54 protein-coding genes, 1 tRNA gene and 1 riboswitch are annotated in these 56,148 nt (G+C 74.5%); of the genes, 20 read left to right on the top strand and 35 right to left on the bottom strand.

Features of this window, described 5'->3' with window-relative positions; translation table 11 throughout:
• The first annotated feature begins 74 nt into the window (after positions 1-74).
• Positions 75-1,163: a LacI family DNA-binding transcriptional regulator gene (locus tag PHK61_RS09725; RefSeq protein WP_274280765.1), complete on the top strand. Its 1,089-nt coding sequence runs from the start codon at positions 75-77 to the stop codon at positions 1,161-1,163.
• Positions 1,164-1,165: 2 nt separating this feature from the next.
• Here the strand turns inward: PHK61_RS09725 and PHK61_RS09720 are convergent, their stop codons facing one another.
• Together PHK61_RS09720 and PHK61_RS09715 are read right to left on the bottom strand one after the other, a co-directional pair.
• A complete protein-coding gene (locus PHK61_RS09720) occupies positions 1,166-2,596 on the bottom strand; it encodes an alpha,alpha-trehalose-phosphate synthase (UDP-forming) (RefSeq protein ID WP_274280764.1) in 1,431 nt (476 codons plus the stop codon).
• Positions 2,562-3,974 carry a threonine/serine exporter family protein gene (locus tag PHK61_RS09715; protein ID WP_274280763.1) on the bottom strand — a complete coding sequence of 471 codons (1,413 nt, stop codon included), beginning with the start codon at positions 3,972-3,974 and terminating at the stop codon, positions 2,562-2,564. The genes PHK61_RS09720 and PHK61_RS09715 overlap by 35 nt, the downstream gene beginning before the upstream one ends.
• A 303-nt stretch (positions 3,975-4,277) precedes the next feature.
• Between PHK61_RS09715 and PHK61_RS09710 the strand changes: the two genes are divergently transcribed.
• Positions 4,278-4,353: transfer RNA gene (locus PHK61_RS09710), tRNA-Thr, on the top strand.
• 63 nt (positions 4,354-4,416) lie between these two features.
• Here PHK61_RS09710 and PHK61_RS09705 read toward each other — a convergent pair.
• The 9 genes from PHK61_RS09705 to PHK61_RS09665 form a co-directional block, all read right to left on the bottom strand.
• Complete coding sequence (locus PHK61_RS09705; protein WP_274280762.1) at positions 4,417-4,875, bottom strand: hypothetical protein; 459 nt, start codon at positions 4,873-4,875, stop codon at positions 4,417-4,419.
• 216 nt (positions 4,876-5,091) lie between these two features.
• A complete protein-coding gene (locus PHK61_RS09700; RefSeq protein ID WP_274280761.1) occupies positions 5,092-6,315 on the bottom strand; it encodes a tyrosine-type recombinase/integrase in 1,224 nt (407 codons plus the stop codon).
• The gene (locus PHK61_RS09695) at positions 6,315-6,497 is read right to left on the bottom strand and encodes a helix-turn-helix domain-containing protein (RefSeq protein WP_274280760.1); all 183 of its coding nucleotides are present in this window, start codon (positions 6,495-6,497) and stop codon (positions 6,315-6,317) included. The genes PHK61_RS09700 and PHK61_RS09695 overlap by 1 nt, the downstream gene beginning before the upstream one ends.
• A gap of 3 nt (positions 6,498-6,500) precedes the next feature.
• Complete coding sequence (locus PHK61_RS09690) at positions 6,501-6,851, bottom strand: hypothetical protein (RefSeq protein ID WP_274280759.1); 351 nt, start codon at positions 6,849-6,851, stop codon at positions 6,501-6,503.
• Complete coding sequence (locus PHK61_RS09685) at positions 6,848-7,078, bottom strand: hypothetical protein (protein WP_274280758.1); 231 nt, start codon at positions 7,076-7,078, stop codon at positions 6,848-6,850. Before PHK61_RS09685 ends, PHK61_RS09690 begins: the two co-directional genes overlap by 4 nt.
• Complete coding sequence (locus PHK61_RS09680; RefSeq protein ID WP_274280757.1) at positions 7,075-8,340, bottom strand: hypothetical protein; 1,266 nt, start codon at positions 8,338-8,340, stop codon at positions 7,075-7,077. Before PHK61_RS09680 ends, PHK61_RS09685 begins: the two co-directional genes overlap by 4 nt.
• Entirely contained in the window at positions 8,337-8,696 is a 360-nt protein-coding gene (locus PHK61_RS09675) for a WhiB family transcriptional regulator (RefSeq protein WP_274280756.1), read from the bottom strand. Before PHK61_RS09675 ends, PHK61_RS09680 begins: the two co-directional genes overlap by 4 nt.
• Positions 8,693-9,106 carry a hypothetical protein gene (locus PHK61_RS09670; protein WP_274280755.1) on the bottom strand — a complete coding sequence of 138 codons (414 nt, stop codon included), beginning with the start codon at positions 9,104-9,106 and terminating at the stop codon, positions 8,693-8,695. Before PHK61_RS09670 ends, PHK61_RS09675 begins: the two co-directional genes overlap by 4 nt.
• A gap of 105 nt (positions 9,107-9,211) precedes the next feature.
• Positions 9,212-9,988 carry a GntR family transcriptional regulator gene (locus tag PHK61_RS09665; protein ID WP_274280754.1) on the bottom strand — a complete coding sequence of 259 codons (777 nt, stop codon included), beginning with the start codon at positions 9,986-9,988 and terminating at the stop codon, positions 9,212-9,214.
• Positions 9,989-10,063: 75 nt separating this feature from the next.
• On the opposite strand from PHK61_RS09665, the gene PHK61_RS09660 reads away from it, so the two are divergent.
• Positions 10,064-10,486, top strand: coding sequence for an NUDIX hydrolase (locus PHK61_RS09660; RefSeq protein WP_274280753.1), 423 nt, complete (start codon positions 10,064-10,066; stop codon positions 10,484-10,486).
• Between the two features lie 26 nt (positions 10,487-10,512).
• On the opposite strand, the gene PHK61_RS09655 is transcribed toward PHK61_RS09660, so the two are convergent.
• The 4 genes from PHK61_RS09655 to PHK61_RS09640 are packed head-to-tail and all read right to left on the bottom strand — an operon-like array spanning position 10,513 to position 15,597.
• The gene (locus PHK61_RS09655; protein ID WP_274280752.1) at positions 10,513-12,588 is read right to left on the bottom strand and encodes an AAA family ATPase; all 2,076 of its coding nucleotides are present in this window, start codon (positions 12,586-12,588) and stop codon (positions 10,513-10,515) included.
• Positions 12,486-13,046, bottom strand: a complete 561-nt coding sequence (locus tag PHK61_RS09650) for a hypothetical protein (RefSeq protein ID WP_274280917.1) — start codon at positions 13,044-13,046, stop codon at positions 12,486-12,488. Before PHK61_RS09650 ends, PHK61_RS09655 begins: the two co-directional genes overlap by 103 nt.
• Positions 13,043-14,422: a hypothetical protein gene (locus PHK61_RS09645; RefSeq protein ID WP_274280751.1), complete on the bottom strand. Its 1,380-nt coding sequence runs from the start codon at positions 14,420-14,422 to the stop codon at positions 13,043-13,045. Before PHK61_RS09645 ends, PHK61_RS09650 begins: the two co-directional genes overlap by 4 nt.
• A 59-nt stretch (positions 14,423-14,481) precedes the next feature.
• Positions 14,482-15,597, bottom strand: coding sequence for a rolling circle replication-associated protein (locus PHK61_RS09640; RefSeq protein ID WP_274280750.1), 1,116 nt, complete (start codon positions 15,595-15,597; stop codon positions 14,482-14,484).
• Positions 15,598-16,637: 1,040 nt separating this feature from the next.
• On the opposite strand from PHK61_RS09640, the gene PHK61_RS09635 reads away from it, so the two are divergent.
• On the top strand, positions 16,638-16,796 hold the full coding sequence (locus PHK61_RS09635) for a hypothetical protein (RefSeq protein WP_274280749.1): 159 nt from the start codon (positions 16,638-16,640) through the stop codon (positions 16,794-16,796).
• A gap of 180 nt (positions 16,797-16,976) precedes the next feature.
• Here the strand turns inward: PHK61_RS09635 and PHK61_RS09630 are convergent, their stop codons facing one another.
• The 7 genes from PHK61_RS09630 to PHK61_RS09600 all read right to left on the bottom strand — a co-directional run bounded on the left by PHK61_RS09630 (position 16,977) and on the right by PHK61_RS09600 (position 25,449).
• Positions 16,977-18,020 (bottom strand): alcohol dehydrogenase catalytic domain-containing protein, encoded by a 1,044-nt coding sequence (locus PHK61_RS09630; RefSeq protein ID WP_274280748.1) that lies wholly within the window; start codon positions 18,018-18,020, stop codon positions 16,977-16,979.
• Between the two features lie 168 nt (positions 18,021-18,188).
• Positions 18,189-20,033 carry a helix-turn-helix domain-containing protein gene (locus tag PHK61_RS09625; RefSeq protein WP_274280747.1) on the bottom strand — a complete coding sequence of 615 codons (1,845 nt, stop codon included), beginning with the start codon at positions 20,031-20,033 and terminating at the stop codon, positions 18,189-18,191.
• Between the two features lie 56 nt (positions 20,034-20,089).
• Entirely contained in the window at positions 20,090-20,992 is a 903-nt protein-coding gene (locus PHK61_RS09620; protein ID WP_274280746.1) for a helix-turn-helix domain-containing protein, read from the bottom strand.
• Positions 20,993-21,276: 284 nt separating this feature from the next.
• Complete coding sequence (locus PHK61_RS09615; protein WP_274280745.1) at positions 21,277-22,527, bottom strand: helix-turn-helix domain-containing protein; 1,251 nt, start codon at positions 22,525-22,527, stop codon at positions 21,277-21,279.
• Positions 22,524-22,874: a PAS domain-containing protein gene (locus tag PHK61_RS09610; protein ID WP_274280744.1), complete on the bottom strand. Its 351-nt coding sequence runs from the start codon at positions 22,872-22,874 to the stop codon at positions 22,524-22,526. The genes PHK61_RS09615 and PHK61_RS09610 overlap by 4 nt, the downstream gene beginning before the upstream one ends.
• Positions 22,859-24,433 (bottom strand): CheR family methyltransferase, encoded by a 1,575-nt coding sequence (locus PHK61_RS09605; protein ID WP_274280743.1) that lies wholly within the window; start codon positions 24,431-24,433, stop codon positions 22,859-22,861. The genes PHK61_RS09610 and PHK61_RS09605 overlap by 16 nt, the downstream gene beginning before the upstream one ends.
• Before the next feature lie 14 nt (positions 24,434-24,447).
• A complete protein-coding gene (locus tag PHK61_RS09600) occupies positions 24,448-25,449 on the bottom strand; it encodes a chemotaxis protein CheB (protein WP_274280742.1) in 1,002 nt (333 codons plus the stop codon).
• A gap of 142 nt (positions 25,450-25,591) precedes the next feature.
• Here PHK61_RS09600 and PHK61_RS09595 point away from each other — a divergent pair, with 142 nt between their 5' ends.
• From PHK61_RS09595 to PHK61_RS09565, 7 genes are all read left to right on the top strand, one after another.
• Complete coding sequence (locus tag PHK61_RS09595) at positions 25,592-25,906, top strand: hypothetical protein (RefSeq protein ID WP_274280741.1); 315 nt, start codon at positions 25,592-25,594, stop codon at positions 25,904-25,906.
• Positions 25,907-25,964: 58 nt separating this feature from the next.
• On the top strand, positions 25,965-26,372 hold the full coding sequence (locus PHK61_RS09590) for a hypothetical protein (RefSeq protein ID WP_274280740.1): 408 nt from the start codon (positions 25,965-25,967) through the stop codon (positions 26,370-26,372).
• A gap of 50 nt (positions 26,373-26,422) precedes the next feature.
• Positions 26,423-27,079 (top strand): TetR/AcrR family transcriptional regulator, encoded by a 657-nt coding sequence (locus PHK61_RS09585; RefSeq protein ID WP_274280739.1) that lies wholly within the window; start codon positions 26,423-26,425, stop codon positions 27,077-27,079.
• 81 nt (positions 27,080-27,160) lie between these two features.
• Positions 27,161-27,601, top strand: coding sequence for a VOC family protein (locus PHK61_RS09580; protein ID WP_274280738.1), 441 nt, complete (start codon positions 27,161-27,163; stop codon positions 27,599-27,601).
• A gap of 2 nt (positions 27,602-27,603) precedes the next feature.
• A complete protein-coding gene (locus PHK61_RS09575; protein WP_337993951.1) occupies positions 27,604-28,296 on the top strand; it encodes a DUF3159 domain-containing protein in 693 nt (230 codons plus the stop codon).
• A gap of 183 nt (positions 28,297-28,479) precedes the next feature.
• Complete coding sequence (locus PHK61_RS09570) at positions 28,480-29,751, top strand: hypothetical protein (RefSeq protein ID WP_274280736.1); 1,272 nt, start codon at positions 28,480-28,482, stop codon at positions 29,749-29,751.
• 76 nt (positions 29,752-29,827) lie between these two features.
• A complete protein-coding gene (locus PHK61_RS09565; protein WP_274280735.1) occupies positions 29,828-30,796 on the top strand; it encodes a S1 family peptidase in 969 nt (322 codons plus the stop codon).
• Here the strand turns inward: PHK61_RS09565 and thiE are convergent.
• The gene (thiE, locus tag PHK61_RS09560) at positions 30,774-31,445 is read right to left on the bottom strand and encodes a thiamine phosphate synthase (RefSeq protein WP_274280734.1); all 672 of its coding nucleotides are present in this window, start codon (positions 31,443-31,445) and stop codon (positions 30,774-30,776) included. The genes PHK61_RS09565 and thiE overlap by 23 nt on opposite strands.
• A 26-nt stretch (positions 31,446-31,471) precedes the next feature.
• Here thiE and thiO point away from each other — a divergent pair, with 26 nt between their 5' ends.
• From thiO to thiG, 3 genes are all read left to right on the top strand, one after another.
• Positions 31,472-32,614 (top strand): glycine oxidase ThiO, encoded by a 1,143-nt coding sequence (gene thiO, locus PHK61_RS09555; RefSeq protein ID WP_420791375.1) that lies wholly within the window; start codon positions 31,472-31,474, stop codon positions 32,612-32,614.
• 20 nt (positions 32,615-32,634) lie between these two features.
• Positions 32,635-32,743, top strand: a riboswitch (TPP riboswitch).
• Positions 32,739-32,942, top strand: a complete 204-nt coding sequence (gene thiS, locus PHK61_RS09550) for a sulfur carrier protein ThiS (RefSeq protein WP_274280733.1) — start codon at positions 32,739-32,741, stop codon at positions 32,940-32,942. (Overlaps the previous riboswitch by 5 nt.)
• A 5-nt stretch (positions 32,943-32,947) precedes the next feature.
• Positions 32,948-33,703, top strand: a complete 756-nt coding sequence (thiG, locus tag PHK61_RS09545; RefSeq protein WP_274280907.1) for a thiazole synthase — start codon at positions 32,948-32,950, stop codon at positions 33,701-33,703.
• Between the two features lie 213 nt (positions 33,704-33,916).
• Here the strand turns inward: thiG and PHK61_RS09540 are convergent, their stop codons facing one another.
• The 3 genes from PHK61_RS09540 to PHK61_RS09530 all read right to left on the bottom strand — a co-directional run bounded on the left by PHK61_RS09540 (position 33,917) and on the right by PHK61_RS09530 (position 36,765).
• On the bottom strand, positions 33,917-34,351 hold the full coding sequence (locus PHK61_RS09540; protein ID WP_274280732.1) for an SRPBCC family protein: 435 nt from the start codon (positions 34,349-34,351) through the stop codon (positions 33,917-33,919).
• 242 nt (positions 34,352-34,593) lie between these two features.
• Positions 34,594-35,880, bottom strand: a complete 1,287-nt coding sequence (locus PHK61_RS09535) for a cytochrome P450 (protein ID WP_274280906.1) — start codon at positions 35,878-35,880, stop codon at positions 34,594-34,596.
• A 69-nt stretch (positions 35,881-35,949) separates the two neighbouring features.
• Positions 35,950-36,765 (bottom strand): hypothetical protein, encoded by an 816-nt coding sequence (locus PHK61_RS09530; protein ID WP_274280731.1) that lies wholly within the window; start codon positions 36,763-36,765, stop codon positions 35,950-35,952.
• Positions 36,766-36,807: 42 nt separating this feature from the next.
• On the opposite strand from PHK61_RS09530, the gene PHK61_RS09525 reads away from it, so the two are divergent.
• Both PHK61_RS09525 and PHK61_RS09520 read left to right on the top strand, forming a co-directional pair.
• Positions 36,808-37,782: a D-2-hydroxyacid dehydrogenase family protein gene (locus PHK61_RS09525; protein ID WP_274280730.1), complete on the top strand. Its 975-nt coding sequence runs from the start codon at positions 36,808-36,810 to the stop codon at positions 37,780-37,782.
• Between the two features lie 102 nt (positions 37,783-37,884).
• Positions 37,885-38,607: a hemerythrin domain-containing protein gene (locus PHK61_RS09520; protein WP_274280729.1), complete on the top strand. Its 723-nt coding sequence runs from the start codon at positions 37,885-37,887 to the stop codon at positions 38,605-38,607.
• Here the strand turns inward: PHK61_RS09520 and PHK61_RS09515 are convergent.
• The 5 genes from PHK61_RS09515 to PHK61_RS09495 all read right to left on the bottom strand — a co-directional run bounded on the left by PHK61_RS09515 (position 38,604) and on the right by PHK61_RS09495 (position 45,263).
• The gene (locus PHK61_RS09515) at positions 38,604-39,467 is read right to left on the bottom strand and encodes a hydroxymethylpyrimidine/phosphomethylpyrimidine kinase (protein ID WP_274280728.1); all 864 of its coding nucleotides are present in this window, start codon (positions 39,465-39,467) and stop codon (positions 38,604-38,606) included. The genes PHK61_RS09520 and PHK61_RS09515 overlap by 4 nt on opposite strands.
• A 23-nt stretch (positions 39,468-39,490) precedes the next feature.
• On the bottom strand, positions 39,491-40,321 hold the full coding sequence (thiD, locus tag PHK61_RS09510; RefSeq protein ID WP_274280727.1) for a bifunctional hydroxymethylpyrimidine kinase/phosphomethylpyrimidine kinase: 831 nt from the start codon (positions 40,319-40,321) through the stop codon (positions 39,491-39,493).
• Positions 40,322-40,425: 104 nt separating this feature from the next.
• Positions 40,426-43,620, bottom strand: coding sequence for an ATP-binding protein (locus PHK61_RS09505; protein WP_274280726.1), 3,195 nt, complete (start codon positions 43,618-43,620; stop codon positions 40,426-40,428).
• A gap of 84 nt (positions 43,621-43,704) precedes the next feature.
• Positions 43,705-44,613 carry a S1C family serine protease gene (locus PHK61_RS09500; protein ID WP_274280725.1) on the bottom strand — a complete coding sequence of 303 codons (909 nt, stop codon included), beginning with the start codon at positions 44,611-44,613 and terminating at the stop codon, positions 43,705-43,707.
• Positions 44,614-44,675: 62 nt separating this feature from the next.
• Complete coding sequence (locus tag PHK61_RS09495; RefSeq protein ID WP_274280724.1) at positions 44,676-45,263, bottom strand: peptide deformylase; 588 nt, start codon at positions 45,261-45,263, stop codon at positions 44,676-44,678.
• Between the two features lie 145 nt (positions 45,264-45,408).
• Here PHK61_RS09495 and PHK61_RS09490 point away from each other — a divergent pair, with 145 nt between their 5' ends.
• Positions 45,409-45,708 carry a DUF3263 domain-containing protein gene (locus PHK61_RS09490; RefSeq protein ID WP_116707140.1) on the top strand — a complete coding sequence of 100 codons (300 nt, stop codon included), beginning with the start codon at positions 45,409-45,411 and terminating at the stop codon, positions 45,706-45,708.
• Positions 45,709-45,785: 77 nt separating this feature from the next.
• Positions 45,786-46,589 (top strand): LytR C-terminal domain-containing protein, encoded by an 804-nt coding sequence (locus PHK61_RS09485; protein WP_274280723.1) that lies wholly within the window; start codon positions 45,786-45,788, stop codon positions 46,587-46,589.
• Here PHK61_RS09485 and PHK61_RS09480 read toward each other — a convergent pair.
• The 4 genes from PHK61_RS09480 to moeA form a co-directional block, all read right to left on the bottom strand.
• Positions 46,586-48,847: an AAA family ATPase gene (locus tag PHK61_RS09480; RefSeq protein ID WP_274280722.1), complete on the bottom strand. Its 2,262-nt coding sequence runs from the start codon at positions 48,845-48,847 to the stop codon at positions 46,586-46,588. The genes PHK61_RS09485 and PHK61_RS09480 overlap by 4 nt on opposite strands.
• Positions 48,844-49,974 (bottom strand): CDP-alcohol phosphatidyltransferase family protein, encoded by a 1,131-nt coding sequence (locus PHK61_RS09475; protein WP_274280721.1) that lies wholly within the window; start codon positions 49,972-49,974, stop codon positions 48,844-48,846. The genes PHK61_RS09480 and PHK61_RS09475 overlap by 4 nt, the downstream gene beginning before the upstream one ends.
• Positions 49,971-50,732, bottom strand: a complete 762-nt coding sequence (locus PHK61_RS09470) for a phosphatidylserine decarboxylase (protein WP_274280720.1) — start codon at positions 50,730-50,732, stop codon at positions 49,971-49,973. Before PHK61_RS09470 ends, PHK61_RS09475 begins: the two co-directional genes overlap by 4 nt.
• Before the next feature lie 347 nt (positions 50,733-51,079).
• Positions 51,080-52,294 (bottom strand): molybdopterin molybdotransferase MoeA, encoded by a 1,215-nt coding sequence (gene moeA, locus PHK61_RS09465; protein WP_274280719.1) that lies wholly within the window; start codon positions 52,292-52,294, stop codon positions 51,080-51,082.
• A 184-nt stretch (positions 52,295-52,478) separates the two neighbouring features.
• Here moeA and PHK61_RS09460 point away from each other — a divergent pair, with 184 nt between their 5' ends.
• Both PHK61_RS09460 and groL read left to right on the top strand, forming a co-directional pair.
• The gene (locus tag PHK61_RS09460; protein ID WP_274280718.1) at positions 52,479-54,134 is read left to right on the top strand and encodes a serine/threonine-protein kinase; all 1,656 of its coding nucleotides are present in this window, start codon (positions 52,479-52,481) and stop codon (positions 54,132-54,134) included.
• A 180-nt stretch (positions 54,135-54,314) separates the two neighbouring features.
• Positions 54,315-55,946: a chaperonin GroEL gene (groL, locus tag PHK61_RS09455; RefSeq protein WP_274280717.1), complete on the top strand. Its 1,632-nt coding sequence runs from the start codon at positions 54,315-54,317 to the stop codon at positions 55,944-55,946.
• Positions 55,947-56,148: the final 202 nt, after the last annotated feature.

Genomic DNA, 56,148 nt, shown 5'->3' with positions numbered 1-56,148 from the left:
CACACCGGGCGCACACGGACGCCCATCGGTCGCCCGGAGTGGCCCTAGATCGAAACAGTCGATACGTTCGGACAGTGGGTGAGGCACTCGAGGGGCGCCGGTCGCGGCGTACCGCCACGCTGGCCTCGCTGGCGGCGGAACTGGGCGTGTCCCGGACGACGGTGTCGAACGCCTACAACCGCCCCGACCAGCTGTCGCCGGCGTTGCGGCGCCGCGTGCTGGACACCGCCCGGCGCCTCGGCTATCCCGGCCCCGACCCGGTCGCCCGGTCGCTGCGCACCCGCAAGGCCGGGGCGGTCGGCCTGCTGCTCACCGAGGCCCTCTCCTACGCGTTCCGCGACCCGGTGGCCGTGCAGTTCCTCGAGGGCCTCGCGCTGGCCTGCGAGGACAACGGCTCGGGCCTGCTGCTCGTCCCGGTGAGCCCGGAGGCCGACGACCCCGGCGCCGTCGCACGCGCGGGCGTCGACGGCTTCGTCGTCTACTCGATGCCCGACGACGACGACAACTTCCACGCCGTGCTCGAGCGCCCCGTGCCCGTCGTCGTCTGCGACCAGCCGACCGCGGTCCCCGACGTCGACCGCGTCGGCATCGACGACCACGCCGCCATGGTCGACATGGCCCGCCACCTCGCCGGGCTCGGGCACCGCGACGTGGGCGTGCTCTGCATGCGCCTGTCGACCGACCGCAACGACGGCTTCGCGAGCGTCGAGCGCCAGCAGCGCGCCCGCTACGAGGTCCAGCGCCGCCGCCTCGCCGGGCTGCGCGAGGGCTTCGCGGAGGCCGGCGTCGACTGGTCGCGGGTGCCGGTGGTCGAGCGCTACGACCACAGCGAGTCGGCGGGCGCCTCGGCCGCCGAGCAGCTGCTCGCCCAGCACGACGTCACCGCGCTCGTGTGCACCTCGGACATCCTCGCGCTCGGCGCGCTGCGCCACGCCCGCGAGGCCGGCCGGGCGGTGCCCGACGAGCTCACCGTGACCGGGTTCGACGGCGTGCCCGCCGCCGAGCGCGCGGAGCTGACGACGATCCGCCAGCCGACCCTGGACAAGGGCCGGGCCGCCGGCGAGCTCCTGCTCGACCGCGGCGACCGCCAGCGCTCGCGGACCCTCCTGCTGCCCACCGAGCTCCTCGCCCGGGCGACGTCGGGGCCGGCCCGCGGGTCCTGAGGTCAGGTCGCGACGCCCAGGGCCTCGAGGAACCCGGCGGCCCAGCGCTCGACGTCGTGCTCGAGCACCTGCTCGTGCATCCGGCCCATGCGCCGGCGGCCCTCCTCGGCGTCTTGCGAGGCCGCCGCCACGATCGCGTCGGCGACCGCGTCGAGGTCGTGCGGGTTGACGAGGAACGCGCCCTCGCCGAGCTCGTCGGCCGCGCCCGTGAACTCGGAGAGCACCAGCGCGCCGCCGCCGTCCGGGCGGCTGGCGACGTACTCCTTGGCGACGAGGTTCATCCCGTCGCGGTAGGGCGTCACGAGCATGACGTCGGCGGCGCGGAAGAAGGCGACGAGCTCCTCGCGCGGGGTCGCCTGGTGCACGTAGTGCACGACGGTGTGCCCGATCGAGGCGTACTCGCCGTTGATCCGCCCGACGGTGAGCTCGATGTCGTCGCGCGTCTCGGCGTAGTGCTCGACGCGCTCGCGGCTCGGCGTCGCGACCTGGATCAGCACGGTCTCGGCCGGGTCGAGACGGTGGTCGCGCAGGACCTCGGCGAACGCCTGCAGGCGCACGTCGATGCCCTTGGTGTAGTCGAGGCGGTCGACACCGAGCAGCACCGTGCGGGGGTCGCCGAGCTCGTGGCGCAGCGCCTCCGCCCGCTCGACGGTAGCATCCGAGCGCGCGATGGCCTCCAGGTCGGCGGCGTCCACGGAGATCGGGTGGGCCCCGATGGTGATCGTGCGCCCGTCCGGCGCCGTCACGTGTCCCGGGCGGCCGCCGACGGTGATGGGCACGTCGTCGGCGCTCGCGTCGGTCAGGCGGGTCGTCACGCGGCGGAAGTTCTCGGCACCCCCGGCGGTCTGGAACCCGACGACGTCCGCCCCGAGCAGGCCCTCGACCAGTTCCCGGCGCCAGGGGAGCTGGGCGAACAGCTCGACCGGCGGGAACGGGATGTGCAGGAAGAAGCCGATCCGCAGGTCCGGCCGGCGCTCGCGGAGCAGGCGCGGGACGAGCTGGAGCTGGTAGTCCTGCACCCACACGGTCGCCCCGTCGGCCGCCGCGCCCGCCGCGGCGTCAGCGAAGCGCTCGTTGACGCGCCGGTAGGCCTCCCACCAGGAGCGGTCGAAGTGCGGGGTCGCGACGACGTCGTGGTAGAGCGGCCAGAGCGTCGCGTTGGCGAAGCCCTCGTAGTAGGCGGCGACCTCGTCGGCGCTGATCGGGACCGGCCGGATCGACAGCCCGTCCTCGTCGAACGGCTCCGGCTCGGCGTCCTGCAGGCCGGGCCAGCCGACCCACGCGCCGCCGCGGGCGCGCAGGGTCGGCTCCAGGGCGGTCACCAGGCCGCCCGGGCTGTGGTGCCACTCGCCGTCGGCGTGGAGGTCGAAGGGCAACCGGTTGGCCACCACCAGCAGGTCAGAAGACCCGCGGGCGTCCTCGGCGTGCGTCACGTTCTCTGTCCTCCGCGGAGACTCCGGGCAGCAGACGGCGGGCGAGCCGCTGCAGGGGCCAGCCGACCTGCTCCCCGACCGAGACCCCGGCCGCGAGAGCGAGTCCGAAGGTCAGGGCCAGCAGGATCGTCACCGCACCCACCGCAACACTGCCGTACGCGAGCTGGGAGAACCCGCGGTACATCGTGAGGCCGGGCAGGAGCGGCGTGATCCCGGCGATCACCAGCACCAGCGGGGGTGTACCCAGCATCCGGGGCAGGATCATCGCGACGAGGCCGAGCGCGGCCGCCGCGAGGGCCGCGGCGACGACCTCGCCGGCGCCCAGGATGCCGAGCAGCGCGTACCCGCCCCACGCCACGGCCCCGGCGAGCGCCGCGAACGGCAGCGAGCGCCACGGAGAGTAGGCCGACAGGGCGAACAGCATGCCGGCCGCCGCGGCGGCGAGCAGCGAGATCGGGTGCAGCGACGGCGCCGGGCTCGGGGGCACCACGGCCGCGTAGGCGCCGGCGTCGGTGCCCAGCACCGCGCCGACGAGCTTGATGCTGACGACGACGCCGACGAGCAGCCCCGCCGAGGCGAGCACGACCTCGACGGCGCGCCCGGCGGCCGTGAGGGGGAAGCCGGAGATGGCGTCCTGCACCAGGCCGACCAGCGACAGGCCCGAGAGCAGCACGACGATGCCGGCCGCGATGACGAAGGCGGGGGAGTCCTCGAGCGTCCCGGACGCGGCGAAGCTCGTCGCGGACAGCGTCACGATGGCCGCGCCGACGATCTGCTGGAAGAACATCGGCACCCGGCGCCGCCCCAACCAGCGGGCGATGCCCCAGATGACCCCGGTGGCGACCGCCGCCAGGACGGCGACGAAGAGCCCGCCGCCGAGCAGGAACGCGACCGCGCCCGCGAACAGCGACCGGGCGATGCCGGCCACGAACCGCGGGTACGGGTGCGGTGCGCGCACCGCGTTGCCCAGGCGGGTGATGGCGTCCTCGACGCGCATCGGCTCCTCGCGGTCGACGATCGCGCCGATGATGTCGTCGACCTCGGTGAGCCGGGTGTAGTCCTGGGTCCGGTAGCGGACGTTGCGCATGGTGGTCACCGGGCCGGCCTCGTTGCCGCGGTGACAGCACATGGTGATCGTCGAGAACGCGATGTCGACGTCGCAGGCGGGCAGGCCGTACGCGCTCGCGATCGCGAGCATCGTGTCGTGCGCGACCGCCGCCCCGGCGCCGGAGGCCATCTGCACCTCGCCGATGCGCAGCGCGAGGTCGAGCACGCGCAGCACCAGCGTGTCGTCGGCGACCTCCGGGCCGGTGATCGCCGGCAGGAGGTTGTCGCGCACGGTGGGCGCGTCCACGGCGGCACGACGGATGTCGTCCACGGGGAACTGTCGACGGAGCGAGCCGCGGGCTCGCTGGGCCACCCCCACGGGCGGACCTTCCTCTCCCTGCTCATCGGGATGCTCGGACCGCGGACCGGGCATCCCGGGAAACTTCATCACGGCCACCTGCCCAGACGCGCGGGAGTCGATCGTGGTTGCCGGACGGGGGCGTGCGCCACGTCCCACCTCGACGGGTCCGGCGGCGGCCCCCGCCCGTCCACCGTGCCGACCGGCGAGGCTACGTGCCCGCACCTGTGGGCGGGGTCTCGGGCGCCGGCGGACCCTCGTACCATGGGCGTCCGTGCCGGCGTAGCTCAATCGGCAGAGCGCTCGCCTTGTAAGCGAAAGGTCCGGGGTTCGATTCCCCGCGCCGGCTCCAGGTCAGACCGGGTGCACCGCCCGGACCATGATCGCGATGTAGCAACGCGTGTAGCAACGGCAGTCAGTCGCCACCTGGTGGGGCCGGGGGCTTCCGCTCGGTGGCGGCCCGCACTGCGAAGCCTGCGAAGGCGCCCGCCGCGCTGGCGAGAGTAAAGGCATTCAGACCAAGAAGATCGTTCATCTGTTCCGCTAGGTCGGGGTACTCCAATGCGCCGAGGCTCAGCGCAAGGAAGACCACGATCCAGACGAACGAGGCGACGAAGCATTGCGCTTGAAGCGGGGTCAAGCCCGTAACTTCGTGTAGCCGCGAAACGACGTCGTGGGTAGCTCTGCGTGCGCGCGGCGGCACGAGCTGCTCGTTCAGCAGTTCGCCCACCTCGGTTGCATCCAGTTCGCCGAGGAACTCCGCCGCGAGTCGCATCGCGCGGGGCAGGACGACCTCTCCGGTTTGAAGGTTGTAGAACGACCCGACCGGAGGTGCTGGCTGGTCGTCCCATGGAGACGTGGGGAGACGCCACATGCACAGACCGTGGCGCCCTAAGAACCCAACACTCCCGTCCGACCGCGGAACGACAGTCCCCCACGAGTCGAACGGTCCCAGCGAGTTGAGCACCGTGCTCGCCCCCTCGACCAGAAGCCCGATGAACGCCATACTTCCGCACGCAACTGGAAGGCCTCAGCGTAGTCAGCGAATCCGCGACTCCACAGCTTTCTGTCCACTGGCACCGGAACGCCCTCACAGCTCTCTCCACTCGATGGCGTCGAGGGCCTGGCGCATCGCGTCGAGGTTCGTGTGGGCGTAGATCGCCATGGTCACGTCGATGTGGGCGTGGCGGGCGATGGCCTGGACGACGTGCGGCGGTGTGCCGAGGTCGAGCAGCAGGCTGACGACGGTGTGCCGCAGGTCGTGGAGGCGGACGTCGGGCATGCCGGCCAGCTCCCGCACGCGCTCGAAGTCGCGGCCGAGGTTCCGGGGCTCGGTGGGCGTGCCGACGGTCGATGCGAACACGAGGCCGCGTTCCTGCCAGGCGTCGCCGGCCGTCGCGCGCTCCTCGTCCTGCCGGGCGTGGTGCTCCTCCAGGACGCGCCGGGTGACCTTGGGCAGCGGGATGGTCGCCTCGGACGCCTCGGTCTTGGCCTCGCCGACGTAGAGCCGACCTGCTGCGCGCTGGACGGTCTGCGCGATCGTCACCGTGGCGCGCTCGAAGTCGACGTCCTGCCAGCGGAGCCCGAGCAGCTCGCCGTGGCGCAACCCGAGCGTCGCCGCGACGACGTAGAGCGCGTAATGGCGTCGGCCCTTGGCCGCCTGCAGCAGCTTGTGCGCCTGCGCGACCGTGAGGCCCTTCCCGACCTTGTAGCGCGGGACCGAGACGCGGACGAGCTTGGCGACGTTGCGCGTCACCAGCTCCTCGCGCTCGGCGGCCGCGAGGCCGTTGCGGAGCACGGCGTGGACGTACTGGACCTGACGCTGGGATGGCCGGCGCGCGCAGCAGCGTCCGACCGAGCAGCAGCGGTCCTCCTCGGGTCGGCGAAGGTCAAGGCCGTGCATACAGCACAGGCACCGTTCGCGGACGCCGGCCATGAACGCGCGGACGTGCGCCGCCGTGAGCCGGGGGAGTGCCTTCCGGCCCAGGCCCGGGACGATGTAGAGCCGGACGGCGTTCTCGTAGCCGACGTACGTCGTGGGCCGGCGTTCCTCGCGGACGGTGACCAGCCAGCGCTCGAACCACTGCGCGACGCTGTAGGAGCGGTCCGGGACCGGGATGCCGTGGGCCGAGTTGACCTTGCGCTCGTCGAGCTTGGCCCGGACCTCATCGAAGCTCGACCCGTACACCGGCCGCCGCTTGATCTGCCCCGTCGAGGTGTAGACGTAGGCGCTCCCGACCCACTTGCCGTCGCTGGAGCGCTGGTAGATCGACCCCTCCCCGTTGGCGCGCCGGGGCCGCTTCTCGCCGGCCATCAGGCGGGCTCCATGTCGAGCAGGCGGGCGACGTACTCCTCCAGCGCACCGCGCGGGATGCGCCGCGAGCCGCCGATCTTGACCGAGCGGAGGTCGTGGTTGCGTAGCAGGTCGTAGACCTTGCACCGGCTGATCTTGAGCAGTTCGGCGGCTTCCTCGGCGGTGTAGAGCAGCGCGTCCATGGGTCAGTCCTCCGAGAGCCGGCGGCCGAGGTGGCCGAGGTGGTTGTGGGCGTGGGTGAGGTGGCCGGCGGCGCCGCCGAGCGCGGCGCGGGCCTCGTCGACCTCGGCTCCGGCGAGCTGGAGCAGCCAGGCGACATCAGCGCCACGGTCGTCGTAGTGCTCGACGGGGTCGGCGCGACGCAGCGATCGCGCCAGGAAGTCGAGGACCTGGGGGAGGCGCCGGGCCAGCTCGACGAGGTTGCCGACGACGACGGCCGACTGGGGCCCGTCGAGGACGCCGCGCATGGTCGCGTGGTTGGCGCTGCGGACAGCGTCGGCGGCGCGCTCAATGTCGCGGGCCAGGAGGTTGGTCATCGCTGGACCTCCTGCGGCGGGACGTCGGCGGCGCGGTCGGTCGCGGCGCCGAGCTGGTGGGCGAACTCGCCGGCGCTGCTGGACACGGCGGGCCCGAGGGTGGGGAAGGCGGCGAACAGCAGCACGAGGGTCACGACGCCGGAGACGAGCGCCGGGGCGGCGCGGCGGCTCTTGATCAGGAGCGCGGTGACGAGGCCGGTGATGATGACGATGGCGATAAGGTTCATCGGTGGGCCCGCCGTCCGTGCGCGGCGATGCGGTCGCAGTACTCGCTGTAGTCGCCGAGGTAGGCCACGCGGATGCGCTCGCAGTCGCGGCCGAGCCCGGAGAGGTAGGCGACGCCGGGGTCCGCGTTGGCGTGCTCCTGCCCGAGGGCCCGGGCGTCGGTGCCGTGGAGCATCTCCAGTGAGTCCGCCGGGACGCGGAACGACAGCCGGAGGGCGAACTGGTCGCGGGCGTAGCCGCCGCCGACGGCGGTGGCCTCAAAGCGCTGGGCCAGCATCAGGACCCGGAACGCGGCCTTGCGGCCCTCGGAGAGCAGCCGCAGCACGGCGGTGCGGATGCGCTCGCCGACCGGGATGCCCTCGCCGCGCTTGGGCTTCGGTAGCCCGTCGGCAGCCCGCAGCAGGCCGGGGAACTCCTCCAGCACGACGAGGACGGTCGGAGCGCTCGCCGTCGGGTCGATCTTGTCCCGGCGCGGCGGGATGGTCTCCAGGCGGCGGTCCATCTTGGCGACCAGGTCTTCCAGGAGGACGGCGTGGGCGGCGATGTCGCCGGTTCCGACGACTTGGTGCGGGCGGTGGGCGGTGTCGTCCCAGGCGCGGCCCAGCAGTAGTCCGGTGATGTCCGAGCCGGTCACGAGGACGTCGGGGGCGGCGGCGAGCTGGGCGAGCAGCCCGTAGGTGAACACCGACTTGCCGGAGCCGTTCATGCCCTGCACCGCGAGGTGGGCAGGGTCGGTGAGGGCGTGGCCGAGGGTGGTGGCGTCCTCGGTGCGGCCGAGGATCACCGACTCGGCACCGGAGGTCACGGTCACCGGCGGGAGGCCGAAGCCGTCGCGCAGTGGGTCGGCGTCGAGCAGGTGGAGTCGCACCCAGCGCCCGGCGATCGGTTCGACCCGCAGGGCGTGGGCGCCGAGGGTGTGGGCGAGGCGGGCGCCGTTCTCGCCCTTGGTGAAGTCGGCCGGTTCCTGGCCGGCCATGAGTTCGACGGTGAACGAGGTGGGTGGGCCGAGGCGGACTTCCCCGACCCGAGGCGTGCGGATCGTGACGCCGGCGGCGACGTGGACGTACTGGCAGAGGGCGATGCCGGTGCAGGCCTCGCGGAACGCCGCCTTGAGGGAGGCGGCGAACGCCAAGACGGAGGCTTCGTAGTCGCGGCGGGCGCGCTCGCCGCGGAGCCGGGCGAATAGCCCGGGGCGGTGGGCGCCGGGGCCGCGGGTGCGCCCGGAGCGGTGCTCGAGGCGTCGGGTGTGCTCGAGGGCGGTCATAAGAGGGTCCTCTCGGTGCAGGCGGCGCAGAGCTGGCCGTCCACGGCGGGCATGGGGAACAGCAGCGCGCAGCCGGAGCACATGGGTTCGACGTCGGCGACCGGGTCGGGAACTCCGGCCAGACGGGCGCGGCGGATGGCGCGGCGGTCGGTGGGGGTGGTCGCGGCCCACAGGCCGTAGTCCTGACCGGTGTCCAGCGCCCAGCGCAGGCACTCCGTGGCGACCGGACAAACCCCGCAGATCGGGGCGACGGCGATCCGATGGCGGGCGACGATGGTGCTGGTGTCGTCCTCGGAGGGTGGGAAGAACAGCTCGGGGTTGGTGTCGCGGCAGGCCGCGTCGGTCTGCCAGGTCATGACGCCGCCTCTTCGGACTGGGGCGCCTGCTTGGCGCTGCGGGCGCCGTTGCCAGTCGCGGACAGTGGCCGGACCTCCTGGGCGCGGTACCAGACCTGCGCGCCGATGGCCTGGCCCTCGCGGTTCTTCTTATCCATGACGCCGATCTCGAAGCCCACGAGCTGCACCGGGGTGGCCGGGGCGAGGTCCTCGCCCGGGTCCCGCTCGGCGGCGATGCCGACGGTCACGATCTCGTTGGTCGGGCGCCCGAACTGCCGGAAGCACGCCGCGAACTGGAGCTGCCACTTGGGCAGCCCGTCCTTGGTCGTCTCCTGGCGGTAGTTGTCGCCGAACGCCGTCTTGGGCCCGGACGACAGGAACATCAGCCACTCGAAGGTGGCGGCCTGGTCGATGACGTAGTTCTGGATCACTGGTTCTCCTCGCACGAACTCCTCTAGACGTCTTGAGACTAGCAGCAGTCACTTAGTCGTCTAGGGGACTTACGCGAGAAGTTATGTGGCTGTTGTCCGCACAGGTCAGCGCGCTGGGACCTCGTACTCCAGTACGTAGGCGGGCGCGGCCTTGAGGGTGTCGCAGACCTCCAGCGGTCGACCAGTCGTGTCGTAGGCGGTGCGCACGAGCACGACCACGGGCACGCCGTCGGTGAGCTGGAGTCGGCGCCGTTCCTCGGCGGACGGCATCCGGGCGGAGATTTCCTCGGTGAAGTGGTCCAGCTCGAAGCCCATGTCCTCCAGGCGCGCGTAGATGCCGCCGGGGCCGGTGTCGGCCTCGACGATGCGCGAGCCGGCGGCGACCGACGCCGGGAGGTAGGAGACCGCCGTCTCGACCGGTTGCCCGTCGGCGAGGTAGCGCCGCGAACGGACCACGACCTCCTCGTCGTCGCCCAGCCGCAGCCGGTCGCGAATCTCGGGCGTGGCCGGGCCGGTCGACACCTCCAGCTGGTCGACGTTGGGCGTGAAGCCGGTCTTCTGGGCCTCGACGCTGAACGCCGCGAGCCCGGCCTCGCGGTGGCGCCGGGCGAAGCGCTCCGAGGCGAGGCGGCGCACCTGAACTGGCTGGCGGACGAACGTGCCGCGGCCGTGCTCGGCGACCACGCGGCCCTCGTTGCGCAGCTCCTGGACCGCCTGGCGCACGGTCATGCGGGCGACGCCGTAGTGCTCGATGAGCTCGGCCTCGCTGGGCAGCTTGTCGCCGGCCACGAGGTCCCCACGATCGATGGCGGCTCGGAGGTGGTCGGCGATCTGCCGGTACGGCGGCCGGTCGTCGGCGCGGTCGATGACCCCGAGCTGCACGACTCCTCCAGACGACTGGACGTCTACGATCGGTGCTGAACGCTACCGAACGGTGACGAACGTCAGGAGGCGACAGTGGCGGACACGCCCAAGCACTCGGTCAGCGTCGCCGGCATCGTCGTCGACGACCAGGACCGCGTCCTCGTCATCCAGCGCCGCGACAACGGGCACTGGGAGCCGCCCGGCGGTGTTCTGGAATTGGGCGAGCGCCCTGAGGCCGGCGTGGAGCGTGAGGTCCTCGAGGAGACCGGTGTCCGTGTTGAGGTCCTCCGCCTTTCAGGGGTCTACAAGAACATGCGGAAAGGTGTTGTTGCACTCGTGTTCCGTTGTCGGCCTCTCGTGGGAATCGAGCGGGCCACTTTAGAGAGTCGTCAAGCGAGGTGGGTGTCCAAAGCGGAACTGCGAATGCTGATGGATGAAGCGTATGCAGTCAGAGTGGACGATGCGTTCAGCCAAGAGGTGGCCGTTCGTTCACACGATGGGCTCTCTCTACTCTGAGCCCGTACTCGTTTTCCCGTTGTTCGCTAGGTGTCTTCCACTTCATCAGCCTGCTCGCCCTCCAGGGTTCTGACCTTTGACGGTCCGGGGTGTGGCACTGCGTATAGAACGGGATTGGTCTCGTAGTCGAAGAAAATCTCTTGCCAGCGTTTCGCGTGTCGACTGGGGAGCTTATTGTCGGCGACAATGATCTGTACAGTGGACTTGTAAGTCTGGGCGAGAATGTCTAGCTGACGGTACAGATTCTCGGCGAGGTCTTCGTCCGCTCCGATCGACTTGCGCGGACTATCAATTATAAGCAGCCGCGGGTGATCTAAGCTCGTATCTCTTGCGGCCGTCGCGAGCAATGTCACCCAGTAGGCGACGATGAGGGCCGTCCGGATGCCGCCCGTACTGACTTCGTCGAAGGGAATGTCGTCGACGACGGGCAAGTAGTTTCGGGACGATATATGGGCTCTCGTTACGCTAGGGATCCCTAAGGCAGAAACCGTGCGCTGATACGTTTCGCTGATATCTGCAAAGAACTCCTGGCGAGACGCCTCGAGTGCGCGACTCTGCTCTGCGATTCGGGAATTCAGATCATCCATTGATTGCTTTGCAGTCTTCGTCGCGCGGGAGAGATCTTCGACAGCGTCCCAAAGTCGAAGACTCTCCTCTAGGGCTTCAATTCTCGTCTCGGCTTCTGCTGCCCTCGCGGATGCGTCAGCGAAGGCCTGCAGGCGCGGACTCACGAGGTCTCGTGTGCGCGCATCAACTTCATCTGCCAAGGTGGCGATATTATCGGTCAGCTTCCCGATGTGCGCCTCTACGTCCATCCGTTCGGAAGTCGAGGCCGCAAGGAGTGCCTGAATTTCCTCGGCCTGATTCTCGAGCTGACGGAGTTCGTACGTGTCGGCCTCCGACGCGTCGTCGTCCATCGGCTGTACGGTGTCGGTTTGCAGGCATAACGGGCATGAATCATGAGGGATATGAGCTCGTCCTTTGAGCGACTGGTTGCATCGCGGACAGACTACAAACTCGATCGCTGCCAGTCTTCGGCTAGCGTCCCACATTCTGTTGAGCCGGCGTTCCTCTTGGCGTACGCTCGCAAGAACGCCTCGCCGCTCTTCTAGATCGCGGTCGATCTCCTGGAGGCGTCTGCGCTCGATTTCCAAGCGTTCCCGAGATTCGGACAAGAGGTCTCGCGCAACATCAACTCTAGAGTCGTCCGGGTCTGCTTCCTCTCGCAATCTCTGCAAAGTTGCACGGCTCCGCTGCAACTCCAGCGTCACACGCTCCTGCTCTAATACGGCTTGCTCGCGGCTTGCCGTTTGGACGTCGCCCAGGAATTTGCGGATACGTACTTCATCTGCTCTTGCTTTGTCGAACTCTTGAGCCGCGACCTGTGCATCGGCACGGAGCTTGAGCAAGTTGACATCGCTGATCCCGAAGAGTAGCTCAAAGGCCGTGCGTCGCTTGGGTGCTCTGTACGAATCGCTGTGATGAACGATGCTGCGATCGATCTCGGGCTGATCAACGTATAGGTAGGGGTAGATGTCGTTGAAAGTGATGCGAGGAGGCGTCTTGGTGCTTCTCGACTGAGCGGAGGCTCGGGCATCTGTCGGCAGTTGTAGAGCCTCCAGGAGAAATGCGCTGATCGAGTTTTCTTGTGCCGGCTCTGCGGAGTACTCGCCTACGCGTCCACGGGAAGTCCGGTCAGTAACGGTGACGAAGCCATGCCGATCGTTGAAGCTGGACGAAGCCACAGGGCGCTGGAGGGTCAAGCTCGAGCGCCCAAGGGTGACGTCAAGTGACACAGACATAACGTGTGCGTCGACCACCGGGGTCGTACGGGCGTTTCCGCCCAATGCGTACTTCACTAGCTCAAGCAGAGTGCTCTTGCCCGTACCTACAGGTCCAGATAGTACCGTGAGCGGGCCGTCAAAGGAGTACTCGACTGGGCCCCCGTCGGTGTCCACTCGTATTCGATCGATCCTAAATCGAGCGCTCACCGGATCACCTATCGCTGTCGAAGCGCGACAACTTCCGGAAGATTTTGATAAACAGCTTCCTTGAGGCGGTTCCCGTTCCAGCTTCCGACGTGCTCTGCGACAGCATCGCATCGCAGGGCAATGTCAGACCACGCTTGGCTTTCTCGCAGTTCGCTAGCAAATCGACGTCCTTGGGCTGTCATTCGAAGCGCTACGCTTCCGGCCCGCCCCTTGCTGTAGGCGGCCAAACCACACCCGACGAGAGCCCCAATGATTGGGTAATACCTGTCATCCCACGGGCCATACTTGTATCGAATCATGGGAGACTCTGTTTCACGCCGTTCGTCGTCGCTCGGCTCTAAGCGTTCGTCGCTTGAGCTGGCGGGAATAACTCGCTGAGCCATTGCAGGATACCTCACGAGAAAGTCAAGCTTTGCCAACTTCGTCAGCCCATCGAGTTTCTTCCCAGTTCCTTCGGCCTTGCAGACGGAGTCGAGCAAGAGCAATATTCGCGCCTGATGGTAACGCATATCATTCTGCGCTATACGTGCGGCTGCGGATTCCTCGTCGAAGTCTGCAGGGCTGCTCACGCGGGCTCACTCCCTGCTCGGTTCATCTCTGCAAGTTCAGCCCGCGCCTGAGGGATGTTGAACTCGGGACCGAACCAGACAACGCACCTACTGGCGAGATCACAGACTCCACCGAGCACGGCGCCATCGTCTTCTGGATCAATTTCTAGCAATGCAAAGTCGGTCGCTCTAATTCGCTGTGTGAGCAATCGCCACATGGCGCGCCCGTAGCCGTTGCCATCTTGAGCTTCGCCCATGGCGTCGTCGGCCGCTACGCTCGCGATAGTGCGAAGCCTATGTTCTGCTATTGAGAATTTCGCGCTCGCACCGGGTACATCGGCGGTGCGTACGCGTCTCAGTGCCCTCCAATTCCCCGCAAGGTCCTCGGCCACTCGCACGGTCGTGACCGAGCACCCACCCTTTATAAGCTTTATCGCAAGCGTCGTTAGTGCGGTCCGTTCATTGGGGGCTTCGTAAGCGCCTGGATTGCTTGCCGCGTGCCTCAGGGCCTCTTCGACGTCCGCAATACTCACCCGGCGTCTTCGAAGCTCCCTCGCCTGGGCACGACCAGGTGATTCGTGCATCGCGATCGAGAGAACTCGGTCAAGGTCACCGAGGCGCGTGGGCCCCCTAGATTTCATCCGAGCCCTGAACAGGTCCAACACCACTGTCCATCCCGCTCGAGGCGAGAGGTTGTCGAGCGACAAGAGCGCAAGAACTGGTTCAACGTACTTGCTCGGAGCAACGTGCGCGATATCGTCGCGGTGAGGTCGCGAGCAGTCGACTACTAGGAGTGCCAGGAAGGCCTCGACCGACGCGTGCAGCTGGGGGTGTGGGGTCGTGTCATTTCGAATCTTTGACGTAGGGATGATCCGCCACTCGTCCGGCAAGTTGGCGAGTTCAGCGTTCCTGAGAAACAAGATACAGACTCTTTGGACGCACAGGCCTGTCTCAGCTTCACTTTCGTCGTCATCCATTCCGTGCCGTAGGCATTCGCAAGCTTTATGCAGGGACGCTGCATCGCCAGACTTGAGGCCTGCGTTGGTCACGATCCTGCACGAGAATTTCTCTCCGAATGCACGCCATCTCGCGAAAAGATGCGCCAGACCGCCATCGACGATAAGCGCCGTCCATGTCCAGGCGCCCTGCGAGTTTTCGCGATGCTTCACGGAAACAAGCTCGACGTTGTCGTCCGCAACGCAGGCATAGTCCTCGTGATGCTCACATATGATCGACCTGGCCGACATCATGAGCGTTGGCGCAGGGTCCGTCTGCTGGCCCGCGAGTTGCGCCAGTGCGTCCACCGCGGCCGCGGCCGCCTGCCAGTCGAACAAGTCCGCCGTACGTGCGCCAGCGTCTTCGAGGGCGGGCGTAGTCAGGTACCCGTCGATCGACAACTAGCCCCCCGTGGATCTACAGCACCGCCCTCGACGCATCGTTGCACGTGTACGTGCTGTTACGGACCCTTTCGCTCGGCGCTGTCGGCGTGGAACATTGCCTTGACAAACGCGGGGCCGTGGCTGACGGCAACCCATCCGCGGTTGCCGTTGGTCATGAGGCGGACGCGCGACCGAGATCGCCGGTGGCGGACGCGCCCGGTGGCCTGGGCGACGCGGGGCCTCCATCTCTGCTGCGCCCGGCGCTGCGCCTTGGCCCAGCGGCGGGCGATGCGACCGGCGCGGATGCCGTCTTCGGGGGAGACGTGGACGGTGTGGACGGCGCGTTGGAGGGTCCAGACGCCCCAGAAGCGACCGGGCCCGGTGCCGGGTTCGGACCACTCGGGTGGGACGTGGTGCTGGTACTCCTTCGAGGCCATCAGCCCGTGCTTGGTGAAGTAGGCCGCGACCCGGCGTGGGTCGGTCGCGCGCAAGCCCTCGGCGTAGTCCAAGGCAGTGCCGGCGCGCTCGTGGCGGCCGCGCTGCTCGGGGTCCGGATGGTCGACGACGTCGGCCCACGCCGCCGACAGCCACACCGCGAAGGTCTCGCCCGTGGTCCTCGCGCGGCCGTGCGGCGGGGTGCAGAGCATGTGCACATGCGGGGCGCCCCGGCGCTGGAACTCCAGCTTCCACACGCACGCCCACTCCTCACCCCACGCGCGGAAGTAGCGCTTCCGCAGCGCCTTGAGGTGCCGCTTCAGGTCCGCGCCGGTGGGCACGACGGTGAGCCAGTCCCCGGGGTAGGTCAGCGTCACCATCGCCGGCAGCCGGCCCGAGGCGTAGAGCGGGGTGTAGTCCAGCTCGCAGAGCCGGCGCACCATGCTCGCCCTGCTCTTGCGCGACCACGAGGTGATCGCCGTGCGCGGGGTCGGCGGCTCGGGCCACTCCCCGGTGGCAATGTGCGTGGCCACCGCAGCGTCGATGTCCTTCACGTGCGCGGCCCGCGCCCGCTCGGCCGTGCGCTCCCGGCGCGCCCAGTCCCGGCAAGCGACCGCGAACACGCCCGGTCCGACGGTCAGCTCCCACCGCGGCCCTTCCGCAAGGGTCCCGGGCTCCTCGCGGACCGCAGGCAGCATCGCGGCCGCCGCGTCGACGAGCTCGGGGGAGGGGAACGCCGGGGTCCACAGCCCCGCCACCGAGTCCGGGACCGACGTCTCGTCGAGATCGTCAGGCCCGGTGTCGGCGTGGTCGCGGGGCCCGCGGCCCGATATGGCACATAGAACAAGCCCAAGCGGCCGGCCCTCGGCTGGCGCCGGGGCGGCGGCCGGGTCCGTCGCGACCGGCTTACGCCGGTCGCTCCTGTCTTCGACCCGCTGCGGCGTGCCGGCCACTCCTACCCCGGCCGCCCACGACGACAGCGAGGAGGCGGGCGCTGGCGTGTAAGTGCGCCACGGATCAGGCAGGGCAGGCAGCGACCGCCGCGACGACCGAGCCGGCGACGACGCCGAAGACGAGCGGAACCGGGTTCTCGAGGTGGGGGAGGGGGACACGGCGAGGCCTCTCGGAGAGGCCGTCTCGCGGAGCGTGTGACCGGATGCGGACGCGCGGCATCGCCACAGGACCCGGCGGGGTCTTGCGGTGGGCGCGTCAGAAGGCCGTCTCGCGGCCCTGGCGGTCAGACCGGCGAGACGGCGACGGACGGGATCAGCGGGCGGGAGGTGTGAGCCTTCGGCGACCAGGCGCTCCGCCCTGGACCAGGGCACCGACCTCAGGAGAGGGGGCCGGAGCGCCCCGCGGGTCGGGAGTGCGGTGGTGGTCGGGACGGGGTCTCGCCCTCGTCGGCGCTTCCGGGGTCTGGCAGCCCGCTCGCACCGCCGCAAGGGCCAGGTTCAGCGAGCAGTTCGGCGGTGTGGACGAGGTGGCCCTTGCCCCGGCACGATCGACCTGTCCGAGGCGACCCCGCGCCGCCGAGGGAGAGACCCCGAGGCCGTTCCGTGCGGCGGGCGCCGTGTAGCAGCCGTGTAGCAGCGGCAGGCGATCCGAGGCGGACCAGCGGGACGCGATCAGACCGGGAACCCGGCCCAGCTTGGCGGCTCGTACTTCTCTAGACGAGTTGCGTGGCCCTTGTAAGCGAAAGGTCCGGGGTTCGATTCCCCGCGCCGGCTCCAGCCTCCGGGATCGCGTCCGGATGCCCGACGGCTCGCCGGTAGCGGTCCCGACGAGCGAGGAGCGCCCCGTGCCCGACCACGACGACCCCGACCCCACGGGCGAGAACGAGATCGTCGACCTCTCGGTGTGGATCGCGCACCAGGACGTCGTGGACCTCGCCCGCTACGCCCGCGCGGCCCGTCTCGTCCACGGCTCCTTCGGGCGGCACCTCGTCGACGGGCAGTAGTCGCCGCAGCGACCCGCCACACGGTGGACGAATGTCCGCGGAGATCCGTTGACGAGCAGCCTCGACGTCCCCTGCGAGACGTCCGCGAGGGGGCAGACATGATCCCCGGCGCCGCGCACGCCTGCGGCCCGCCCGGCCACCGTGCCGGTGACCGTGCGGGCCGTCGTCCTGGTGGCCTGATCAGGGCGTGATGACGACCTTGAGCGCGAGGTTCGCCGCCGCGTTCGCGAAGACGTCGTAGGCCTCGTTCATCTGGTCGAACGTGAACGTGTGCGTGCCCATCTTCTCGGCCGGGATGCGGCCCGAGGCGACCATCTTCAGCAGGGTGGGGATCGAGACGGTGTCGACGAGGCCCATCGTCAGCGTGACGTTCGAGATCCACATGTCCTGCATCGGCAGCTCGACCGGCGTGCCGTGGACCCCGATGTTGGCGATCGTGCCGCCCGGGCGGACCAGCGAGGCCGCCGTCAGGAGGGTCTCGGGGTAGCCGACCGCCTCGATGGCCACGTCGACGCCGAGCCCGTCGGTGAGCGCGACGACGTCGCCGACCGTGCCCGGCCCGACCTCGACCGCGTCGGTCGCGCCGAACTCCACCGCCTTCTCCAGGCGGAACTTGTTCGAGTCGACGGCGATCACCTTGGACGCGCCCCACAGCCCGGTGGTGAGCACCGCGGACAGGCCGACCGCACCGGCGCCCACGACGGCGACCGTGTCGCCGGGGCGCACGCGGCCGGCCAGCACGCCGACCTCGTAACCGGTGGGCAGCGAGTCGGCGAGGAAGATCGCCTGCTCGTCGCTGACGCCCTGCGGGACGGCGTAGAGCGAGGTGTCGGCGTAGGGCACCCGTACGAGCTCGGCCTGGGTGCCGTCGATGAGGTGGCCGAAGATCCAGCCGATGCCGCCGACCGTCTGGCAGTGCGACGGCATCCCGCGCTGGCAGTACTCGCACCGCCCGCACTTCGTGATCGCCGGGACGAGGACCCGGTCGCCGACCGAGAACCCGCGCACGGCGTCGCCGACCGCGGTGATGGTGCCGACCGCCTCGTGCCCGAGGATGCGCCCGTCGGTGACCGCGGCGACGTCGCCCTGCAGGATGTGCAGGTCGGTGCCGCAGATGGTGGTCGTCTCGACCTTCACGACGACGTCGGTGGGCTCCTGCACCGTCGCGTCGGGGACGTCCTCCCAGGCCTTGTTGCCGGGGCCGTGGTACACCAGTGCCTTCATCGTGCGCTCCCGTCGTTCGCCGCCGATGCCCCGGCCGCTCCCCGGGACGCCGAGGACCGACGCTAGTGGCGTGGGACACACGGGCCTGTCCCATGATGGGACGTCCCGTCCGGCCTCCGACGACGGCGGAACGATCACTGACCCGGTTCCGGGACAGACAGATGCGCCTCAGGCGATGTAGCTGATCCCGAACGCGTCGATCTTGCGGTACAGCGAGGAGCGGGCGATCCCGAGCATCGCGGCGGCCTGGTAGCGGTTGCCGCGTGCCTCGTAGAGCGCCTGGATGATCGCGTCCGCCTGCGCGGTCTCGAGCATCGTCAGGCGCGGGCGGCTGGTGAAGCACAGGGCCGGCAGGTCGGGGGCCTGGATGACGCCCACCGGCTTGCGGGCGACGACGTAGCGCAGCACGTCCTCGAGCTCGTTGATGTTGCCCGGCCACGCGTAGCCCTCGAGCACGCGGATGACCTGGTGCGACAGGCGCAGCGAGCGCCCGCCCCCGATCGCGCGGAGCACCGAGAGCGCGATGTCGGCGAGCTCGTCCGCGCGGTGGCGCAGCGCGGGGACGCGGACGGTCTCGTGGAAGTGGCGCAGCAGCAGGCCGTACGGGCGGCTCGCGTCCACCGAGGTCGTGTCCAGGCACGCGACGACGACCACGTTCGGCGAGCGCGCCAGCAGCAGCCCGAGGTGCTCGTCGAGCCGCCGGGCGGACAGCGGCGTGACCCCCTGCAGCCCGCGCAGGACGACGAGGTGCGGGCGCGCGGGCGGCCGGTGGACGAGGCGCTCGAGCGGCTCGGCGGCGCGCGCCCCGTCGTCCGAGGCGTCGGTGTCGACGACGGTGACGGTGCCGTCGCGGTGCAGCCGGACGAACTGCTCGACGGCCAGCGTGCGCTTGCCGACCCCGGCCTCGCCGACGAGCACCTGGTGGCGACGCTGGCCCAGGTTCGCGGCGAGCTCCTGGCGGGCGCGCAGCGACGGGGTCAGCAGGTCCCGGTTGGCGCGCACCCGGGCCTCCGCGTGCGCGCGCTCGGCGGGCCCGGCGCCGCGCACGTCGGCGGCGAAGTCGCGCCGCGAGGTGGGCGCGACGTGCGAGCCCTGCCGGCGCCGGCCCTCGGCCTCGCGTCTGCTGTGCTCGTCGACCGCGGGCCATCCGCCCACCACGCACCCGACCAGCCGGTCCTCGCAGCGGATCTCCCGGACCGCCACCTCCGCGCAGCCGCCCGAGGGCAGGTCGACGTGGTACGGGTCGTCGGGGCTCTCCAGCGCCAGGCCCGCGAGGGCCAGGTCGGCGAGGACCTGCTGGTCGGCGGGCGGGAGCCGGCGCGCGCCGGCGCCCAGCACGAGGTCGTCGCCGTCGGTCGCCACCACCCACGAGGCGCCCTCCGCGGCCGCGGCGGCCAGGGCGTCGTGGACGGCGAGGATCCGCCCGCGCCGGGCGGCCGCGTCCTCGTCGGCGATCTCGCGGGCCAGCGCCCGGGCCAGCGGGAGGTCGCGCACGGCGCCGTCCTCGGCGTGGCGCACGACGACGACGGCGAGGTCACCGGGGTCGACCGGGGCCGCGGCGCCGGCGAGGACACCGAGTGCGGGATGCAGATGCTCGGGGCCCTCGACGGCCGCCGCGACGCCCTCGTGCAGGGCGATCGCCGCCGCGGTCGTGCCGACGACGTGCTCGCCGTGGGCGCACCCGGGCACGACGCGCAGCGCGTCGAGGATCTCGGCGAGGGCGGCGTCACCGTCCCGGCGCACCAGCACCGTGCCGTCGCCGTCGACGACCAGGACGGTGGCGTCGAGGTCGGGGTCCCGGGCGTGGACGCGGTCGGCGACCCGCTGCGCGGCGACGGCCCGGGGTCCCTCGGGCAGGGCCCGCACGGCCGGGGTGAGGCGTCCGACGTCGAGGCCCCGCGCGCGCTCCCACGACGCGAGGACAGCGGGGCGCACGACGCCGGGCGCCACCGCCTCGCGGCCGTGGCGCAGGAAGCGCCGTCGCGCGGCGTCCACCTCCCGCGCGTGGCCCACGTCACGACACGCTAGCCCGCGGCTGGGGCGGTCGCCCAGAGGTCGGGGCCCAGAGGTCAGGCGCGCAGGGTCTCGCTCGGCGAGCAGCCGTAGCGCTCCCGGTAGGTCACCGAGAAGCGCCCGGGGTGGGTGAAGTGCCAGCGCGCCGCGATGTCGGCGACGGTCTCGCCGCTGGTGCGCGCGTCGGCGGCCCGCAGCTCCTGGTGGGCGCGGGCGAGGCGCAGCTCGCGCAGGTAGGCGAGCGGGGTGGTGTCCCGCCAGCGCCGGAACGCCATCTGCAGCCCGCGCACCCCCAGGCCCGCGGCGGCGGCGACGTCGGCGACGTCCACGTCCCGGGCCGCGTGCTCCTCGAGGTAGGCGATCGCGCGGCGCAGCGTGGCCGGCTCGGGCGGGCCGGCCTGCTCGTCGGACGCCGTGCCGCCGAGCTCGTCGAGCACCTGCTCGGCACAGGCGAGCACCGTCTCGGCGTACCGGTGCGCCCGCTCGAGGAGCAGCTCGAACGCGGCGTCCGGGGTGACCTGCTCGTGGCGCGCGAGCAGCGCCCGGGCCGCCACCACCGTGTCGCGGGCCCGCCCCCCGGGATCCCCGCCGCCGGGCTGCTCGTGAGCGGCGAGGCGCCGGCCAGCGAGACGCGCCACCTCGCCGGCCACGGCCCGGACCTCGGCGTCGAACGCCGCCGGGATGTCGGCGGCGAGGGTGAGCGTGCCGCCGCCGGGGCCGAGCGGGAGCACGAGCAGCGACGCCGGGGAGCCGACACCCTCGCGCCGCAGGGCGGGCCAGCGGGCGTCCGACGCGGCGTCGTCGACGACGACGGGGACGCCCGAGCGGGCCGCGGTGGCGCGGGGACCCCGCCCGACGGCGTCGGTGGCGGTGACCGGCAGCTCGCCGGCCGACGACGTGACGGTGGCGCCGTGGCGCACCGGGACCGCGATCTCGGCCCACCGCACCGCTGCGCACACGCGCCGCGCGTGCCGGCACAGCCGTGTCAGGTCCGGGACGGGTACCTGATCGGCGTCGAGTCGGAGCGGGCCGAGCCGAGCGGTGTGGTTGGGCGCCGGCGGAGCGGTCGAGTCCATCGCGGTCCTCTCGGGACGAGGAGAGCGCTGAAGATCGTCTCCTGTGCCGCGGCCACGGCGCGGCGAGACGACGGCTGGGACGTCAACCGATGGGTGGCCATCTTATCGCGGACGACCGGACTCCCCTGTGCCAGATCGGACGACGCGTGGACGCCCGGCGCGGGCGATCAGGCGCGCAACGTCTCGCTCGGCGAGCAGCGGTAGCGCTCCCGGTAGGTCACCGAGAACCGCCCGGGGTTCGAGAAGCGCCAGCGGTGCGCGACGTCGGCGACGGTGGTCTCGCGGGGGTCCGCGTCCCGGAGCTCCTCGTGGGCCCGGGCGAGTCGGATCTCACGGAGGTGGCCCAGCGGGGTGGTGTCGCGCCACCGGCGGAAGGTCGTCTGCAGGCCCCGCACGCCGAGGCCGGCCGCCGCGGCGACGTCGGCGACGTCGATCTCCTGCGCCGCGTGCTCCTCGAGGAAGGCGATCGCGCGCCGCAGGGTCGCGGGCTCGGGCGACCGGGGGACGCCGTCGTCCCCGGGCGGGCCCAGCTCGTCGACGACGTGGCGGGCGCTGTTGAGGATGGTGCTGCCGGCCGACGTGGCCCGCTCCAGGAGCGCATCCACCCCGCCGGTCGGATCGAGGCCGAGCCTGCGGGCCAGCAGCGTGCTCGCGGTGATCACCAGCGAGCGCGCCCGGCCGGCGTCCCGCGCGCCGTCGTGGGTGAGCAGGACGACGCCGTGCGCCGCGACCTCCCGCGCGACGGCGCGGACGGTGTCGTCGAAGGTCAGCGGCTCGTCGGCGGCGAGGGTCAGGGCCCCCCAGATACCGAGGGGGAGCACCAGGAAGCTCGCGCCCGGCGACCGCAGGCCGGGCCACCGCTCGACGGTGTCCGCGTCCTCCACGGTCAGGCCGGCGCCGGTGCGGAGCACCTCGGCACGGGGCCCGGCCTGCAGCGCCTCCACGGTGCCGGCCGGCAGGTGTCCGGCCGTCGCCGTCAGCACGGCACCGTCCGCCGGCGGCACGGCGAGCTCCGCCCACACCACCGGCCCGGTGACCGCGAGGGCCTGCCGGGCCAGGCGTTCCAGGTCGGCGAGGGGCACGTCGGCCGCGGCCGGGCGGACCGCTCGACGCGACCGGTCGCGGGTCTGCCGGACGCCGCCCATGGTGGCGCGGTTCGCGCGGCGCGCCTCGTCGGCCTCGCCGCGCAGCGCCCGCGCCGCCGCCCGCGCCAGGGACGCCTGGGTCGCCGCGACCATGCGGTTCTCCGACGCCTCGGGCCCCTCACCGGTGACCGCGCGGTGGTCGGGTTCGTCGATCGTCTCGAGCTCGGCGGAGATGTCGTCGAGCAGGTCGGCCACGTGGTCGACGTCGACGTCCGTCGAGGCGGGGCCCGGACCGGGCCCCGCCTCGCGTCGGCGTCGATCGGCGGTGCTCACGACGTCACCGTGTCCTCCGGCCCGAGCTCGGCCGTGGTCGGCCCCGTGCCGTCGATGTGGTCCATCAGGATGATCGCGCCGCCGGGGAGGCTCTCCCGGCCGGTCAGCGGGGACACGGCGACGGCGAGCTGCACGGAGCGTCCGCGCCGGTTGATGGCCTCGGTCCGCAGGGGATCCTCCCGGGGCACGTTGCCCGCCAGGACGTCCCGGACGAGCGGGCGCACGCGGTCCATCGCCAGGCCGATGTCGAGGTTGAGCAGATGCTGGCCGACGGCCTCCTCGCTGCGCACGCCCCACAGGTCGTCCGCGCGGCCGTTCCACGCCTGCACGATCAGCTCCGAGTCCACGACGACCACTGCTGTCCGCAGGCTGCCCAGCACGGATTCCAGGAAATCATTGGCGCGGTCGAGCTGGCCCGAGCGCTCGCGCATCTCGTCGTCATGGACTGGAGCTCGTCGTTGGTGGACTGGAGCTCCTCGTTGGTGGTCTCGAGCTCCTCGACGGTGGACTGGAGCTCCTCGTAGGCGGTCTCCACCTGACGGTGGGCCGATTGGAGCTCGACGGTCATCCGGCGGTAGCGGGTGACGTCGGTGAAGAACAGGGCGATCGAGACGCCGTCCTCGCTGTGGGCCTCGAGCGGCACGATCTGGATGTCGAAGACCAGGGTCTCCGAGGTCGAGCGCGAGAACTCCGCCTCGTGCTGCCACATCGACGTCCGGTGGCGCCGGACGTCCTCGAACGACGAGCGCAGACCGGTGATCCGGTGACAGATCTCCAGGTCGGGGAAGCGGCGCCCGATCTCGCGGGGGGACACCCCGAGCTGGGCCTCGGCGCGCTGGTTGGCCTTGGCGACCACGTCGTCGGCGGTGACGACGATCGTCGCGAGCGGGCTGAACAGCAGCGTCTCGTCCTCGAGCGCCGCGTCGCGACGGCTCTCGGCCTGCCCGTCGCGGCCCGTGGTGACCGCCCGCCGTCCAGCCTGGGTGACCTGCTCGGACTTGCGGAAGAAGCGGCGCTTGAGGTCGATCGGCAGGAACAGGCGGCCGTGGCTGAGCAGCATCTCGGCCTTGCCCAGGAACATCACGCCGGCCGGGTTGAGCGCGAAGTGGAAGCGCCGCAGGACCTGCGCCTGCGTCTCGGCGTTGAGGTACATCAGCGTGTTGCGGCACACGAGCAGGTCGAGGCGCCCGATCGGTGCGTCCTGCACCAGGTCGTTGCGACCGAAGATGACGCTGCGCCGTAGGTCGCCGCGGAACGTGTAGCGGCCCGCGGAGCGCTCGAAGTACCGGTCCCGCCACTCGTCGGGCAGGGCCTGCAGCTCCCGGTCGCCGTACGTGGCCTGGCGCGCCGTGGTCAGCGCGTCCTCGTCGACGTCGGTGGCGTACACCTTCACCCGCTGGCGGAACTCCTCCACGCCGAGCGCCTCGGCGAACACCATCGCCAGGCTGTAGGCCTCCTCGCCGCTCGCGCACCCCGCCGACCAGACCCGCACCGACTCGCCCCGGGCCTTGGGGGCGAGCAGCTGCGGGACGATCTCCTCCTGCAGCTCGCGCCACGCCTCGGGGTCGCGCAGGAAGCCGGTGACGTTGATCAGCACGGTGTTGAACAGGTGCGTGAACTCGTCCTGGTCGACCTGCAGCACGTCGAGGTAGTCGCTGAAGGAGCCGACCCCGATCTGCTGCATCCGCCGCGTCACCCGCCGCCAGATGCTGGACCGCTTGTAGCCGGTGAAGTCGAAGCCGCGGCTCTCCTTGAGGAACTCCAGCAGCGACTCGAACGCGGCCTCCTGAGCCGCGTCCTCGGTGGCGTCGCCGGCGGCCCCCTCGGCGGCGTCGTCCCCGGGGTCCTCGACGACCTCGTCCTCGACCAAGTCCTCGACCTCGACCCGGGCCCCCCCCTCGTCCACGGGTTCGTCCCCGCTCATGCGCTGTTCCCGGCCTTCCGATCGGCGAGGAGATCACGAACCAGACCGGCCGAGTGCAGTGCGTAGTGGGCCGCCTCGCGGGCCCGCCCCGCGACCCGCTCCGAGCCCCGGTCGGACGCGGTCCGGGCGATCCGGTGCTGCAGGTCGGCCTTGTCCTCCAGCGCCTGGAGCGCGGTGAACAGCGCCCGCTCGATCCCGTCGTCCTGGACGCCCGAGAGGCTCTGCTCCGACCACGCGTGACCGACCCGGCACCGGTAGCGCAGCATGGTGTCCTCGCTGAGATCGAACAACGGCCCCGAGCAGTCGGGGCACACCAGCCCGGCCGGCGGACCGGGGGGCTTCTCCTGGTCGTCCACGCTCGCTCCCGCTCTGGTGAGGGCCACCTCGCGCACGATCTCGGGGCTCGGACGCAGGCCCCCGTGGACCGGACGCCCGGCGAGCTCCCAGAACAGCGCGCCCATCTGGCCGACCGGCCGCACGATCGCCCCCGGGACCTGGTCGAGGGCCGCTCGGGGCATCGAGGGGTAGAGGGCCTCGTCCGGGTCCTGGACGACGGCCGTCCCGCCGTGGCGCACCATCGCCAGCAGGCCCGCCGCCCCGTCGTCGAGCAGCCCTGAGAGCACGCAACCGGTCGCGTTCGGGCCGACCTCGACGGCGAGCGAGCGGAACAGCGGGTCGATGGCCGGGCGGTGCCCGTTCTCCCGCGGTCCCCGGGAGACCTCCAGCCGCCCGTCGACGAGCAGGAGGTGGTGGTCCGGCGGGGCGAGCAGGACGCTGCCGGGCGCGGGGCGCTCGCCGTTCTCCGCGTGCCGGACGGGGAGCGCGCAGCGCTTGTCCATGAGGTGCTGCAGCACGGTCGGGGCCTCGGCCGGCTGGTGGAGCACGACGAGGACGAGCGCCGGCAGGTCGGGGTCGAGGCTCCCGGCGAGCTCCAGCAGCGCTTCCACGCCGCCCGCCGAGGCACCCACGCCGACGACGACGGGCACGTCCGGTTGCATCAGGCGCCTGCCTCTCACGCGACGGCTGTCGGCGATGTCGCTGGACGGCTGCGAGACGTCAACCGGGTGGGTGGGCCATGCTAGTCCCGAGAGGCCGGCGTCGGGGCACACGGTGCCGGTCACGCGCCGGCGTGGAGGACCCGTGGACGAGAGCCGGCAGGACGAGGTGCGGTCCGTCGTCGCCGACCGGCGCACGGCCCACGACCAGGCCGAGGACCTGCGGCGGCGCATCGCGGACCTCGCCGGGAGGATCGCCGAGTCGGAGGACACGGTCGCGGATGTCTACGAGGAGTGCGCGCGCCTGCGTCCCCACGCCGCCGAGCGCCTGCTCGCGGGCGCCCGCCGGGCCCGCGACTACGCCGCGCGGGAACGCGCGTTCGTGCGCGGTGAGGCCGGGCCGCCCGGGCGGCCGGACGCGGAGACCGCCGGGGACGCGGAGCCCGACGGGACGGGGTGAGCCCGGGAGCGCGCCGCGGGCCCCGGCGCCGACCGCGGTCGCCGCTACGCTGCCGGGCATGCCCATCGGGACCGCCGCCGGCGAGGGCGGCGCCGCCCGCGTGCGTCGCGCGGGGTGGCTGGTCACCGGGGCGGCGCTCGTCGTGGCCGCGGCGACGCTGCTGGTCGTCGGTCTGGTGCCGCCGGGTCCGGGCCGCACGACCGCCGTGGTCGTGGCCGTCGTCCTGGCCTTCGTGCTCGCGGCGTGGCGCTCGGTCCGGGCCCGCCGCGACACCTCGACCGTCGCCGGCCTGCGCCCGATCTCGAGCTGGCTCGCGGTGTTCGGCTGGGCGGTCACGATGTTCTCGTCGCTCGTGGCCCTCGCCGACCCGACCCACGGCGGGCGGGCCGTGGTCGCGGGGCTGCTCGCGGGCTGCATCCTGGTGCTGGTCGGGCGGGCGAGCGAGCACGTCGGCACCCGGTCCTGACCTGCGCTTCACTGGCCGCTCGCCCCCCGCGGTGCGAGGCTGGGGCGACCATGGGCGACGCACCGGCCGGGGAGGCCACCGACGACACCCCCGTGGACGGGCGTGCCGCGCGGTGGGCGGGGCACCGGGAGGCCCGGCGGCTCGAGCTGGTCGACGCCGCGGTCGCCGCCATCGGCGAGCACGGGCCCGAGGTCACCACCGAGCAGATCGCGGCGCGCGCGGGCGTGTCCCGTCCCGGGCTCTACCGGCACTTCGAGGGCCGCGACGACCTGCAGAGCGCCATCGCCGCGCGCTCGGTCGAGCGGCTCGTCCACGAGCTGGAGCCGGTGTGGCGCCCGTCCGGGCGCCCGTTCGAGATGCTGGCGAAGGCGCTGCGGGCCCACCTCGGCTGGCTCGAGGCGAACGCCAACGTCTACCGCTACCTCAAGCGCACCTCGTTCGGCACCGGCGGCGAGTCCGCGACGACCAACGTGCGCGCCACCGTCGCCGAGCACGTCGCGGGGATGCTCGTCGACGGGTCGCTCGGGGCGGAGCTTCCGGCGCCGGTGGCGCACCCGCTCGCCTTCGGGCTGGTGGGGATGGTCGACTCGGCGAGCGCCCACTGGCTCGACGACCCGCACGGAGCGACACGCGACGAGCTGGCCACGCAGCTGACCGAGGCGTGCTGGGCGGTCATCCGGGTGACGGTCGGCCCGCTCGAGGTGTGATGAGGGTGATCGGCCCCGCGACCGGGGGAACGGCGGCCGTGCGCGACGATGGAGGCCCCGCCGGAGAGAGGATCTCAAGGCATGGCGATGCGCCGCTCGTTCCCCACCGTCCTGTCCGACCGGCTGCCCGAGACGCGGGACTTCTACGTCGCGCTGCTCGGTTTCCGGGTCGCCTTCGACAGCGACTGGTACGTGGCGCTCACCCGCGCCGAGGGTGACGACGTCCACGAGCTGGCCATCTGGGCGGTCGGCCACGAGCTGGTGCCGCCGCCCTACCGGGCCGAGCCGGCGGGGGTGATCCTCACGTTCATGGTCGACGACGTCGACGCCGTGCACGCCGAGGCCCGGCGGCTGCGCCTGCCGCTGGTGGCCCCGCCGCGCGACCTCTTCCACGGCCGGCGCCAGATGCTGGTCACCGACCCCAACGGCATGCTCGTGGAGATCGCGAGCCCGAGCACGCCGTCGCCGGCCTTCACCGCCGAGCTCGCGCGCCGGGGCCGCGCCGCCGAGCCCCTCGGTTGACCGTGCCCGACGACCCCGGACCGGCGGGGGCGCGCGGCGAGCGCGCCCGGGAGGTCGATCCCTTCACCGAGCTCCTCGGGGGGCGGGGGCAGACCGTCGACGCGTCGGTGCCCGGCGTGGTCTTCGTCGCGGTCTGGCTGACCGCCGACGCGCTGGCGTGGGCGCAGCCCATCCTGCTCGGCGGGATCGCCGCGGTCGTCGTCGCGGCGATGATCGCGGTGTGGCGCCTGCGCCGGGGCGAGCGCCCCCGCGCGCTCGCGGTCGGCCTGCTGCTCGCGGTCGGCGCGGCGCTGCTCGCGCTCTACACCGGCCGCGCCGAGGACTTCTTCCTGCCCCGCATCGTCGCCAACGCGGGCAGCCTCGTCGCGTGGCTGGTCTCGATCGCGGTCCGGTGGCCGCTGCTGGGCGTCGTCGTGGGCACGCTCACGGGCCACCCCACGCTGTGGCGCCGGGATCCCGACCTCCTGCGCGGCTACAGCCGCGCGAGCTGGGTGTGGGTGGGCCAGTACGCGCTGCGCGTGGTGGTGTTCCTCGGGCTGTGGTGGGCCGGGCAGACGGCGGCCCTGGCGGTCGCCCAGGCCGTGCTGACGTGGCCGCTCGTGGTGGTGTGCGTCGCAGCCTCCTGGCCGGTGGTTCGGACGGCCCTGCCGCCCGGGCATCCGGGTCCACGGCGCCCCGTCGTGCCCGATTCCTGAGCCGTTCGGTCGAGTCATTGGGCTGGACGGTGGGACGTGACTGCGTCCGAGGGTGAACGCTCTCACCGGGGGACAACGCGGCACGATGGTGGGCGTCGTCCCTAGTGGTCGGCGGGTGCGTCGGATGACGCGGGCGCGCCCCGGACCTGCCCGTGTTACCCCGATCCGTGCGCACCGGGAGCCATGTCACCAGCGAACCCTGAAGAGAAGTCCGAGTCCGCGTCCTCCGGTATCGGCCTGACCTTCCCGCAGATCATCGCCAGTGCGCTGGCCGCCGCGACCGCGGCGATCCTCGGGTCGTTCATGGGCGTGCTCGGCACCATCGGCGGCGCGGCGGTCGCCTCGATCGTCAGTACCGTCGGATCGGCGCTGTACCAGAAGTCGCTCGAGGTCACGCGCGACCGTGTCAAGCAGCGCCTCGTCGTGGCGGGGCCGAACAACACGCGGGTGGCCACGGCCGTCGGGAAGATCGCGGGCGGCGCCTCGGCCAGGTCGTCCGCGCCGCCCGCCCCGACGCGGGCCCCGCAGCCCGGCCCGCCCGGCCGGCCGGTCGCGGGTCCGCCCACGCCCGGTCCCGGCGTGCCGGTGCCGCCGGGGCAGCGGCAGGTCCGGCCCGGGATGCCACCGGCCGACCCGACACGCCGCGTCCCCGGGGCCGCGGGCCCGCCGACCGGGCGTCCCGGCCAGCCGGGGCAGCCCGGCCAGCCGGTGCATCCGGGCCGCGTGGCGCTGCGCGTAGAGGGTGCGGACCCGACGCGGGTGCACTCGCGGGTCGACCCGAACGGGCCGGCGACCTCGCTCGCCCCGGGCGCGCCCGGGGCGCCGACCGAGGTCCGCCCCACCGCGTTCATCCCGCAGAGCCGCCAGACGGGCACGCCCCCGGGCGGCGGGCCGACCGCGGTGATGGGCCAGCCCGGGTGCCCGACGGGCCCGGGCGGGCCCGGCGGTCCCCCGGTCCCCCCGGGTGGCGACGACGCCGTGACGCGGGTCGCGCCGCTCGAGCCGGAGCCGGCGCGTCGCCGATTCGACCTCGCCGGCATGCTCGCCGTGCTCAAGGGCCTCGGGTGGAAGACCTGGGTGACCCTCGGCGGCGTCGCCGCGAGCGTGTTCGTCATCGCCCTGCTCGCGACGGTCGGCGTCGAGACCGCGACCGGGCACCCGCTGTCCGGCGGGTCGAGCGGGACGTCGGTGGGCAGCCTCTTCGGTCAGGAGACCGGCACGTCCGAGGCCACCACCGCGCCGTCCGACTCGGCCACCGAGGACACGGACGCCCCGAGCTCGACGACCTCGTCGAACCTGCAGGACGAGCAGGGTGGGGGCGCCGGCGGCACCGCCACCCGGCAGCCCGGCACCACGACCTCGCAGCAGCCGACGCGCAGCTCGCAGAGCGGGGGCCTGCCGAACCTCCTGCCACGCGACGGCAGCGGGTCCGGCGGCGGTTCCACCAACGGCTGAGATCCCGCCCCGGCTCCCACCGACGGCCGGACGGACGCTCTAGCGTTCGTCCGGCCGTCGGCGCCTGTGCCGACAGATGAGCGAGTGGGGGATCGGGATGGGGCGGCTCGCGGCCCTGGCGCTCGCCGTGGGGCTGGCCGTGCTGCTGGCCGTGCTGCCGGCCGTGGGGCCGGCCGTGCTGGCGACGGGACCGGTCGCGCGGGCGGCGCCGGCCGAGACCCCCGCGGAGCTGGGCGCGGTCAAGGAGCGCCTCGACGCGCTCGCGGAGCGGCGGGGCGCGCCGGCGTCGGTGAGCGCCTGGTGGGTCGACGGCACCGCCCGCACGGTCGTCCTGGCGCTCAACGCGGCGCCGCGGGACGCGCGGTCGGCCGACTGGGTCCGGCAGGCGCGCGAGGTCGACGCCTCGGTGCGGGTGGTCGAGGGCGTGGCGGCACCGACCCCGCGCGCCGACCCGCCCGTCTACGACCTCGTCGGCGGCGACGCCGTGCGCGTCACCGGCACCCGGTGCTCGCTCGCGTTCACGGCGACCACCGCGTCGGGGGCGCCCCGGCTGATCACTGCCGGCCACTGCACCAACCGTGGCGGCGACGTGACCGGCGCGAACGACGCCCCGATCGGGCCGGTGCGCAGCTCCGTGTTCGACCGCACCGGCGACTGGGGCGTCGTCGACGTCGGGCCCGGCTGGCGGGCGACGCCGTCGGTGGCCGCCGAGGGGTCGACGACGCGCGCGATCACGGGCACGGCGACCGCCCCGGTCGGCGCCACCGTCTGCCGGTCGGGCTCCACGACGGGCTGGCGCTGCGGCCGGGTGACCGCGGTCGACGTCACCGCGAACTACGCCGCGGGCCCCGTCCAGGGCCTCGTGCTCACCGACGCGTGCAGCGAGGGCGGCGACTCCGGCGGCCCGTTCGTGTCCGGCAGCTCGGCGCTCGGGCTGCTCTCCGGCGGCACCGGGGACTGCACGACCGCCGGCGGCACGAGCCTCTACCAGCCGATCGACGAGGTCCTCGCGAGCGAGGGGCTCACGTTGTCGGTGGCGCGCTGAGCCGGCGGCGCAGCGTCCGCGCGGCCTCCTCGGGGTCGTCGGCCTCGGTGATCGCGCGCACGACCACCACGCGCGTCGCGCCGGCCGCCAGCACCTCGTCGAGGCGCGCGTGGTCGATCCCGCCGATCGCGAACCACGGCCGGGCGGGGGCCGCCGCGGCGGTGGCGCGCACGAGGTCGAGGCCCGGCGCGGGGCGTCCCGGCTTGGTCGGCGTGGGCCAGCACGGACCGGTGCAGAAGTAGTCGGCGCCCACCTCGGCCGCGCCCGCGGCGGCCTGGTCGGCGTCGTGGGTGGAGCGCCCGATGAGCACGTCGTCGCCGACCACCCGGCGGGCCCACGGCACCGGCAGGTCGTCCTGCCCGAGGTGCAGCACGTCGGCGTCGGCGGCGAGGGCGACGTCGGCGCGGTCGTTGACCGCCAGCAGCGCGCCGTGGCGGCGGGCCGCCGCGCCGAGGACCGCGAGCGCGGCGAGCTCGTCGCGGGCCTCCAGGCCCTTCTCGCGCAGCTGGATGATGTCGACGCCCCCGCGCAGGGCGGCGTCGGCGAACTCGGCGAGGTCGCCCCGTGCGGCGCGGGAGTCGGTGCACAGGTAGAGGCGGGCCTCCTGCAGACGCGTCCGGCGGTCGCTGCGGGTCGTCGGAGCACTCACCGTGACGACGGTATCGCGTAGCGTCGGTGACCGTGCGGGACCGGCTCGTCGTCGTGGGAGCAGGGGCCGTGGGCTCCGCGGTCGCCTGGGCGGCGGCGCGCGAGGGGCTCGCGGGCGAGGTCGTGCTCCTCGATCCCGAGCCGGGATCCGGGGCCTCGCGGGTGGCCGGGGGCATGCTCGCCCCGATCAGCGAGGCGTGGCCCGGCGAGCGCGACGTGCTGGAGCTGGGCGCGGCGTCGCTGGCCGGGTGGCCGGCGTTCGCCGCCGCGGTGGCGTCCGACGCGGGGCGCCTGGTCGGGCTGCGCCGCGAGGGCACGCTGCAGGTGGCCGTGGACGCCGCCGACGTCGAGGACCTGGACCGGGTGGCCGCCCACCTCGAGGACTGGGGCCGTGCGGTGTCGCGGCTGGGCCGGCGCGAGCTGCGGCGCCTGGAGCCGTCGCTGGGGCCCTCGGTGCGGGCGGGGTTCGCCGTGCCCGACGACCTGGCCGTCGACAACCGGGCCCTGCTCGGCGCGCTGACAGCGGCGGGCGAGGCGCGCGGGGTGGTGGCCGCGGCCCGGCGCGCGGTGCGGGTGCTCGACGACGGGGCGCGGGTGACGGGCGTGGAGCTCGCCGACGGCGAGGTGCTGGAGGCCGACCGCGTCGTCGTGGCCGCCGGGGCGTGGTCGGCGGCGCTGCACCCGGTGCTCGCGGGCCGGGTGCGTCCCGTCAAGGGCGAGATCCTGCGGGTGCGGGCGCGCCGGTCGTCGTTGCCGCCGCCGTCACGCACCGTGCGCGCGTCGGTGAGCGGGCGGCCGGTCTACGCGGTGCCCCGCGACGCGGGCCGGCTGGTGGTCGGGGCGACGCAGTACGAGGCGGGCTTCGACCCGGACGTCACCGTCGGCGGGGTGCGCGACCTCGTCGCCGACGTCGAGCGCGTGCTGCCGGGGATCGCCGACTACGCCCTGGAGGAGTCCGCCGCGTCATTCCGGCCGGGGACCGACGACAACCTGCCGCTGCTCGGACCCGTCGGACCGGCGGGGCTGGTCGCGGCGACCGGGCACGGGCGCAACGGGATGCTGCTGGTCGCGGTGAGCGTGGACGCCGTGGTGGCGGCCCTGCGCGGGGACCCGGTGCCCGGGGCGGCCCGGGCGGCCGCCGCGGACCGGTCGGTGGTCGCGCCCGGCTGAGGTGCGCGCGTACGGTGGGAATCGGACACCACGGGAGCCCGGGCACGGGCTGAGAGGGAGCCGGCGAGGCTCCGACCGTCGAACCTGATCCGGGTCATGCCGGCGCAGGGAGGGAGGGGCAGCGATGACCGTCGTGTGGCTGAACGAGGAGCGCCGCGAGGTCGGGCCCGGCACGACGATCGCCGCGCTGATGGCCGAGCACGGCGTGCCCGAGCGCGGCGTCGCGGTGGCGGTCGACGGCACCGTGGTCCCGCGCGCGAGCTGGGCGACCGTGGCGCTGATCGAGGGCTCGCGCGTCGAGGTGCTCACCGCCGTGCAGGGAGGCTGAGCGTGATGGACCCGCTCGTCATCGGGCACCGGAAGTTCTCCTCGCGCCTGATCATGGGCACCGGTGGCGCGTCGGGGCTGGCCGTGCTGGAGCGCGCGCTCGTCGCGTCGGGCACCGAGCTGACCACGGTGGCCATGCGCCGCCTGGACGCGGACGGTGGGCCGGGCGTGCTGGCGCTGCTCGAGCGTCTCGGCATCGAGGCGCTGCCCAACACGGCGGGGTGCCGCACGGCGGCCGAGGCGGTGCACACGGCGCGGATGGCGCGCGAGGCGCTGTCGACCGAGCTCGTCAAGCTCGAGGTGATCGCCGACGAGCGGACCCTGCTGCCCGACCCGATCGAGCTCCTCGACGCCGCCGAGCAGCTCGTCGACGACGGCTTCACGGTGCTGCCCTACACCAACGACGACCCGGTGCTCGCGGCGAAGCTCGCCGACGCCGGGTGTGCGGCGGTGATGCCGCTGGGCGCGCCGATCGGCACCGGGCTGGGCATCCGCAACCCGCACAACATCGAGATGATCACGGCCGCCTCGCCGGTGCCGGTGGTGCTCGACGCGGGCATCGGCACGGCGTCGGAGGCCGCGCAGGCCATGGAGCTCGGGTGCGACGCGGTCCTGCTCGCCACCGCCGTCACGCGCGCGTCGGACCCGGAGATGATGGCGACGGCGATGCGCCTGGGCGTGGAGGCCGGACGCGCCGCGCGCGGCGCCGGACGCATCCCGCGCCGGTACTGGGCGCAGGCGTCGAGCCCGCACGTGGACTAGGTGTGCCGGTGCGAGCGATGCGGCATCGCTGGCGTGTGACGCCAGGATCGCCACATCCTCGCTGGCGCGACACGCCGGGGCTGGCGCGGTCCGGGGTCGGGTCAGCGTGGTGGCCACCCGCGGCACGCAGCGCCACGGAGCTGCCGCGCCGCAGGCCGAGCACCGACGCTCGTCGTCAGGCAAGCGTTGACCGGGCGCTCGCCGCGCGGGAGGTCAGCGCCCTTCGGCCAGTGCCTTGAGCCGCGGCAGCGTCTTCTCGATGCCCCGCGCGTTGGCGGCCGGGAAGCCGCTGCGGTCGAGGAGCGCCGGGACGAGCGCGGTCGACCAGTCGAAGGTCTCGGTGACCGTCGTGCCGCTCGCGGTGGCCTCGAGCTCGTAGCGCCACCGGTGGCGGTTGAAGTGACGCCAGGCGATGCGCTTGTCCTCCTCGAACTCCACGACGGTGTTCGAGATCCGGTAGGGCAGCTTGATCCGCATGCCGACCCCGAACGTCGAGCCCAGCGACAGCCGCGACGGCCCGGAGATCGACGACCGGACGGTGCCGGAGCCGTCGAAGTCAGGGTGCCGGCGCGGGTCGGCGAGGAGCTCGAACACCGCGTGCGGCGGTGCGTCGATGTCGATGGAGCGGGACACCTGGCGTTCCGTCACGGATCGTCCGTACCCGCGTCCCGCACCACCGACCCATGATCGTGGCGGGTCTCCCGACGGTGAACGCCGGTGATGCGTCGCCGGCGCGGCAGTTCCCGCTCCGCTTCGTGCCGCGGGTGGCCGCATCGCTGCCCCGCCCCGGGCGTCGTCGCGCGCTCTCGGCGTGTCGCGTTGTGAGGATGTGGCGATCCTGGCGTGAGACGCCAGCGATGCCGCATCGCTCGCACACCCCGTGTGCGATGTCAGGTCAGGGCGACGGGGAGGGCGTCGACGCCGTAGACGATCGAGGTCTTGCGGAACGGCTGGTCGTCGAGGGTGCCCGCGTCCTCGGCCAGCGTGAGGTGCGGGAAGCGGCGCAGCAGGGCCGGGTAGGCCGTGCGCAGTTCCATCCGGGCGAGCTCGGCGCCGATGCAGCGGTGGATGCCGTGCCCGAAGGCCAGGTGCGGCGTCGGCGGGCGGCGGGGGTCGAAGCGCTCGGGGTCGGGGACCAGGCGCGGGTCGCGGTCGGCGCCCGACAGCGACACGAGCAGCCCGTCGCCCTTGCTGATGGCCACGCCGCCGAGCGTCATGTCCTCGGTCGCGAAGCGCGGGAACGCGATCTGCACGACGGTCAGGTAGCGCAGCAGCTCCTCGACGAACCCGTGCACCGCGCCCGGCTCGTCGCGCACGAGGGCGAAGCTCTCGGGGTCGCGCAGCAGCACCATGGCACCGAGCGCGAGCATCGACGCCGAGGTCTCCAGCCCGCCGGTGAGCAGGCCGTCGGCGAGCTCGGCGAGCTCGTCGGTGTCGAGCTCGTCGCCGTGCTCGCGGATCAGCTGGCCGAGCAGGCCCTCGCCGGGCTCGACGCGCTGGCGCTCGACGACGCCGCGCAGGTACTGCAGCGAGCCCGAGATGTTGTCGAAGACCGCGCCGGCCCCGCCGAACAGGTCGAACCGCGCGGTCGAGAGCGCCTGGAACTCGTCGCGCTCGTCGTAGGGGATGCCGAGCAGCTCGCAGATCGTCAGCGAGGGGATCGGGGTCGCGAAGTCACGCACGAGGTCGACGGGCTCGCCCGCCGCGGCGAGCTCCTCCATGGCGTCGAGGCGCCCCTCGACGATCTCGGTGATCCGCGGGCCGAGGCGGGCCAGGCGCCGCGAGGTGAACTCCGGGGTCAGCAGGCGGCGCAGCCGGGTGTGCTCCGGCGGGTCGGTGAAGCCCAGCCCGCCGGGGTTCTGGCCGTCGGTGACGCCGGCCTGCCCGACGAGGTGGCCGAAGTCGTTGGACAGGCCCTGCGTGCGACCCAGGACGGCCCGCGCCTCCTCGTGGCCGGTGATCAGCCACGCGGTGACGCCGAAGGGCAGCGGGAAGTGCCGCACGGGGTTGTCCTCGCGCGCCTCCCGCAGTCCCGGGACGGGGTCGAGGCCTTCGCGCCGCAACGGCATCAGCGCGTGATCCGGCAGCAGTGTCACCGGGTCGAGGCCGCGGCGACTGCGCCAGGCGAGGTACTGGCGCGCTGCCCAGCCCACGACCCGTGACCGCAGCGCGGCCAGTCGTGAACGGTCCACCACCGTGACCACTCTGCCCTCCCCGCGCACGACGACGCCGCTCGGGGGCCGAGGCTAGGGCGTCCGAGTGCCCGATGGACCCGGTGACGGGGGTGTGTCACCCCACCGTTCGTCGGGGTCGACCCGGGGCAGATGCCCGGGTGGCGCCTCGGCGGCGTCGTCCGGTTCGTCCGATAACGCCCCGAACCGTACGCTCCCGACGGGGGCGCGGACGAGGGTCGGTGCCCGCAGACCGAGGCGGGCGAGCTCCAGCTCGGCGAGCCGGGACAGCACGCGCGGGTCGCCGTGACGCCAGCCCGCGGCCGCGTCGGGCACCCGGGCGAGGCGGCGCGGTGTGGCGTGGACCAGGGCGCGCAGCGCGAGCAGGTCGGCGTCGCCGACACCCCCGCGCAGGCCGTCGCGCAGCGCGAGGACCGCCCGCGCCGCGATCATCCAGCGCACCCGGAACCAGAGCCACGCGGCGACCACCGGGACGATCGCGAGCAGCGCCACCGTCCAGGCCACCCCGGAGGCGAGCGCCTCCACCGCGGCGATCTGCAGGTCGCCGGCCGCGACGATCTCGTCGCCGGCGCGGGCGCCGCCGGACAGCGCGCGGGCGAGGTCGTCGCCGACGAACGGCACGCCGGAGGCGGTGTCCGCGGCGCCGGTGAACGTGTCGCGCACCCGGGTCCCCGCCGCGCCGATCTGGCGGCCGGGTCCCTGCAGGGTCAGCACCGCGTCGTACAGCAGCACCGCGAGCGACACGACGACCGCCACCCAGACCAGCACCGCGACGTCGGCCAGGAACTGGCGGATGCGCCGGCGGGGGCGTTCGGCGTACACCGGCCAGCCCGCCCGGGTGGGGCGCAGCACGGGCGGTTCGGCGGGCACGACGGGTGTGTGCCCCCGGACCCGCGAGGGCACACCCCGCCCGTGCCGCAGCCCCGCCGGATCGCCCTGCTCGACGACTACCAGCAGGTCGCGGCCTCGTACGCCGACTGGGACGCCCTCGGCGCCGAGGTCACGTCCTTCACCGGGCACCTCGGCGGCCCGGACGACGTCGTCGCCGCGCTCGAGCCCTTCGACGTCGTCGTGGCCATGCGGGAGCGCACCGCCTTCCCCGCCGACGTCCTCGCGCGCCTCCCGCACCTCGGGCTGCTGGTGACCACCGGACCGGCCAACGTCGCGATCGACGTCGCCGCGGCCCGCGAGCGCGGCATCACCGTGTCGGGCACCGGCGGCGTCAGCCCGTCGACCCCGACCGTCGAGATGACGTGGGGCCTGATCCTCGCGCTGGCGCGGCACATCCCCGCCGAGGACCGCGCCGTGCGCGAGGGCCGCTGGCAGCACACGGTCGGGCGCGACCTGGCGGGCCGGCGCCTCGGCGTCGTCGGGCTGGGCGGGCTCGGCGCGCCGGTGGCCACCGTCGGGCTCGCGTTCGGGATGGACGTGGTGGCCTGGAGCCGGCACCTCGACCCGGACGACGCCCGCGCGCTCGGCGTCACGCCCGTCGGCAAGGACGAGCTGCTGGCCACCGCCGACGTCGTGACCATCCACCTCAAGCTCTCCGAGCGCACCACCGGCCTGCTCGGGCGCGACGACCTGGCGCGGATGAAGCCCACCGCGCTGCTGGTCAACACCTCGCGGGGGCCGATCGTCGACGAGGACGCGCTGGTGGAGGCCCTGCACGCCGGGACGATCGGCGGCGCGGGCCTCGACGTGTTCGGCACCGAGCCGCTCCCGGCCGACGCGCCGCTGCGCACCGCGCCGCGCACCGTGCTCACGCCGCACCTGGGCTACGTCACCGAGGGCAGCTACGCGGTGTTCTACCGCGACGCGGTGGAGGACATCCGCGCCTGGGCCGACGGGGCGCCGATCCGCGAGCTCGGCCCGGAGGACGGGGGCTGAGCCACGAGGGGCACGCGGTAAGCGCGCGGCAAGTCGACGACAAGCGGGGTGGGTCACGCTGTCGGCATCCGACGAGACGCACGCGATCCCCAGGAGCCCGGCGTGAGCACCGCCCAGCCCGAGACCGGCGCCGACCCCGGGTCGCCGACCGCCCGCGACCTCGCCCCGCTCCGCGTCACCGACCGCGCCCTGCTCGCCGACGTGCGCCGCCTCGCGCACCTCGCCGAGGGGGTCGCCGCGGGCACGGTGCCGCTGGTCGAACGGCGCGCGCTCGCGCTCGGCGACTGGGTCGAGCGCGTCTGCGAGGCGATCCGCCACCGGCACGACGGCGAGGAGGCCGTGCTCTGGCCGGTGCTGGAGCGCCACGCCGGGCGCACCCTGGACCTCTCCGGGCTGCGCGACGACCACGTCGCCCTGCGCGGCGTGCTCGGCGAGGTCCGGCGGGCCACCCGCGGGCTGGTCGGGGCCGTGCTCGTGCGCCCAATCGCGGTCGCGAGCGCCGAGGACTTCGCCCGCATCCGCCGCCTCGCGCGCCTGCTGGGTGAGCTCGCCGACCTGCTCGAGGAGCACCGCCGCGACGCCGAGCGCGAGCTGCGGGACGAGCTGGCCCGGGTGCCGCGCGCGGAGTGGCGGCGCGCCGCGCGCGACCACCACGCGGAGACCCCGGACCCGGTGTTCACCTCGGCCCGCGCCCGCGCCGCGGCCGCGCCCGGCGACGTCGCTGCGGTCGACGAGGCCCTCGGGGGACGGGGCCTGCCGGGGGTGCTGGCGCGCCGCGCCCTGCGGCGCCGCGAGCGCCTGGTGTTCGGCGACGCGGCGGGCTAGCGGTGCGCCTGCACGGCCCAGAGCGGTGAGACCGGGCCGACGCCGGCGCCGAGGGGGTAGGACTCGGCGACGGCGCGGCGGATGTAGCGCTCGGCGGACGCGACGGCGTCGGGCACCGTGGCGCCCCGGGCCAGCGCGGCGCAGGTCGCGCTGGCCAGGGCGTCGCCCGCGCCGTGGACGTGCGGGGTGTCGATCCGCGGGCCCGAGAACTCCCAGGTCTGCTCGCCGTCGAAGAGCAGGTCGACGACCTCGGGCGAGCCGCGCAGGTGCCCGCCCTTGACCAGCACGTACCGCGGCCCCAGCGCGTGCAGGGCCTTCGCGGCCTCGCGGGCGGTCCCGGCGTCGGTGACGGTGACGCCGACGAGCAGGCGCACCTCGTCGAGGTTCGGGGTCGCGAGCGCCGCGCGCGGGAGCAGCCGCGTGCGGATGGCCTCCATCGCGTCCTCGGTGAGCAGCGGCTCGCCGGCCATGGACGCTGCCACGGGGTCGACGACGAAGGGGACCGGTGCCGATGGTCCAGATCCGCTGCGCTGCGTGTCCGGCCCGTCGCCGCGCCCGATCCCGACCTCGTCGACCACGTCGGCGACCGCGTCGATGATCTCCCGCGACGCCAGCATCCCGGTCTTGGCCGCGCCGACCCCGATGTCGGTGACCACGGCCCGGACCTGCGCCGCGACCGTGTCCGCCGGCACGAGGTGCACCGCGGAGACGCCGAGCGAGTTCTGCACGGTGACCGCCGTGACGGCGACGCAGCCGTGCACGCCGCACGCCGTCATCGCGCGCAGGTCGGCCTCGAGCCCGGCGGCCCCGCCCGAGTCGGATCCGGCGATCGTCAGCGCCCGCGGCGGGGTCTCGGCCATCCCGACATCATCGCCGTCGGGGGTCACCGAGGTTCCCAGTCCGCCACTGACCACAGGGACGACACCGGGCCGTGGCCGGCGCCGAGCGGGTAGGCGTGCTCGACGGCGCGGGTGATGTAGGCCTTGCCGAGCGCGACCGCGTCGACGAGCGCCATCCCGCGCGCGAGCCCGGCCGTGATCGACGACGCCAGCGAGTCGCCGCCGCCGTGGCTGTGCGGGGTGTCGCGGCGCGACGAGGAGAACCGGTGCTCGGTGCCGTCGGCGGTCACCAGCAGGTCGACGACCTCCGGCGAGCCCGCCAGGTGCCCGCCCTTGACCAGCGCCGCGCCCGCCCCGAGGTCGAGCAGCGCGCGGGCCGCCGTGCGCGCGGTGTCGTCGTCGACGACCTCGACCCCGACGAGCAGGCGCAGCTCGTCGAGGTTCGGGGTGACGAGCGTGGCCCGCGGGATCAGCAGGGTGCGCACGGCGTCCAGCGCGTCGGGCGCCAGCAGCGGGTGCCCGTGCATCGAGGCCGCGACGGGGTCGACGACGAGGGGCACGCGCGTCCCGAGCCCGACCTCGTCGCCGGCCTCGACCACCGCGGCGATGATCTCGGTGGAGGCGAGCATCCCGGTCTTGGCCGCGTCGACGCCCATGTCGCCGGCCACCGTGCGGATCTGGGCGGCGACGACCTCGGGCGGGATCGCGTGGAAGCCCTCGACGCCGACGGAGTTCTGGACGGTGACCGCGGCGACCGCCACCGCCCCGTGCACCCCGCAGGCCGTGAAGGCGCGGATGTCGGCGGTGAGCCCGGCGCCCCCGCCGGAGTCGGTGCCGGCGATGGCGAGCGCGACGGGTGGGCTGGTTGCGGTCACGGTTCCTCCCGGGCCGGCATGACCCGGCCGGTCCAGCGGTCGGCGGCTCCCCGCCCTCTCAGCCCGGCCATGACGGGCTCCCGCGCGATCGATCGGCGCGGACGCTAACCGCGCGCGTCGAGGGGCAGCAACTCGTCGACCCGGTCGCGCCACGGGCCCGCGTCGCCCACGACGGCCAGCGCCCGCGCGCGGTGGGCCGCGACCGCGTCGTCCCCGTGCCCCAGCGTCCGCGCGAGCCGGGCGAGCACGAGGTCGATCGGGGCGAACGCCAGGATCCCCGTGACCGACAGGCCCCACCGCCCGGCGAACGGCTCCAGCGCCGCGAAGGCCTCCGCCGCGCGCTCGCGGTCGCCCAGGCGCGCGGCCACCAGGCCCTGCACGGTGAGCAGCCCGCCCCAGCTCCAGTCCCGCGGCACCGGCAGGCGCCGCGCCCACAGCGCGCGTGCCTCGTGCTCGTGCCCGGCGTCGAGCAGCGCGTGGGCGAGCAGGTCGTGGGCGTAGCGCGGGAAGGCGGCGTCGATGCGCCGCAGCGCCGGCAGGCTCGCGGAGGTGTCCCCGCGGGCCAGCGCGAGGGTGAACCGCGCGACCTCGCCGAGCACGGTCGCGTGCGGCACCCCGGCGGCGGCGAGGCGCTCGCCCTCCTCGGCGTAGGTGCGCTCGGCGAGGTCGTCGTGCCCGCGGGTCAGCGCCAGCATCGCGTCGTGCAGGCCCACGAAGGCCAGCGTCATCTCGAGCTGCCCGTCGGTGGCGGCGGCCAGCGCCGCGTCGGCGTGGTGGCGGGCGGTGGCCGGGTCGTCGCGGACCACGGCCGCGCAGAACAGCACGTGGTGGGCCTCGGCCCGGTGGTCGGCGTGCCCGCCCGCCCGCGCGGCCTCGAGCATCTCGCGCCCGACCGGCTCGATGCGGTCCCAGCACTCCGGCTGCGAGGTCACGAGGAAGACGGTGTTCAGCGCGGTGCACAGCAGCCGGGTGTCGCCGGACGCGCGGGCCCGCCGCAGCGCCTCGTCGGCGAGCGCGGCGGCCCGCGCGGGCTCGAGGAACTCGACCTCGCGGGCGTGGGCGAGGAGCAGCCGCGTGCGCATCGTGTCGTCGGGCCGGCCCGCCACGAGCTCGGCGAGCAGCGGCGCCATCCGCCCGCCCGTGCCCCGCACCGGCCAGGGCATCGGCGCGTCGAGGCTGGTCAGGGCCCGGGCGACGAGCTCCGGGTCGCCGGTGGCGCGGGCGGCGTCGACGGCGAGGCCGCGCTCGGCGTGGGCGTGCTCGCCGGCCCCCGACGCCGCGAGCGCGGTGACCAGCGCGCAGCGCAGCGGCACCACCGAGGGTCCATCGGGCACGAGCGCCAGCGCCGCGCGGCACAGGGCGACCGCCGACCGGAACGCCCCGCGCGCCATCGCGTCGTCGGCGGCCGCGGCGACGTGGGCGAGCATCCGGGCGGCCGCGACGCGGTCCCCCGCGGCGAGGGCGTGGTGGGCGAGCACGGCGGGCGCCACCGCCACGGCGGGACCGGCCACCCCGGCCTCGAGCACGTCGAGGATGCGCGCGTGCCGCCGGGCCCGGCGCAGGCGCGGGACCTCGTCGGCGACCACCTCGCGCCACAGGTCGTGGACGAAGCGCACCGCGCGCGCCCCGTCGTCCTCGCCGAGCACCCCCGCGGCCACCGCCGCGTCGAGGCCGTCGAGCACGTCCTCCTCGATCTCGGCCACCGTGCGCCCCGTGACCGCGGCCTCCACGGCGAGCACGAGGTCGACCTCGGCGGAGCGTCCGAGCAGGGCCACGTGCGCGAGGACCGCCCGCGAGCAGCCGGGCAGCTCGCGCAGCCGGCGGCGCAGGACGTCGCGCACGCCGGCCGGCAGCCCGTCCTGGCCGGACGACCCGGTCGTGAGGGCCAGGCGGGCCACCTCGCGGACGAACAGCGGGTTGCCGCCCGTGCGGTCGGCGACGGCGGACGCGGTGGCGGTGTCGGCGGGCAGCCCGTGGCGGGCGAGCAGGGCGCCGACCGCGTCGGGGACGAGCCCGGCGAGGGTCAGGCGGTCGCCGACGACGGTCGCGAGCGCGGCCCACGTCGCGTGCAGGGCGGCGGTGTCCTCCTCGCCGCGGTGGGTGCCGACGACGAGCAGCCCGGCGTCGGCGCCGCTGGCGACCATGCGCAGCAGGCGCAGGGTCTCGTCGTCGGCGCGGTGCAGGTCGTCGAGGGTGACGAGCACGGGCGCGCGGTGCTGGAGCGCGTCCAGGACGGCCCGGCCGCGCGCGAAGGGGGTGGGGTCGCCGGCCTCGGCGGCGCCCAGGTCGCGCAGCACCTCGGTCCAGGGCCAGGCCGGCGGCGCGCCGTCGACCTCGGGGCACCGGCCGCGCGCGACCGTCCAGCCCGCGCGGGCCCGGGCGTCGGCGACGGCGTCGACCAGCGTGGTCTTGCCCGACCCGGCCTCGCCGGCGACGAGCACCAGCTCGACCGCGCCGGCCGCGACGCGCGCGGCGGCGGCCTCGCAGCGGGCGAGCTCGGCGTCGCGGCCCAGGGGCGGTGCGGTCGCCGCGGGCACGACGGGCGCCGGGCCCGGGACGGTGAGCACCGCGGACTCGAGGCGGACGAGCGCCGGGCCCGGGTCGAGGCCGAGCTCCTCGCGCAGGTGCCCGCGGGTGCGCCGTAGCAGCTCGAGGGCGTCGGGGGCGCGCCCGGCCCGGTGCAGGGCGGTGGCGAGCAGCCGGACGCCCTCCTCGCGCAGCGGATGGTCGTGGACGTGGCCCTCGAGCAGCGGGACGACGTCATCGGGCCGGCCCAGCGCGAGCTCGGCGGCGGCGAGGCGCTCGCGGGCGGTGAGCACCACCTCGTCGAGCCGGGCCGCCTCGGCCTGCGCCCAGGCCTCGCCGGCGAACTCGGCGTACGCCGGGCCGCGCCGCACCGCGAGGGCCTCGCGGAGCAGGGCGGCGGCGCGCACCGGCGGCTCGCCGCGGGCCCGGTCGACGAGGTCGCCCAGGCGCGTCGCGTCGAGCGCGTCCGGGCCGGGCAGGCGCAGCGCGTAGCCGGGCGCGGCGGTGACGAGGACCTGCGACGGGGTGCGCGGCGCCCGGCGGGGCTCGAGGACCCGGCGCAGGTGCGAGACGTGCACCTGCAGCGACGAGAGGGCGTTCGGGCCGGGGCGCCCGCCGGCGAGGTCGTCGACCAGGCGGTCGGCGGTGACGACCTCCCCGCCCGCGACCGCCAGCCGGGCCAGCACGGCGCGCCGGGCCGGCCCGCCCAGCTCCACCGCCACGCCGTCGACCGTCGCGCGCAGCGGGCCCAGCACCCCGATCTCGACGGTCACCGCGCTTCCGCGGGCTCGCATACCCCCATCGGCGCAGCGTAGGTCGTTCGTCCGGGGGTCGTCAGGTCGACCGTGCGGCGCTTCTCAGTGGTCCGTCAGCTCGGACGGCACGGCCAGCACGTCCACCATCGCCTCGCCGCGCAGGACCGTCACCGGCATCGTGCGCCCGATCGACGGCGCGAACAGGCGGCGCTGCAGGCCCTGGGCGTCGCTGACCGGCTCGCGGTCGGCGGAGACCACGAGGTCGCCCGCGTGCAGCCCGGCGCGGGCCGCGGGGCTGCCGGGCACGACCTCGGCCACCCGCAGGCCCTTCTGCCGTCCCAGGCGGGCGGCGACGTCGGCGGGCAGGGGCGCGGGCGCCCCGACCAGGCCGAGGTAGCCGCGCCGCACCCGGCCCTCGGCGCGCAGGGTGTCGAGGATGCGGCGCGTCGTGGCCGTCACGGGCACCGCGAGGCCCAGCCCGACCCCGGCGACGGCGGTGTTGATGCCGACGACGTGGCCCGCCGCGTCCGCGAGCGCACCGCCGGAGTTGCCAGGGTTGAGCGCGGCGTCGGTCTGGATGACGTCCTCGACCACCCGGCTCGCCCGCCCGCTGCGCACCGGCAGGGCGCGGCCGAGCCCGCTCACCACACCCGCGGTGACCGACCCGGCGAGCCCCAGCGGGTTGCCGACCGCCACCACGAGCTGCCCGACGACGAGCCCGCCGGCGTCGCCGAGGGTCAGCGGCGGCGGGGTGGGGTCGCGGGTGGTGAGGACGGCGAGGTCGGAGAGCCGGTCGGTGCCGCGCACCGTGACCCGCCCCTCAGTGCCGTCGGCGTAGGCGACCTCGCCGGCGCCGTTGCCCGCGACGACGTGGGCGTTGGTGACCAGGACACCGTCGTCGACGACCACGGCCGACCCGCTGCCCCGGCCGGCGCGCACCGCGGCGACCGACGGGCCCACGGCGGCCGCGACCGTGCTCACGGTGCGGGAGTAGGCGTCGAGCTCGTCCATGCCCTCGTGCTTACACCGTTGCAGCCGCGCGGGCCGACGTGTCCGCTGTGGGCGGACGGCGCTCAGTGCCCGAAGGGGTCCGGGTCGACGCCGGGCATCCACGAGCTCCCCGGCACGCCCCAGCCGTGGTCGCGCACGGCGCGCTTGGCGGCGCGGCGGTACCGGCCGACGAGGCGGTCGAGGTAGAGGTAACCGTCGAGGTGGTCGGTCTCGTGCTGCAGGCAGCGGGCGAGGTAGCCGGTGCCGGTGACGACGACCTCGCCGCCCTCGACGTCGACCCCGCGCACCTCGGCCCACGCGGCGCGGCCCGTCGGGAAGGACTCGCCCGGCACCGACAGGCAGCCCTCCTCGTCGTCGTCGGGGTCGGGCATCGTCTCCGCAGGCGCGTCGGCGGTGAGGACGGGGTTGACCACGACGCCGCGGCGCCGCTCCCCGCCGAGCTCGGGGTCGGGGCAGTCGAAGACGAAGACGCGGCGGTCGTCGCCGATCTGGTTGGCGGCCAGTCCGACGCCGTTGGCGGCGTCCATCGTCTCGAAGAGGTCCGCGACGAGGGTGCGCAGCGCGTCCCCGCCGAGCTCCTCAGGGGTCACGGGCTGGGTCGGCCGGTGCAGCACCGGGTCGCCGACGATGACGACGGGCCTGACGGTCACGGCGGGCACCGTAGTGCCCCGCGTCCGAGCGCTTCCCACGCGTGGAGCCCCGCGCTGTCGGGGCGCCGTGATTGAATGGAGGGGCCCGAATGACAGGCGTGTCATTCGCGGTCAGCGGGACGCCGTCGTGGCAGGAGGCGAGGACGTGGCGGACGCGGTTCGGGTGCATCCCCCGCAGGACGAGCCGTCGGACGGGCTCGACCGTCGCGACCGCGAGATCCTCGCGTTCGAGCGCCAGTGGTGGAAGTACGCGGGCGCCAAGGAACAGGCGATCCGCGAGCTCTTCGACATGTCCGCCACCCGCTACTACCAGGTGCTCAACGCCCTGGTCGACCGTCCGGAGGCCCTCGCGGCCGACCCGATGCTCGTGAAACGCCTGAGGCGCCTGAGACAGAGCCGGCAGCGGGCCCGTGCGGCGCGTCGCCTCGGTGTGGAGCCTCGTTGATGGTCTCCTGACTCCCTGACGCGGCATTCCGCCGAGCGAGCAGGAAGCGGACGACGGTCCGCGGTGGGGAGCAGGAGATGACTGGGCCCGGGTCCGCCGACGCCTCGCGCATGCGCATCGCGGGCATCGTCCTGCTGGCGATCGCCGGTGTCGCCGCCGTGGTCGGCCTGCTCGCTCTCGGGGGTGAGGGGCCCTCCAGTCCCACGGCCGCGCCCGCGAGCCCGGCGGCGCCGCTGCCCGGCGCGACCGGCAACGGCTCCCCGGCCCCGCAGCCGGCGCCCGCGCCGAACCAGGCCGGTGTCCCCGGCCAGGGTCTCCCCGGCCAGCCCGGCGGCCCCGCCCAGCCCGGCGGCCCCGTCCCGCCCGGTGGGCCCGTGCCGCCCGGCGGTGTGGCCGGAGCCCCGGGCGCGCCCGGTGGTGCTCCCGGTGGTGCCCCCGGGGCCGGCCCGGCGGTCGGGGCGCCGATCGTGCCCGGTGGCGGTGTCGGCGGTGCTCCCGGCGGTGCTCCCGGCGGTGCTCCCGGCGGCGGCGCCGTGGCCGGTGGCCCCGGCGTCCCCGGTGGCGGCTCCGGCGGCGGTGCCGTGGACTCGTCCATCGCGGTCCGGGTCTTCAACAACTCGACGATCCAGGGCCTCGCCGACCGCGCGGCCGCCGAGATGCGCGCCCAGGGCTGGAACGTCGTCGAGGTCGGCAACTACCCGAGCGGCGTCATCCCGGAGAGCACCGTCTACTACCGCCCCGGCACGGGCGAGCAGGGTGCGGCCGAGGCGATCGCCCGCGAGTTTGGGCTGCGCTCGATGCCGCGCTTCGACGGCATCGCCAGCGCCTCGCCGGGCGTCATCGTCATCGCGACGAACAACTGGGGCCAGAGCCGGGGTTAGTTCTCGCCGGCGTAGGCCTCGAGCTCGGCGAGCTGGCGCGGGTCCAGCGAGGGCTTGACGGCCTCGCGGGCGGTGGCCAGGTCGCGCGCCGACACCTCGGTCGACTCCAGCGACGTGCGCATCGCCGTCAGGGCCGCCTCGCGGATCAGGGCGGCGCAGTCGGCGGCCGAGTAGCGGTCGAGGTCGTCGGCCAGCGCGTCGAGGTCCACGTCGTCGGCGAGCGGGGTGTCCCGCGCCGCGGCGCGCAGGATGTCCGCGCGGGCCGGGGCGTCGGGCGGCGGCACGTACACGCGCCGCTCGAGGCGCCCGGGCCGCAGCAGCGCCGGGTCGATGAGCTCGGGGCGGTTGGTGGCGCCGAGCACCACGACGTCGCGCAGCGGCTCGGCGCCGTCGAGCTCGGTGAGCAGCGCGGCCACGACCCGGTCGGAGACGCCGGCGTCGGTCGACCCCCCGCGGCGCGGGGCCAGCGCGTCGATCTCGTCGAGGAACACCAGCGCCGGGGCGGCGGCGGCGGCCCGGCGGAACAGCGAGCGCACGGCCCGCTCGGACTCGCCGACGAACTTGTCGAGCACCTCGGCACCCTTGACCACGAACACGTTGAGCGAGCCGGTGCCCGCCAGCGCGCGCACGAGGAACGTCTTGCCACACCCCGGCGGGCCGTAGAGCAGCACCCCGCGCGGCGGCGACACCCCGAGCCGGGCGAACGAGTCGGGGTAGCGCAGCGGCCACAGGATCGTCTCGGTGAGCGCCTGCTTGGTCTCGACCATGTCGCCGACCCGCTCGAGCGTCAGCCCGCCCGACGACAGCGTCTGCGACCCCGACGACAGCGACGCCGGGCGCACCGAGGACACGGCGCCGAGCAGGTCGTCGGTGTCGAGGGACGGGTCGCCGTCGCCGTCCCCCGCGCGCAGGGCCGCGCGGACCGCCGCCTCGCGGCGCAGCGCGACCAGGTCGCCGGCCACGAACCCCGGGGTCCGCGCGCCCACCGCCGCCAGATCGACGTCCTTCGCGAGCGGCACCCCGCGCAGCAGCACGCGCAGCAGCTCGGCGCGGTCGCGGTCGCCGGGGGCGGGCAGGGTGAGCTCGCGGTCGACGAGGTCGGCGCCGCGGACACGCGGGTCCAGGGCCTCGGCCCGCGAGGACGTCAGCACCAGCGCCGTGCCCGCCGAGCTCGCCGCGCGCCGCAGCGCCTCGAGCACCAGCGTCGACAGTGGCGGCGGGTCGGCCGCGGGCAGCAGCACCTCGGCGTCGGTGATGAGCAGGACGGTCGGGGCGCTCGCGGTGGCGTCGTCGACGGCCTCCCGGATGCGCGCGGCGGCGGCACCGGCCTCGATCGCGGCGACCTCGGGGGCGGGCAGGCACACCACCCGCGCCTCCTCGTCGGCGGCGACCGCCCGCACGAGCGTCGTCTTGCCGACGCCCTCGGGCCCGCTGACCAGCACCCCGAGCCGCGGCGCGGCGCCGAGGCGCTCGAGCAGCTCGGGACGGCGGAACACGAGGTCGAGCCACTCGCCGAGTCGGCGAGCGGGCTCGGCCTGCCCGACGAGGTCGGCGACGGCGACCGCGGGCTCCTCGACGAGAGGGGCGGTCGCGGCCACGGGCGCCGGAGCCGCGGGCGTCGTCACCGGGGAGGCCGCGGCGGGTGGCGCGGCCGGGGCGGCGCCCGTGCTCGCCCCGTTGCGCCAGCGCACGACCGTGGTCGGCGCGACGACGAGGGCCGCCGAGGGGTCGGCGCCGCTCGGCGGCTCGGCGGCGGTCACGGTGACGAGCTCGGTGGTCCAGGTGCCGCCGAGCGCGGCGGCGAGGCCCCGGCGCGCGCCCGCGGCGTCGGCGCCGGGGACGGGGCTGAGGTCCTGGGGCAGCAGCGAGAGCGTGTCGCCGGAGAGCAGGACCTTGCCGGTGAGGGCCAGGCGCAGCGTCTCCGGGGGGAGCGCGGCCGCGGCCAGCCGCGAGCCCGCGACCTCGACCTGACGGGCGACGGCGACCGGCGCGGCGGCCACGCCCACGGTCGACCCGTCGACGACGCCGGCGTTGACCATGGTCGTCTCGTCCAGCACCGCGGTGCCCGGCGCCGCGGGGGCGGCGGCCGGCGCGACGAGGGCCGCGGTCGCGCGCACGCCCGTGACCCGCACCGCGTCCCACGCCTCGAGGCCCAGCGCGGTGATCACCTCGGGGTGCAGGCGCACGACGCCGCGGCGCGCGTCGCCGGCGGAGGTGCCCAGCCGGGCGAGGAGGTCGACGCCGACGGGGGCGCTCACGGCCGGTCGTCCCGCTGCCGGTCGTCCCGCTGCCGGTCGTCCCGCTGCCGGTCGTCCCGCTGCCGGCGCAGCCCGAGACGGCGCGACCCGCGGGGCCGGGGCCGGGGCCGGCGGTCGCGGACACCGTCCCCGTGGCCGTTGCGGTCGGCGGGTCGCTCCGGCGGCCGTCCGGTCGGCCGGTCGAGCGGTCCCGGCGGGGGCAGCGGGGCCGTCGGGTCGCCGCCGCGCCGGTCGCGGTCACGCCCGATGTTGCGCGCGGCGCTGCCGGCGCGGGCGGCGGCGCCCGCCACCCGGCGGCGCAGGTTGCGCCGCGGCGGCGCGAGGCCCAGGCGGCGGTGGGCGCGGCGCACGGCCCGGCGCTGGCGCGGGGGCACGTGCCAGACCTCGGGGTGGCGGCCCAGCCAGCGGTAGCGGCTGACCGCCCACGGGATGTGCAGCAGGTAGAACGCGACGGCCACGGCGTAGACGACGAACGGGAACGTCACGAGCGCCGCGGCGGCGAACGCGACCGCGACGAGCAGGGGCGCCACGAGCGACGGCGGGACGCGGACGCTCTTGAGCGAGGCGGTCGGCACGCGGCTGATCATCAGCACGCCCACCATCACGGTCCACACGGAGACCACCGCGGGCAGCGACCAGAACCCCGGCCCGAGCTGGACCTCGAGCGCGAGCGGGGCCAGGGCGACGAGCGCGCCCGCCGGCGAGGGGACGCCCACGAAGAACTCGCCGGCGTAGGGCGGCGCCTCCTCGTCGTCGGAGAGCGTGTTGAACCGGGCGAGGCGCAGCGCGGCCGACACCACCAGCACGAGCGCGACCACCCAGCCGATCCGGATGTCGTCCAGCGTCCAGAGGAACAGGATCAGGGCGGGCGAGACGCCGAACGAGATGCAGTCCGAGAGCGAGTCGAGCTCGGCGCCCATGCGGCTGGTCGCGTCGAGCAGGCGGGCCAGGCGGCCGTCGAGGGCGTCGAACACCGCGGCCAGCGCGATCGCGGCGAGGGCGGCGATCCGGTTGTCGGTCAGCATGAACTGCACCCCGGACAGCCCGGAGCACAGCGCGAGCACGGTGACGGCGTTGGGCAGCAGCCGCACGCCGCGCCCGCCGCCGCGTGCCGCCTCGGGGGTCATCGTGTCCCCGGCAGGTCGGCCAGCACCGTCTCCCCGCCGACGGCCCGCTGTCCGGGCTCGACGTGGATCGTGCTGCCCGGGGGCAGGAGCAGGTCGACCCGCGAGCCGAAGCGGATGAGGCCGTAGACCTCGCCGGCGCGGACCTCGTCGCCGGGCGCGGCGTCGCAGACGATGCGGCGCGCGACGAGCCCGGCGATCTGCAGGACGGCGAGGTCGTGCCCGTCGGTGCCGTGCACCCACATCGCCGTGCGGGCGTTGGTGTCGCTGGCCGCGGGGAGGTCGGCGGACAGGTAGCCGCCCGGGCGGTGCTCGACGGCCTGCACCTGGCCGTCGACCGGGACGCGCTGCACGTGCACGTCGTACACCGACAGGAAGACGCTGACCCGCGGGCGCGGGCCGGGAGGCAGGCCGCGGGCGACGAGGTCCTCGGGCGGCTCGGCGGTGTCGACGAGGCTCACGGTGCCGTCGGCGGGCGCCACCGCGATGCCGGCCCGACGCGGGGTCGTGCGGTGGGGCGCGCGGAAGAACGCGGCGACCCCGGCGGTGACGGCCAGCGCCCCGAACGTCCCGCGGCCGCGCAGGGCCCGGACGCCGAACGCCGCGGCGGCCACCGCGCCGATGACGGGCGCGCCGCCGGGGTGCAGCGGGGGGATCGTGTCGCGGACGAGGGTGAGGGCGTGGCGCACCGTGCCGCCGAGCCCCGTGGGGGTCTCCGGGGGGCCGGCGTGCTGGGCGGCGGACTGGTCGGACGTGACCATCGTCGGTACGGATCCCTCTCCTCGACGGCGCGCGAGGAAAACCTATCGGCCGAGCCGGAGGTGGGACGAGGTGGGAAGGCCCGGGATGGGGCCGGGGCCGCCAACCCCCGAGTCGGCGACCCCGGCCGGGAACCGCTCGTCCGCTCCCCAGCGACAAGCGGTTGGTCCTGTGACGGGCCCACCCGGACGATGTCTGGACACACCTGGAGCGGGGTCCATGACACCTGTCACACATGGTGCCCGATGTCGCGCGACTGCGGAAGGCCGGGTCGCCCCAACGGTCCAACCGGACCGCTCGACGGGACGCTCGACCAGGGGTTGACGGGGCTCCATCGAGCCGTTCCGGATCACCCGTCCAGGAGCCAGACCTCGACGCTCTCCCCGGCCTCCACCCGCGTGACCTGCTCGTCCACCACGAACAGGCAGTCGGCGCGGGCCAGCGCGGCGAGCAGGTGCGACCCGGCCGCCCCGACCGGCGCGACCGTGCCCGCGACGGCGTCGATCCGGCCGCGGCGGAACTGGCGGCGCCCCGCGGGGGAGTCCAGCGGCTCGGCCAGGCGCGCCCGCACCCGCGGGCGGTCGGGCTGCGGGTGCCCGAGCGCGGCGCGCAGGGCCGGGCGGACGAACACCTCGAAGGAGACCAGCGAGCTCACCGGGTTGCCGGGCAGGGTCACCACCGCGACCTCGCCGACCGGCCCGCGGTGGTGCCCGAGGCCCTGGGGCATGCCGGGCTGCATGGCGACCTTGGAGAACGTGACGCCCTTGCCGGTGAACGCGTCCTTGACGACCTCGTAGGCACCGGCGCTGACCCCGCCCGAGGTGAGGACGAGGTCGACGGGGTCGTCGGCGCGGGCGGCGAGGGCCTCGTCGAGGGTGCGGGTGAACTGCTCGACGTCGTCGGGCACGAAGCGCAGCAGCTCGCCGCGCCCGCCCGCGTCCTCGACCGCGGCCGCGAGCATGGGGCCGTTGGACTCGTGGATCTGGCCGTGGCGCAGCGGCTCGCCCGGCGCGACGAGCTCCGAGCCGGTGGACAGGACGAGGACCCGCGGCCGGCGGCGCACCCGCAGCGTGCCGGCGCCGACCGCGGCGGCGAGCCCGATCTGGGCGGGCCCGAGGAGCGTGCCGGCGGGCAGCACCACCTGGCCCGCGGTGACGTCCTCCCCGGCGCCGCGCACGTTCTGCCCGGCGCCCACGGCCTGCTCGACGCGCACCTGCTCGGTGCCGCCGTCGGTCCACTCGACCTGCACCACCGCGTCGGCGCCCTCGGGCATCGCGGCGCCGGTCATGATCCGGTGCGCGGTGCCGGCCGCCAGGGGCGGGCCGTCGGTGCGCCCGGCCGGGACGTCGGCGGCGACGGGCAGCAGGGCGGGCGTCTCGGCGAGGTCCGCGCTGCGCACCGCGTAGCCGTCCATCGCCGAGTTCGCGAACGGCGGCAGCGGGTGGGGGGCGACGAGGTCCTCGGCGAGGATCCGGTCGCGGGCGTCGGCGAGCTCGACGGTCTCGGCGGTGGTGGGGCCGAGCAGCGCGGCGACGGCGGCGGCGTGCTCGCCCACCGGCCGCATCGCCGCGGGGTCGCCGTGGTCGTGGCCGTGTCCGGCCCGGTGTCCGCCTCCGTGTCCGGCCCCGTGTCCCGTCCCGTGCCCGTGTCCCGTCACGGCGGGCATCGTCCCGCCCGCGCCGTCGACCTGCCGACCGGGGCGCGCCGTTCTGCCCGGCCGGGGCCCGTCGCGGCGTTAGGGTCGGCCCGTGGCGGACCGGAGCGCGCAGGACCTGACCGGGCAGCGGCTCGGCCACTTCCGCGTGGACGGCGTCATCGGCCGGGGCGGCATGAGCGTGCTGTACCGGGCCACCGACACCCGGCTCGGGCGCCGGGTCGCGCTCAAGGTCATCGACGAGGCGCTGGCCGCCGACCGCGAGTTCCGCGAGCGCTTCGTCGACGAGGCCCGCAACACCTCGGCGGTCGACCACTCCCACGTCGTCCCGCTCTACGACTTCGACGAGACCGACGGCCACCTCTACATCGCGATGCGCCACGTCGAGGGGCCCGACCTCGCGAGCGTCATCGACAACCGCCCGGTGCCGGTCGCGCGCACGCTGCGCCTGCTCGGGCAGGTCGCCGACGCGCTGGACGCCGTGCACGCCCGGGGGCTGGTGCACCTCGACGTGAAGCCGGCGAACGTGCTGGTCACGACCCGCGAGTCCGCCGGGGAGCACGTCTACCTCGCCGACTTCGGCCTCACCCGCCGCGGCGCCACCGGCCACCGGACCTCGGGGGGCGACTTCCTCGGCTCCCCGACCTACGCCGCCCCCGAGCACCTGCGGGGCGAGCCGGTCGACGCCCGCACCGACGTCTACTCGCTGACCTGCGTGCTGTTCACCTGCCTCACCGGGCGGGCCCCGTACCTGGGGTCGGTCACCGAGGTCATCGACGGCCACCTGGCCGGCGACATGCCCTCGGTCGCCGACCTCGTCGGTCTCGACCCCCGCATCGACGACGTGGTGCGTCGCGGCATGGACCCCGACCGGCCCCGACGCCACGAGTCGGCGAGCGCGGTCATCGAGGCGGCCCGGGGCGCGCTGACCGGGCCGGGTCCGATGCCGCTGGTCGGTCCGCCGCCGGCCCGCCGGCCCGCGGGGCCGGCCCGCTCGCCCGGACGGGTGCCGCCGGTGGCCGGCGTGGCGCCGGTGCGTCCCGTGCCGCCGGTCGCGCCGGTCGCGCCGGTCGCGCCGGTGCCGCCGGTCGCGGCCTCCTCGCAGGCGGTGGACGTCCCGGCGGCGCCGGCCGCGGAGGCGCCGGACGACGCCGCGGCCGCGTCGTCGAACGGCGCCCGGACCCCTGGCGGCACGACCGGATCCGGCTCCTCCCACCCGTCGAGCCCGGCCGGCTCGATGGGTGGGGCCGGCGCGACCGCCTCACCCGACGCGGCCGGCCCGTGGGGCGGGGCCGGCGAGTCTCGTGCGCCGCGCACGTCCGTCGTGCCTGGCCAGTCCGGCCCGGCCGGCACGCCCGGTCACTCCGGCCCGTCCGGCACGCCCGGCCACTCCGGCCCCGCGGGGCCCGGCGGCCGCCCGCTCCCGCCGCCGACGCCGCCCCGCGGCGCCCCGTCCGCGCCGCCGGAGCGGCCGCCGGGTCCGGGGTCCGGTCCCTTCCCGGCATCCGGCCCCTTCTCGGGTTCGGGCCCTGCCGGCCCGCCCGTGACCCCACCGCCCGGGACCCCGCCGCCCGGGCCGCTGACGCGCTCGTCGGTGGCCCCGCCGATGCGTCTGCGCGACCCGCTGCCGCCGGACCGCGACGGCTCCTTCGTCCGGGCGGCCGCGGACCGGCCGAAGCCGCTGGTCCTGGTCGTCGGCGGCGTGATCGTCGTGGCCGTGATCGTGCTCCTCGTGCTGCTGCTCCTCTGAGCCGCGACACCCCCGTCGGGCTCGGTTGCACTCACCCGACCCGAGTGCCAGCATGGGGTTGGCACTCGGTATCGTCGAGTGCCAGGTCGGGACGGTGAGGCCGGCGGAACGGAGCCGGTCGTCCGTCGCGGGCACCGCGCCTGGCCGAGCTCACGTGTCTCTCATCGGAGGACCACCCGCATGGCCAAGATGATCGCGTTCGACGAGGAGGCCCGTCGCGGCCTCGAGCGGGGCATGAACAGCCTCGCGGACGCTGTCAAGGTGACCCTCGGCCCGCGCGGCCGCAACGTCGTCCTGGAGAAGAAGTGGGGCGCCCCCACGATCACCAACGACGGCGTCTCCATCGCGAAGGAGATCGAGCTCGAGGACCCCTGGGAGAAGATCGGGGCCGAGCTCGTCAAGGAGGTCGCGAAGAAGACCGACGACGTCGCCGGTGACGGCACGACCACCGCGACCGTCCTCGCCCAGGCGCTCGTCCGCGAGGGCCTGCGCAACGTGGCCGCCGGTGCCAACCCGATGTCGCTGAAGAAGGGCATCGAGAAGGCCACCGAGGCCGTCTCGCAGCAGCTCCTGAAGTCGGCCAAGGAGGTCGAGACCAAGGAGCAGATCGCCGCCACCGCGTCGATCTCCGCCGGCGACTCGCAGATCGGCGAGCTCATCGCCGAGGCGATGGACAAGGTCGGCAAGGAAGGCGTCATCACGGTCGAGGAGTCGCAGACCTTCGGGCTCGAGCTCGAGCTCACCGAGGGCATGCGCTTCGACAAGGGCTACATCTCGCCCTACTTCGTCACCGACCAGGACCGGATGGAGGCCGAGCTCGACGAGCCCTACATCCTGCTCATGTCCTCCAAGATCTCGTCGGTGAAGGACCTGCTCCCGCTGCTGGAGAAGGTCATGCAGTCCGGCAAGCCGCTGGCGATCATCTCGGAGGACGTCGAGGGCGAGGCCCTGGCCACCCTGGTCGTCAACAAGATCCGCGGCACCTTCAAGTCGGTCGCCGTCAAGGCCCCCGGCTTCGGTGACCGCCGCAAGGCGATGCTGGCCGACATGGCCATCCTCACCGGCGGCGAGGTCATCTCGGAGGAGGTCGGCCTCAAGCTCGAGACCGCCGACCTGAGCCTGCTGGGCCGCGCCCGCAAGGTCACCGTCTCCAAGGACGAGACCACGATCGTCGACGGCGCCGGCGCCGCCGACCAGATCCAGGGCCGCGTGCAGCAGATCCGCTCCGAGATCGAGCGCAGCGACTCCGACTACGACCGCGAGAAGCTCCAGGAGCGTCTCGCCAAGCTCGCCGGCGGCGTCGCGGTCATCCGCGCCGGTGCCGCGACCGAGGTCGAGCTGAAGGAGCGCAAGCACCGCATCGAGGACGCGGTCCGCAACGCCAAGGCCGCGGTCGAGGAGGGCATCGTCGCCGGCGGCGGCGTCGCGCTCCTGCAGGCCTCGGTGGGCGACGTCTTCTCGGGCCTCGGGCTCGACGGGGACGAGGCCACCGGCGCCAACATCGTGCGCACCGCGCTCGAGGCGCCGCTGAAGCAGATCGCCCACAACGCCGGCCACGAGCCCGGCGTCGTGGCCGAGAAGGTCCGTGGGCTCAACACCGGTGAAGGCCTCGACGCCGCCACCGGCGAGTACAAGGACCTGATCGCCGCGGGCATCATCGACCCCGCCAAGGTCACCCGCTCGGCGTTGCAGAACGCCGCGTCGATCGCCGCGCTGTTCCTGACCACGGAGGCCGTGGTCGCGGACAAGCCGGAGAAGGGCGGCGGCGCTGCTGCCGACCCGACCGGCGGCATGGGCGGCATGGACTTCTGAGTCCAGGCCTCCACGGCACCTGAAGGGCCGCACCCCCACCCGGGGTGCGGCCCTTCGTCGTCTCCGGGGGCCGTCTCAGAAGGGTGGGGGGTCGTCGGGGTGGTGCGGGGCCGGCGGTGTCGGGGCTGGTGTCGGCTGTCGGCGGCTCGTGCCGAACTTGGCGGCGTAGCGGGCGGCGAACCTGGCGCGCCAGTCGGGGTCG

It is taken from the genome of Actinomycetospora lutea (assembly GCF_028737205.1).
Taxonomy (GTDB): domain Bacteria; phylum Actinomycetota; class Actinomycetes; order Mycobacteriales; family Pseudonocardiaceae; genus Actinomycetospora; species Actinomycetospora lutea.
The sequence above is the reverse complement of the archived record's forward strand: the minus strand, read 5'-3'. Positions and strand labels throughout refer to the sequence as shown.

What these genes read in the sequence shown, in the direction of transcription:
- PHK61_RS09680 (WP_274280757.1), bottom strand. Translation starts at nt 8,340, where the DNA reads ATGACCGCCCTCGAGCACACCCGACGCCTCGAGCACCGCTCCGGGCGC.
- moeA (WP_274280719.1), bottom strand. Translation starts at nt 52,294, where the DNA reads ATGCGGCCGGTGGGCGAGCACGCCGCCGCCGTCGCCGCGCTGCTCGGC.
- PHK61_RS09515 (WP_274280728.1), bottom strand. Translation starts at nt 39,467, where the DNA reads ATGGCCGAGACCCCGCCGCGGGCGCTGACGATCGCCGGATCCGACTCG.
- PHK61_RS09590 (WP_274280740.1), top strand. Translation starts at nt 25,965, where the DNA reads ATGCCCATCGGGACCGCCGCCGGCGAGGGCGGCGCCGCCCGCGTGCGT.
- PHK61_RS09470 (WP_274280720.1), bottom strand. Translation starts at nt 50,732, where the DNA reads ATGGTCACGTCCGACCAGTCCGCCGCCCAGCACGCCGGCCCCCCGGAG.
- PHK61_RS09580 (WP_274280738.1), top strand. Translation starts at nt 27,161, where the DNA reads ATGGCGATGCGCCGCTCGTTCCCCACCGTCCTGTCCGACCGGCTGCCC.
- PHK61_RS09700 (WP_274280761.1), bottom strand. Translation starts at nt 6,315, where the DNA reads ATGGCCGGCGAGAAGCGGCCCCGGCGCGCCAACGGGGAGGGGTCGATC.
- PHK61_RS09565 (WP_274280735.1), top strand. Translation starts at nt 29,828, where the DNA reads ATGAGCGAGTGGGGGATCGGGATGGGGCGGCTCGCGGCCCTGGCGCTC.
- thiS (WP_274280733.1), top strand. Translation starts at nt 32,739, where the DNA reads ATGACCGTCGTGTGGCTGAACGAGGAGCGCCGCGAGGTCGGGCCCGGC.
- PHK61_RS09570 (WP_274280736.1), top strand. Translation starts at nt 28,480, where the DNA reads ATGTCACCAGCGAACCCTGAAGAGAAGTCCGAGTCCGCGTCCTCCGGT.
- PHK61_RS09585 (WP_274280739.1), top strand. Translation starts at nt 26,423, where the DNA reads ATGGGCGACGCACCGGCCGGGGAGGCCACCGACGACACCCCCGTGGAC.
- PHK61_RS09485 (WP_274280723.1), top strand. Translation starts at nt 45,786, where the DNA reads ATGACTGGGCCCGGGTCCGCCGACGCCTCGCGCATGCGCATCGCGGGC.
- PHK61_RS09685 (WP_274280758.1), bottom strand. Translation starts at nt 7,078, where the DNA reads ATGAACCTTATCGCCATCGTCATCATCACCGGCCTCGTCACCGCGCTC.
- PHK61_RS09690 (WP_274280759.1), bottom strand. Translation starts at nt 6,851, where the DNA reads ATGACCAACCTCCTGGCCCGCGACATTGAGCGCGCCGCCGACGCTGTC.
- PHK61_RS09695 (WP_274280760.1), bottom strand. Translation starts at nt 6,497, where the DNA reads ATGGACGCGCTGCTCTACACCGCCGAGGAAGCCGCCGAACTGCTCAAG.
- PHK61_RS09675 (WP_274280756.1), bottom strand. Translation starts at nt 8,696, where the DNA reads ATGACCTGGCAGACCGACGCGGCCTGCCGCGACACCAACCCCGAGCTG.
- PHK61_RS09475 (WP_274280721.1), bottom strand. Translation starts at nt 49,974, where the DNA reads ATGACCCCCGAGGCGGCACGCGGCGGCGGGCGCGGCGTGCGGCTGCTG.
- thiG (WP_274280907.1), top strand. Translation starts at nt 32,948, where the DNA reads ATGGACCCGCTCGTCATCGGGCACCGGAAGTTCTCCTCGCGCCTGATC.
- PHK61_RS09600 (WP_274280742.1), bottom strand. Translation starts at nt 25,449, where the DNA reads ATGCAACCGGACGTGCCCGTCGTCGTCGGCGTGGGTGCCTCGGCGGGC.
- PHK61_RS09630 (WP_274280748.1), bottom strand. Translation starts at nt 18,020, where the DNA reads ATGAAGGCACTGGTGTACCACGGCCCCGGCAACAAGGCCTGGGAGGAC.
- groL (WP_274280717.1), top strand. Translation starts at nt 54,315, where the DNA reads ATGGCCAAGATGATCGCGTTCGACGAGGAGGCCCGTCGCGGCCTCGAG.
- PHK61_RS09500 (WP_274280725.1), bottom strand. Translation starts at nt 44,613, where the DNA reads ATGGACGAGCTCGACGCCTACTCCCGCACCGTGAGCACGGTCGCGGCC.
- PHK61_RS09655 (WP_274280752.1), bottom strand. Translation starts at nt 12,588, where the DNA reads ATGCGATGCTGTCGCAGAGCACGTCGGAAGCTGGAACGGGAACCGCCT.
- PHK61_RS09705 (WP_274280762.1), bottom strand. Translation starts at nt 4,875, where the DNA reads ATGTGGCGTCTCCCCACGTCTCCATGGGACGACCAGCCAGCACCTCCG.